45 protein-coding genes and 1 riboswitch (1 of these 46 running past the window's edge) are annotated in these 57,671 nt (G+C 66.0%); of the genes, 17 read left to right on the plus strand and 28 right to left on the minus strand.

The genetic code is table 11. From position 1 onward, the window contains the following. Nucleotides 1-60: 60 nt before the first annotated feature. Nucleotides 61-318: a hypothetical protein gene (locus tag ACFWHR_RS08930; RefSeq protein ID WP_382447950.1), complete on the plus strand. Its 258-nt coding sequence runs from the start codon at nt 61-63 to the stop codon at nt 316-318. Between the two features lie 123 nt (nt 319-441). On the opposite strand, the gene ACFWHR_RS08935 is transcribed toward ACFWHR_RS08930, so the two are convergent. The 3 genes from ACFWHR_RS08935 to ACFWHR_RS08945 form a co-directional block, all read right to left on the minus strand. Beyond that, nucleotides 442-4,353, minus strand: coding sequence for a hypothetical protein (locus tag ACFWHR_RS08935; RefSeq protein ID WP_382447951.1), 3,912 nt, complete (start codon nt 4,351-4,353; stop codon nt 442-444). Nucleotides 4,354-4,659: 306 nt separating this feature from the next. Continuing rightward, nucleotides 4,660-5,112, minus strand: coding sequence for a hypothetical protein (locus ACFWHR_RS08940; protein WP_382447952.1), 453 nt, complete (start codon nt 5,110-5,112; stop codon nt 4,660-4,662). Next, nucleotides 5,109-11,717, minus strand: a complete 6,609-nt coding sequence (locus tag ACFWHR_RS08945) for a hypothetical protein (protein WP_382447953.1) — start codon at nt 11,715-11,717, stop codon at nt 5,109-5,111. The genes ACFWHR_RS08940 and ACFWHR_RS08945 overlap by 4 nt, the downstream gene beginning before the upstream one ends. Before the next feature lie 261 nt (nt 11,718-11,978). Here ACFWHR_RS08945 and ACFWHR_RS08950 point away from each other — a divergent pair, with 261 nt between their 5' ends. Continuing rightward, nucleotides 11,979-12,470: a hypothetical protein gene (locus ACFWHR_RS08950; RefSeq protein ID WP_382447954.1), complete on the plus strand. Its 492-nt coding sequence runs from the start codon at nt 11,979-11,981 to the stop codon at nt 12,468-12,470. 74 nt (nt 12,471-12,544) lie between these two features. Here the strand turns inward: ACFWHR_RS08950 and ACFWHR_RS08955 are convergent, their stop codons facing one another. Continuing rightward, a complete protein-coding gene (locus tag ACFWHR_RS08955) occupies nt 12,545-14,254 on the minus strand; it encodes a DUF5979 domain-containing protein (protein ID WP_382447955.1) in 1,710 nt (569 codons plus the stop codon). A gap of 322 nt (nt 14,255-14,576) precedes the next feature. Between ACFWHR_RS08955 and ACFWHR_RS08960 the strand changes: the two genes are divergently transcribed. Beyond that, complete coding sequence (locus ACFWHR_RS08960) at nt 14,577-15,506, plus strand: manganese catalase family protein (protein ID WP_382447956.1); 930 nt, start codon at nt 14,577-14,579, stop codon at nt 15,504-15,506. Between the two features lie 113 nt (nt 15,507-15,619). On the opposite strand, the gene ACFWHR_RS08965 is transcribed toward ACFWHR_RS08960, so the two are convergent. From ACFWHR_RS08965 to ACFWHR_RS08980, 4 genes are all read right to left on the minus strand, one after another. Next, nucleotides 15,620-16,261: a Pr6Pr family membrane protein gene (locus ACFWHR_RS08965; RefSeq protein ID WP_382447957.1), complete on the minus strand. Its 642-nt coding sequence runs from the start codon at nt 16,259-16,261 to the stop codon at nt 15,620-15,622. 4 nt (nt 16,262-16,265) lie between these two features. Next, on the minus strand, nt 16,266-17,630 hold the full coding sequence (locus ACFWHR_RS08970) for an APC family permease (protein ID WP_382447958.1): 1,365 nt from the start codon (nt 17,628-17,630) through the stop codon (nt 16,266-16,268). Nucleotides 17,631-17,731: 101 nt separating this feature from the next. Next, nucleotides 17,732-17,884: a hypothetical protein gene (locus tag ACFWHR_RS08975; RefSeq protein WP_382447959.1), complete on the minus strand. Its 153-nt coding sequence runs from the start codon at nt 17,882-17,884 to the stop codon at nt 17,732-17,734. Nucleotides 17,885-17,949: 65 nt separating this feature from the next. Beyond that, entirely contained in the window at nt 17,950-18,306 is a 357-nt protein-coding gene (locus ACFWHR_RS08980; protein WP_382447960.1) for a GNAT family N-acetyltransferase, read from the minus strand. Nucleotides 18,307-18,375: 69 nt separating this feature from the next. Between ACFWHR_RS08980 and ACFWHR_RS08985 the strand changes: the two genes are divergently transcribed. Beyond that, complete coding sequence (locus ACFWHR_RS08985; protein WP_382447961.1) at nt 18,376-19,182, plus strand: DUF1206 domain-containing protein; 807 nt, start codon at nt 18,376-18,378, stop codon at nt 19,180-19,182. Here the strand turns inward: ACFWHR_RS08985 and ACFWHR_RS08990 are convergent. Continuing rightward, on the minus strand, nt 19,179-20,402 hold the full coding sequence (locus ACFWHR_RS08990) for a zinc-dependent alcohol dehydrogenase (RefSeq protein ID WP_382447962.1): 1,224 nt from the start codon (nt 20,400-20,402) through the stop codon (nt 19,179-19,181). The genes ACFWHR_RS08985 and ACFWHR_RS08990 overlap by 4 nt on opposite strands. Nucleotides 20,403-20,486: 84 nt before the next feature. Beyond that, complete coding sequence (locus tag ACFWHR_RS08995) at nt 20,487-20,993, minus strand: CinA family protein (RefSeq protein ID WP_382447963.1); 507 nt, start codon at nt 20,991-20,993, stop codon at nt 20,487-20,489. A gap of 193 nt (nt 20,994-21,186) precedes the next feature. Here ACFWHR_RS08995 and ACFWHR_RS09000 point away from each other — a divergent pair, with 193 nt between their 5' ends. Then, on the plus strand, nt 21,187-23,166 hold the full coding sequence (locus ACFWHR_RS09000) for an NAD-dependent epimerase/dehydratase family protein (RefSeq protein ID WP_382447964.1): 1,980 nt from the start codon (nt 21,187-21,189) through the stop codon (nt 23,164-23,166). 15 nt (nt 23,167-23,181) lie between these two features. On the opposite strand, the gene ACFWHR_RS09005 is transcribed toward ACFWHR_RS09000, so the two are convergent. Together ACFWHR_RS09005 and ACFWHR_RS09010 are read right to left on the minus strand one after the other, a co-directional pair. Continuing rightward, nucleotides 23,182-23,853: a dihydrofolate reductase family protein gene (locus tag ACFWHR_RS09005; RefSeq protein ID WP_382447965.1), complete on the minus strand. Its 672-nt coding sequence runs from the start codon at nt 23,851-23,853 to the stop codon at nt 23,182-23,184. A 38-nt stretch (nt 23,854-23,891) separates the two neighbouring features. Then, a complete protein-coding gene (locus tag ACFWHR_RS09010; RefSeq protein ID WP_382447966.1) occupies nt 23,892-25,277 on the minus strand; it encodes an MFS transporter in 1,386 nt (461 codons plus the stop codon). Nucleotides 25,278-25,427: 150 nt separating this feature from the next. Between ACFWHR_RS09010 and ACFWHR_RS09015 the strand changes: the two genes are divergently transcribed. Genes ACFWHR_RS09015 through ACFWHR_RS09025 form a run of 3 tightly spaced genes read left to right on the plus strand, consistent with a single transcriptional unit; the run spans nt 25,428 to nt 28,482 of the window. Further along, nucleotides 25,428-26,081, plus strand: coding sequence for a response regulator transcription factor (locus ACFWHR_RS09015; protein ID WP_382447967.1), 654 nt, complete (start codon nt 25,428-25,430; stop codon nt 26,079-26,081). Beyond that, nucleotides 26,078-27,502, plus strand: a complete 1,425-nt coding sequence (locus ACFWHR_RS09020; protein WP_382447968.1) for a sensor histidine kinase — start codon at nt 26,078-26,080, stop codon at nt 27,500-27,502. Before ACFWHR_RS09015 ends, ACFWHR_RS09020 begins: the two co-directional genes overlap by 4 nt. 32 nt (nt 27,503-27,534) lie before the next feature. After that, nucleotides 27,535-28,482: a TAXI family TRAP transporter solute-binding subunit gene (locus ACFWHR_RS09025; protein WP_382447969.1), complete on the plus strand. Its 948-nt coding sequence runs from the start codon at nt 27,535-27,537 to the stop codon at nt 28,480-28,482. 21 nt (nt 28,483-28,503) lie between these two features. Here ACFWHR_RS09025 and ACFWHR_RS09030 read toward each other — a convergent pair whose 3' ends face one another. From ACFWHR_RS09030 to ACFWHR_RS09055, 6 genes are all read right to left on the minus strand, one after another. Further along, nucleotides 28,504-29,874: an MFS transporter gene (locus tag ACFWHR_RS09030; protein WP_382447970.1), complete on the minus strand. Its 1,371-nt coding sequence runs from the start codon at nt 29,872-29,874 to the stop codon at nt 28,504-28,506. Nucleotides 29,875-29,946: 72 nt separating this feature from the next. Beyond that, on the minus strand, nt 29,947-31,377 hold the full coding sequence (locus ACFWHR_RS09035) for an L-serine ammonia-lyase (protein WP_382447971.1): 1,431 nt from the start codon (nt 31,375-31,377) through the stop codon (nt 29,947-29,949). Between the two features lie 17 nt (nt 31,378-31,394). Then, on the minus strand, nt 31,395-31,781 hold the full coding sequence (gene gcvH, locus ACFWHR_RS09040) for a glycine cleavage system protein GcvH (protein ID WP_382447972.1): 387 nt from the start codon (nt 31,779-31,781) through the stop codon (nt 31,395-31,397). A gap of 92 nt (nt 31,782-31,873) precedes the next feature. Continuing rightward, the gene (gene gcvT / locus ACFWHR_RS09045; RefSeq protein ID WP_382447973.1) at nt 31,874-32,986 is read right to left on the minus strand and encodes a glycine cleavage system aminomethyltransferase GcvT; all 1,113 of its coding nucleotides are present in this window, start codon (nt 32,984-32,986) and stop codon (nt 31,874-31,876) included. A 19-nt stretch (nt 32,987-33,005) separates the two neighbouring features. Beyond that, complete coding sequence (gene gcvP / locus ACFWHR_RS09050; protein ID WP_382447974.1) at nt 33,006-35,855, minus strand: aminomethyl-transferring glycine dehydrogenase; 2,850 nt, start codon at nt 35,853-35,855, stop codon at nt 33,006-33,008. Nucleotides 35,856-36,004: 149 nt separating this feature from the next. Continuing rightward, a riboswitch (glycine riboswitch) is annotated at nt 36,005-36,106 on the minus strand. A gap of 122 nt (nt 36,107-36,228) precedes the next feature. Continuing rightward, entirely contained in the window at nt 36,229-37,788 is a 1,560-nt protein-coding gene (locus ACFWHR_RS09055) for an amino acid permease (protein WP_382447975.1), read from the minus strand. 288 nt (nt 37,789-38,076) lie between these two features. Between ACFWHR_RS09055 and ACFWHR_RS09060 the strand changes: the two genes are divergently transcribed. Genes ACFWHR_RS09060 through ACFWHR_RS09080 form a run of 5 tightly spaced genes read left to right on the plus strand, consistent with a single transcriptional unit; the run spans nt 38,077 to nt 43,206 of the window. Continuing rightward, nucleotides 38,077-39,447: a glutamine synthetase family protein gene (locus ACFWHR_RS09060; protein WP_382447976.1), complete on the plus strand. Its 1,371-nt coding sequence runs from the start codon at nt 38,077-38,079 to the stop codon at nt 39,445-39,447. Then, a complete protein-coding gene (locus ACFWHR_RS09065; RefSeq protein ID WP_382447977.1) occupies nt 39,428-40,279 on the plus strand; it encodes a gamma-glutamyl-gamma-aminobutyrate hydrolase family protein in 852 nt (283 codons plus the stop codon). Before ACFWHR_RS09060 ends, ACFWHR_RS09065 begins: the two co-directional genes overlap by 20 nt. Further along, the gene (locus ACFWHR_RS09070) at nt 40,276-41,631 is read left to right on the plus strand and encodes an aldehyde dehydrogenase family protein (protein WP_382447978.1); all 1,356 of its coding nucleotides are present in this window, start codon (nt 40,276-40,278) and stop codon (nt 41,629-41,631) included. Before ACFWHR_RS09065 ends, ACFWHR_RS09070 begins: the two co-directional genes overlap by 4 nt. 40 nt (nt 41,632-41,671) lie before the next feature. Next, a complete protein-coding gene (locus ACFWHR_RS09075) occupies nt 41,672-42,463 on the plus strand; it encodes a 3-oxoacyl-ACP reductase (protein WP_382447979.1) in 792 nt (263 codons plus the stop codon). An 11-nt stretch (nt 42,464-42,474) separates the two neighbouring features. Then, nucleotides 42,475-43,206, plus strand: coding sequence for a FadR/GntR family transcriptional regulator (locus ACFWHR_RS09080; RefSeq protein WP_382447980.1), 732 nt, complete (start codon nt 42,475-42,477; stop codon nt 43,204-43,206). A gap of 23 nt (nt 43,207-43,229) precedes the next feature. On the opposite strand, the gene ACFWHR_RS09085 is transcribed toward ACFWHR_RS09080, so the two are convergent. Genes ACFWHR_RS09085 through ACFWHR_RS09095 form a run of 3 tightly spaced genes read right to left on the minus strand, consistent with a single transcriptional unit; the run spans nt 43,230 to nt 45,611 of the window. After that, complete coding sequence (locus ACFWHR_RS09085; protein WP_382447981.1) at nt 43,230-43,817, minus strand: VanZ family protein; 588 nt, start codon at nt 43,815-43,817, stop codon at nt 43,230-43,232. Beyond that, a complete protein-coding gene (locus ACFWHR_RS09090) occupies nt 43,814-44,932 on the minus strand; it encodes a sensor histidine kinase (protein WP_382447982.1) in 1,119 nt (372 codons plus the stop codon). Before ACFWHR_RS09090 ends, ACFWHR_RS09085 begins: the two co-directional genes overlap by 4 nt. Beyond that, the gene (locus tag ACFWHR_RS09095; RefSeq protein WP_382447983.1) at nt 44,916-45,611 is read right to left on the minus strand and encodes a response regulator transcription factor; all 696 of its coding nucleotides are present in this window, start codon (nt 45,609-45,611) and stop codon (nt 44,916-44,918) included. Before ACFWHR_RS09095 ends, ACFWHR_RS09090 begins: the two co-directional genes overlap by 17 nt. A gap of 86 nt (nt 45,612-45,697) precedes the next feature. On the opposite strand from ACFWHR_RS09095, the gene ACFWHR_RS09100 reads away from it, so the two are divergent. Further along, nucleotides 45,698-46,363, plus strand: a complete 666-nt coding sequence (locus tag ACFWHR_RS09100; RefSeq protein WP_382447984.1) for a M15 family metallopeptidase — start codon at nt 45,698-45,700, stop codon at nt 46,361-46,363. 37 nt (nt 46,364-46,400) lie between these two features. Here the strand turns inward: ACFWHR_RS09100 and ACFWHR_RS09105 are convergent, their stop codons facing one another. Next, nucleotides 46,401-47,372: an NAD(P)H-dependent flavin oxidoreductase gene (locus tag ACFWHR_RS09105; protein WP_382447985.1), complete on the minus strand. Its 972-nt coding sequence runs from the start codon at nt 47,370-47,372 to the stop codon at nt 46,401-46,403. Nucleotides 47,373-47,406: 34 nt separating this feature from the next. Continuing rightward, nucleotides 47,407-48,159: a tRNA (guanosine(46)-N7)-methyltransferase TrmB gene (gene trmB, locus ACFWHR_RS09110; RefSeq protein WP_382447986.1), complete on the minus strand. Its 753-nt coding sequence runs from the start codon at nt 48,157-48,159 to the stop codon at nt 47,407-47,409. Between the two features lie 100 nt (nt 48,160-48,259). Here trmB and aroQ point away from each other — a divergent pair, with 100 nt between their 5' ends. Further along, nucleotides 48,260-48,700 (plus strand): type II 3-dehydroquinate dehydratase, encoded by a 441-nt coding sequence (aroQ, locus tag ACFWHR_RS09115; protein ID WP_382447987.1) that lies wholly within the window; start codon nt 48,260-48,262, stop codon nt 48,698-48,700. Nucleotides 48,701-48,819: 119 nt separating this feature from the next. On the opposite strand, the gene ACFWHR_RS09120 is transcribed toward aroQ, so the two are convergent. Beyond that, the gene (locus ACFWHR_RS09120) at nt 48,820-49,710 is read right to left on the minus strand and encodes a type II CAAX prenyl endopeptidase Rce1 family protein (protein WP_382447988.1); all 891 of its coding nucleotides are present in this window, start codon (nt 49,708-49,710) and stop codon (nt 48,820-48,822) included. Then, the gene (locus ACFWHR_RS09125; protein ID WP_382447989.1) at nt 49,710-50,096 is read right to left on the minus strand and encodes a hypothetical protein; all 387 of its coding nucleotides are present in this window, start codon (nt 50,094-50,096) and stop codon (nt 49,710-49,712) included. The genes ACFWHR_RS09120 and ACFWHR_RS09125 overlap by 1 nt, the downstream gene beginning before the upstream one ends. 134 nt (nt 50,097-50,230) lie before the next feature. Here ACFWHR_RS09125 and ACFWHR_RS09130 point away from each other — a divergent pair, with 134 nt between their 5' ends. Further along, nucleotides 50,231-52,585: an ATP-binding cassette domain-containing protein gene (locus tag ACFWHR_RS09130; protein WP_382447990.1), complete on the plus strand. Its 2,355-nt coding sequence runs from the start codon at nt 50,231-50,233 to the stop codon at nt 52,583-52,585. On the opposite strand, the gene ACFWHR_RS09135 is transcribed toward ACFWHR_RS09130, so the two are convergent. Further along, complete coding sequence (locus ACFWHR_RS09135; RefSeq protein ID WP_382447991.1) at nt 52,575-53,645, minus strand: TIGR00730 family Rossman fold protein; 1,071 nt, start codon at nt 53,643-53,645, stop codon at nt 52,575-52,577. The genes ACFWHR_RS09130 and ACFWHR_RS09135 overlap by 11 nt on opposite strands. Before the next feature lie 38 nt (nt 53,646-53,683). Here ACFWHR_RS09135 and ACFWHR_RS09140 point away from each other — a divergent pair, with 38 nt between their 5' ends. Next, nucleotides 53,684-55,123, plus strand: coding sequence for an RNB domain-containing ribonuclease (locus ACFWHR_RS09140; protein ID WP_382447992.1), 1,440 nt, complete (start codon nt 53,684-53,686; stop codon nt 55,121-55,123). Between the two features lie 236 nt (nt 55,124-55,359). Here ACFWHR_RS09140 and ispG read toward each other — a convergent pair whose 3' ends face one another. Together ispG and ACFWHR_RS09150 are read right to left on the minus strand one after the other, a co-directional pair. Continuing rightward, nucleotides 55,360-56,514 carry a flavodoxin-dependent (E)-4-hydroxy-3-methylbut-2-enyl-diphosphate synthase gene (gene ispG, locus ACFWHR_RS09145; protein ID WP_382447993.1) on the minus strand — a complete coding sequence of 385 codons (1,155 nt, stop codon included), beginning with the start codon at nt 56,512-56,514 and terminating at the stop codon, nt 55,360-55,362. 75 nt (nt 56,515-56,589) lie between these two features. Continuing rightward, a protein-coding gene (locus ACFWHR_RS09150) for a M50 family metallopeptidase (RefSeq protein WP_382447994.1) crosses the window boundary here: on the minus strand, nt 56,590-57,671 show its 3' portion. 343 nt of this gene lie beyond the right edge of the window; 1,082 of the gene's 1,425 nt are visible here — the last part of the coding sequence; its start codon lies off the right edge, out of view; its stop codon occupies nt 56,590-56,592.

Below are 57,671 nucleotides of genomic sequence, written 5' to 3' on the forward strand. Positions count from 1 at the left end.
CGCACCCGAAGCGGTGGCTGCTACAAAGGGAAGCGTCGGCTCGGTGATAGGCTCCGAGCTATGAACCAGCAACGCCACCGCCCTGTGGGGTCGACCAAGATCGTGGGGTCGAGCAAGATCGAGGAGTCGAGCAAGATCACGCGAGACGCCGCCATCTGGGGCTTCGCCGGGGTCATGTTCGCGCTGGTTGGCATCCAGTCGCTGCTGAGCGCAGACGCCTGGTATCTCACTGTTGGCGCGATCATCATGCTCGTGGGTGCCGTGTGCTTCGCCGCCCGTGCGATCATCGTGCTCCGTTCGGGTCCGGCCAGAGACTAGAGCGGCCGCGGGGCCGCATTCGCAACGCACGCTCTCGCACCCCGCCACAAACGCACAACGTGCAGGGGGTTCAGAGAACCCCCTGCACGTTGACCACGCGCGCGCTCGGCGCGATCCTGCGCGTTACTGCTGCGCGGTCTTTCGACGGCGCAGCATCAGCAGGCCACCGGTAACCAACAGCCCAGCAACGGTCATGAACCCGCTGGCCGCGAAGCCAGTGACCGCGAGGGCCTTCGGGTCAATGCTGCCGTGAGGTTCCACAACGCCCGGAATAACGGGCTGCTCGGGGACCGTCGGCGGCGCAGTCTGCTCAGTGACCGCAACCGACGCGTCGTCTGACGCATCGACCTCACTGCCATCGACCGAGGTGCCCGACGCGTCTGCAACGTTGGTGAACCCCTCGGATGTCTTCTCCATCGACAGGATCACCGTCTTGCTCTCGCCCGCAGCGAGCGTGCCGACAGCAATGGTCTGGTCGAGCTTCGCATCGGTCAGAGTCACGTCGTTCAGCGTGGAATTGCCGGTGTTCGTCACCGTCACCTTCCAGTATGAAGCCGCGTTCTTATCGATCTCAACCGTTTCATCCCAGGGCCCGTCAGCGGAATCGCTGACCAGCTTCTCGACCGAGAGACCCGGCACGTTTCCGAAGTACCAGGAATCGTCAGCGGCCGTGAGCGGCTGCCCACTCCCCGCTGGGTCTTCCGCGGTCGCGGTGACCGTGTTGTGGTACTGACCCTCGACCGCCGTGCCCGCCTGCGACAGCGTCACAGACTCGCCCGGCGCAAGACTCGCGACCGTGTCAGTGAAGACCGAGTTGCCGTCGGCATCCACATCTTTGACGAGGATTTCAGTGAGCGGCAAGGTACCGGTGTTGGTCACCGTGTACTTCCACTCAACATCGGCGCCGGGCTTCAATGGCAAGCCGGGTGCGCTCTCCACGTCTTCACCGTTCGTTGTCTTCACGATCGTCAGACCAGAGACTCCCGCGAGGTACCAGGATTCGTCGGTGGCCGGTGCGGGCTGCTGCGGCAGCGCCGTCCCGTCCGTCGTCACGGCGGTGCCCGTTGCGGTCGCGGTGTTGTGATACTGACCCGCTACCGCGATTCCGGTCGCGGTAAACGTGCGAGTCTCCCCCGGTAGCAGCTGCCCGGTCGCAGACGACGTGGGCGTCTGCGTGCCGGTCACGCCAGCACCGTCAACGAACTCATCGCTGACAGCGACACTATCGAGCGGAGCGTCGCCGGTGTTCGTCACCTCATACGTCCAGGTCACCGGAGAGCCCTCGGCAACGACAGCACCGGGGGCAGCATCGTACGCAACACCGTTGGTCTTCTTCACGATCGCCAGCGCGGGCGATGCGAGTACGGTCACATCTGCCGAATTCGAGCTGAACGACACCGGATTCGAATTGTACGTGCCGGTCGCAGAGACGGTGTTGTCAGCCAGCTCGCCGTAGCTGAGATCGCCCAGGTTCGAAGTGGGCACTACAAGCGTGAACTTGTCGCCGCTCGTCATGCTCGGCACGGTCACGCGGAACGCCGTCGCACCAGCGGCGGTCGTGGTCCAGGTGCCGTTCGTCGCGGTGGTGGCGTCCGTCGAGTATTCGACGACCGCGCCGGCCGGCGCACCCGTGACCGCAGCCGAGAGCTGCGTATCGAAGTCATCGCCGTCGGCAACGCTCGGAAGCTTGTCGAAGAACGCGATGTTCGTCACCGGGTTCGGCAGCACGTTGCTCACGTAAATCTGCCAGAACGAGTCGTCACTGACGACGGAGTTCAGTGCCCACGGGCCGGTCGCCGACGCGCCCGACAGCTTCGAGATCAACAGACCACCGGCCGTATTGATTGTCGTGTTGTCCTTCGCTACGGCGACGGAGGTGCGTGCCGGGTCGAGGTCGTACACGTCATTCCCGAAGAACGGGTTGTACCCAACCATTGGCACTGTCGCAGTCGCCGTGCCACCGTCAGCAACGGCGATAAAGCGCGGGTCGGCCACGGTTGCGAACGACGTCGATACGACGGACGTCGCGTCGGGATCGTAAGCCTGCGCGAGGACGCGCACCGGGATATCGTACGTCCAGCCAAAGCTCTCAGCCCAGCGATCGTTAACCGTGCCTGGCGCGCGCATTGCCGGAAGCTCATCAAAGCTGAACTTCACGACCTGCTGCTCGCACCCGTTCGCGTCGGTAATGCGACCGGTGGAGTCAACGGTCGCGCCGGCACCGATCGCGGGCGTCGCGGGTACACCGACGGTCGAAGGCGCCGGAGTGATCGCCTGCGAGGCATCGTAGAAGATACCGCACGGCAGCACGACGGTCAGCGCGGAATCAGTGTACGTCTCTGACGGATTTTGATTCACGATGCCCGCCGAAACCGTTCCCGAGGAGCCTACCGATAGTGACGAGGGTGCAGTCACGTGCGTCGTCACGAAGACCGAGTCGGTCGGAGTGTACGAGCTTGACGCCTGCGCCTGCTGATCGTCTGCCGTCACCGTCACGGTGTTGGTCTGCGGCCCGGGCGAGACGCCAGCGGCCGCGTCGACGCCCTGCACGCCCGCGTCCGTTTCACGGAAGACCGGCTGGAACGACATACGAACCTTAGCCTCGGAACCCACTTTGACCGTCTCGGCACCGGGGGCAACCGAGAGTCGCCAGCCTGTGAGCGTCGAGCCCACCGGGATGTTGAGTACGTCCTGGCCATTTGCCTGCCAGCCCGACGAACCCGCGTTTTGCACCGCGAGCGTCAGCGACTGATTCGTCCTGCCGCTCGAAACGGCGTAGCCGGTGTACTCGGTCCACGCCGCGCTTCCGTCGACCTGGTACTCGAGCTTGTACGGGAGATTCTGCGCTGCGAGCGACGTTGAGAAGGTCACGAAGATCTGATTGATGTCAGCGTGCTTAAACCAGGGTTCGTTCGCTTCGCCGGCCGCGCCCGAATCAGTAAGCACCAAAGAGTCGAGGTCTGGCGAGCTCGCGGGTCCGACATAGGAGCCACCAGTCTGCGTGGAGTGAACGAGCTGACCCGCCGAACGTCCGCCTGCGTCGGTCTTCGAGGCACCGACTGCCACACCGCCCGTGGGGGTGAACGCGGGGCCCTGCGTGCTTCCCGGGGTGCCCACGTGCGCGACGTCACTCGCGTCTGCCGTGTTCAACGTCACGGTGTTCACCGGTGGGCGTTTCCCATCCTCCCACCCGGCGACGGTCGCGGGATAGTAGACCGTCAGCCAGATGTGCTGCTTTGAAGGATCGAACGACGTGTTCGACGGGCCATACATTCCGTCGCGAGTCCACTTCGCATTCGGCCAGGCCGTCGTGTCCCACGAACCGCCCTGAAAGCTCGGCGATGCTTCAACAAGCACTGCACCGGCGGGGAAACTGTCACTGAGCTCTTGCATCCACGAGGTGAACGTCGAGTGCGTGTCTGGGTGGGATGTGGCCATATCGAAGTGATACGTCACGGTGCGGTTGTCGCCGCCCGTGACGACCTCGCTGGTTTTCGCCGCGAAGTATTCGTTGTCGCCCTGCACCGTCGTCGTCACGGTCTCGGAGGTGGCGTTGCCACTCGGACCGCCGGTTCCGGTCATGACGGTGGTCAGCTCTTCACCCAGGTACTTGTGGGGCAGGTCCGTCTGCTTCGCGGTGTACACGATGGTGAGCAGCGGGTTTGTCGTGTCTTTCAAGACGATCGTCAATACGCGGGTTGCCGGATCGTAGGTGTAGCTTGCAACCGGCGAGTCGGCTCCGGTCGGCATCGAGTCGAAGGCAGTTCCAGCGGGCAGCGTCGTGGAGAGTTGCACGCCCACTGCCGGACTGGCGGCGTCCACGCCCTCGAACTGCAGCGTCGCCGCGTAGTTGTATGTCTCACCGACGTTCACCGTGTTGGGAGCGTCAAGCGTGATCGTGTAGTCCCCCGTCGCCGCGTGCGCGGCGAGCGGTGACGTGATGACACTCATTGCGCCAATGAGCAGTGTGAGCACGACGGCAAAAATAGCCCGAGGCGATAATCGCCAGGCGTGCGACGGGGCGCTAGTAGTCATGTGTTTCCTTCAATCATGTGCAGATTCGAGGAAGCGTCTCGAGTGTCTGAAACCGAAATGGGCAGAAATATGCCCGCACATATTCACACGACAAAAAGCGGATTTCGTGACGGAGTTTTGGCCGATAACTTAAACTTTATTTACACATCTCGGCCAGATTATTTACTCACGTGAGCGGTTTCGCACTGTACTGACCGGCATTCCGCAAGCAATCCGCGTTTGGCAAGCTCGAAACGTGAAGTTCGAGCTTGCCAAACGCGGATCACTTGCGAAACGCGGCGGCACCGGGGCCAGCGCGCATTGGGCCTAGCTCACCGTCACCGCGCGGATCACGCACTGCGTGTCATCCGCGACGGCGAACTTTTTCTTGGCAGACCACTTTCCCTGCTCCCCCGCAGCGACGTCGACGGTGGTGTCTGCCCAATCGATCACTGTCGCGGACGCGGTCGTGAAGTACACCGTGATGGCGTACGTCACATCGTCCTTGCCGGGGTTCGATGCCTTGCCGGCAGCCTGCCACCCATCGTCTGTCGCCTTGCACGAGCTCAGGGTCACCTGCGAGCGCGCCTTGGCGTCGTTTTCCACGTCGGTGGGCACATCGTCGGCGGGAGTCACGCCGTCGGGCAACCCGGCCGTCGCTTCAGTCGACGGGCTGGGCTTCGGATCTGCGTCGGGCGCCGAACACCCCGCGAGCCCGAGCAGCGAAACCGCTGCCAGGGTCGCAAGGATTCGGCGCCGTGTCGTTGCTTCACTCATCATGAGGCCATTTTTCCCTGCTGCTGATTCCGGTGCGACCGGAACCGCCGACTGCGGGCGAACAGGATGGTCGCTCCGCCGAGAAGCAGCAGGAGTGCGGCTCCGCCGATGAGCGGCAGACCCGAGCCGGAACCTGTCACAGCGAGCGGCCCACTCGACGGCGTGACCGGCGGCACCGGCGGCACGCCCGGCTTCACGGTCTCGACCGTGGCGGTAGACGGCTGTGATACCGGCGGCGTGCCGGTCGTCGTCGTGCCCGTGGCCGTGGCCGTGTTGGTGAGTGGCTTGCCCGTGAGATCGGCGGCTTCAACGCGGTACGTTGCGGTGCACTCGACCTGCGCGCCCGGTGCCAACACTGCGGCTTCCGGCGGGCACGTGACCTGTGAGAGCTCGCCACTGCCCGAGAATTCACCCTCGGCCACCGTCGCATCGTGCACGGTCACATTGCCGGTATTCGTCATCGTGAACGTGTACGTAATCAGCTGACCAGCCTTGGTCACCTGCTGCTTGTCAGCAACCTTCACCAGGCTGATGGCCGGTTCGGGATCAGAGGGAAGCTGCACCGTCGACGGTGTCGACTCGGTGGGTGGCCCCACCGGCGGTGTGCCCGTAGCAATCGCCGTGTTCTCCACACTGCCGGCATCGACGTCTGCCTGAGTGAGCGTGTACTCGGCGGTGCAGGTTACCTGGTCGCCCGGAGCGACCTCGGCTGCCTCAGCCGGGCACGTGATTGCGGACATCGAGCCAGAGCCGGTGAACTCGGTTTCGCTCGGCACCACGTCGGTCATCGTCACGTTGCCGGTATTCGTGATCACAAACGTGTACGTGATCTGGGTACCGGCCGTGAACGATGCTGCGTCATTCGGCGTCGCCGACTTCACGATCGACAGCGCGGGCGCCGGCGTCAGCGTCACTGTTGCCGTCGACGGCGGCGACGTCACATCCGGCTCATCGCCCGGGGGCGTTCCCGTTGCCGTCGCTGTATTCGTAAGCACCCCTGCATCGACGTCAGCCTGCGTCACCGTGTATTCGGCGGTGCAGATGACCTCATCACCGGCGTTCATCGATGTCGCTTCATCCGGGCACACCACCTCGGGCGCATCGCCCGCGCCGGTGAACTCGATCTCGTCGATCGCCACATCCGTGAGCGTCACGTTTCCTGTATTGGTTACCAAGAAGCTATACGTCACGGTGTCGCCCGCGGAGAGAGGCTCCCCGTTCGCGGGTGTTGCCGACTTCACCACGGTGAGTGCGGCATTCGGCTCCACCGTGACCGTCGCGGTCGACGGCTCGGACACCGCGTCTGAGCCTGACGGCGGCGTGCCCGTTGCGGTCGCCGTGTTCGTGATCTCACCGGAGTTCACGTCAGCCTGCGTCGCGGTGTAGCTTGCCGTGCAGGTTACCGAAGCAGTCGGCGCGAGCGAATCAGCTGCACTCGGGCAGGTCACCACGAGCGCTTCGCCCGTGCCACTGAATTCCGTCTCGTTCACCGTGATATCGGCGAGCGTGACGTTACCGGTGTTCGTGACGACGAACGAGTAGTCGATTTGCTGACCCACCGAGGTAATCACGGTCGGATTCGCCGACTTCGCGATGGTGAGCGCTGGCTGGCTGCTCACGTCGACCACGGCGGTCGAGGGCGGGCTATCGACCGAGCCGCCGGTGGGCGGATTTCCGGTCGCGGTCGCAGAGTTGGTGACCGACCCCGCGTCGAGATCCGCCTGCACGATCGTGTAGCTGGCCGTGCACGTGACGCTATCGCCCGGAGCGAGCGATGCGACCTCTGCTGGGCACTCAATCTCGGGTGCGGTGCCCGCGCCCGAGAAGTCGCCCTCGTTGACGGTGATGTCAGTGAGGGTGACGTTACCGGTGTTCGTGACAACGAAGGAGTAGTTCACGATTTCGCCGATGTTCGCGACCATTTCCGGCTCAGCCGATTTCACGAGCGATAGCGAAGGATCGGGTTCGGCGTCGAGTTCAACCTCCGACGGCGGCGACACGATGGTCTCGCCTCCCGGCGGGAGCCCTGTCGCGGTTGCGTCGTTCACGATCGAGCCGCGATCGACGTCTTCCTGTTCCACCGTGTAGGTCGCAGTACAGGTGACCGAGTCACCCGGAGCAAGCGACGCCGCCTCGGGCGGGCAGCTCACTGCGGACAGTGTGCCCGAACCCGTAAACGATCCCTCAACGACCGTGATGTCTGTCAGCGTCACGGTGCCGGTGTTGGTCACCTCGAAGGAGTAGGTCACGTCTTGACCCACGACCAGAGCCGTTGCGTCATTCGGCGAGGCTGTCTTTTCGAGCGCGATCCCTGGAGTGCCCTCCGCGTCGACCGTGGCGGTCGACGGCGGCGAGGTCACTGATGGGCCGCTCGGTGGAGTACCCGTCGCGGTTGCCGTGTTCGTGATCTGTGTGGCGTCAATATCGGCCTGAGTGACCTCATAACTTGCCGTGCAGATGACGACGTCATTCGGAGCCATCGTTGCGGCTTCTGCGGGGCACTCGACCTCGGGCGGCGTTCCCGTGCCGGTGAAGGCGAAGTCCTGAACCGCGACCCCGGTGAGCGTCACATTGCCGGTGTTCGTGACCTCGAACGAGTACGAGACGACATCACCGACGGCGTTTACGGTCGTCGGTGTCGCCGACTTCACGATGCTGAGCGCGGGAGTGGGCGTCGCCGTCACGACGGCGGTCGAGGGATCCGACACAGTCGGCTCACCCGCTGGAGGGTTACCTGTTGCGACCGCTGTGTTCGTGATCTGACCAGCATCCAGGTCAGCCTGCGTCGGCGTGTACGTCGCCGTGCAGGTCACCTCGTCACCCGGTGCCATGAGTTCGAGCCCGGCCGGGCAGGTGATGTCGGGCGGGGTGCCCGTGCCCGAGAAGGATGTCTCAGAAACGACCACGTCGGCCAGCGTCACATTGCCCGTGTTCGTCACCACGAACGAGTACGCAATCTCCGACATGTCGGTGATCGTCGTCGGAGAAGCCGACTTCTCAATCGTGAGCCCCGGGGTGCTCGTCGCGGTGACGATAGCGGTCGACGGTCCCGTCTCAATCGGACCGCCAGTGGGCGGCTGCGCATCGGCCACGGCGGTATTCGTGATCTGGCCAGCGTTGAGATCGGCCTGCGTTGCGGCGTAGGTCGCGGTGCAGACCACCTGCTCCCCCGGCACGAGAGCATCGGCCTCGGGCGGGCACGTCGCGACGGGCGGCGTGCCCGTTCCCGTAAATACTGTCTCCGAGATATCGATGTCGGTGAGCGTGACATTGCCGGCGTTCATCACGGTGAACGAGTAAGTCACCTGCTGGCCGACCGCCGAAACGGTTGTGGGAGTCGCCGACTTCACGAGAGTGAGGGCGGGCTCCGGATCGGACGGGATGGCGACTTCCGACGGCGGCGACGTGACGTCGGGCCCCGTCGGCGGAGTACCGGTCGCGGTTGCTTCGTTCGTCAAATCGCCGCGATCGATGTCGTCCTGTTCCAGCGTGTATGTCGCCGTGCAGGTCACCGATGCCCCCGGCGCCAGGGAGGCGGTGCCTGGCGGGCAGCTAATCGCTGACAGTGTGCCGGCCCCGTCGAACGACGTCTCATTGATGGCGACATCGGTGAGCGTGACGTTGCCGGTGTTCGTTGCCACGAAGTTGTAGGTGATGACCTGACCCACGGTGAACGAGTCGGCGTCGTTGGGCGTCGCCGACTTCACGATCGAGATCCCCGGGGCGCTGTCGGCCGTGACGACCGCGGTCGACGGATCCGACGTGACGTCAGTGTCCGAGGGCGAGGTACCGGTCGCGGTCGCGGTGTTCGTCACGATCCCGGAATTGATGTCCGCCTGCGTCAGCGAGTAGCTCGCCGTGCAGGTGACGGTGTCTCCCGGGGCGACGGGCGCGGTGGGGCAGGTCACGACCGGGGCGGTGCCCGTTCCCGAGAATGCAGTCTCTTGCACCGTGATGTCGGTGAGTGTGACGTTGCCCGAGTTCGTGACGGCGAAGGAGTATGTGACGACGTCGTTCGCGGCTGACACCGAGGTCGGCGAGGCCGACTTCACGAGCGTCAGATCCGGATTCTCATCAGCGGTGACCGTCGCGGATGACGGGTCAGACACCACTGCGGGGCCCGACGGTGGAGTGCCTGTCGCGGTCGCCGTGTTGTCGATACTGCCGGCGTTGAGGTCAGCCTGCGTCACTGCGTACGTCGCGGTGCAGTCGACCGATGCGCCGGGCGCCACGGGGCCGCTCGGGCAGGTGACAACGGGATGGGTTCCGGTTCCCGTGAACGTCACTTCATTCACGCCAATGCCGGTGAGGGGAACGTTCCCCTCATTGGTCACCTCGAAGTTGTAGGTGATCGTGTCACCGACGGAGTCGTAGCTCGTCGGCGAGGCAGTCTTCAGCACACTGATATCTGGCGCCGACGTAATTGGTTGTGTCGCTGTCGATGTGTCCGTGACAGCGGGGCCGCTCGGTGGCGTTCCGGTAGCGGTCGCGGTGTTGTTCACCGACCCATTCAGCGTGTCTGCGAGGGTGACCGTGTAATTACCCGTGCAGGTGACCGCGGCCCCTGGCGCGAGCGTCGCGGGGGTGGTTGGCGTACAGGACAGGGTCATTGCTGGACCCGCTGGAGCTGTAAGAGCGTCGGTCACTGTGACGCCTGTCAGGGTTGATTGGCCAGTGTTGGTCGCCACGATGGAGTAGTGAATCACGTCAGACGTGTCGGTGATGCCATTGCTGTTGGTGTCGGTGACCGAGGTGATCGACTTCACTGCGTCAATTGCGCTGCCCGCGGTGGTCACCGTCGCCGAACAGCCGGCACCGGGAGCCGGTGGGCACCCAGGGTCTACAGTCGTGACGGGGGTTGTAGACCCGGGAACCGGGTTCGGCCCGCCGCCGGGCTGATTCGGCACCGGCGTGTTCGCGGCCGGTACCACCTTCGCCGTGTTCACCAGGGGGCCGGTCGTACCGGGAGCGACGGTGCCCGTGATTGTGTAGGTAATCGTGCCGCCCGTGTTCACGCGGACGGTGTTCGAGATCGACCCCGTGCCGCTCGCGGGGCAAGCAGTTGGGCCTGTAGGCAAGATGTTCGGCGTACCCGGAGTGGTCACGGCGCAGGTCCAGCTCGCGCCGGTGATTGACGCGGGGAGCGGGTCGGTGACGGTCGCCCCAACCGCGTCGCTCGGGCCGTTATTGTGCACCGTGACGGAATACGTGATGGGCTGACCAGGAGTGTATGACTGCAGCGCCGTCGACTTGGCAATGCTCAGGTCGACGACTGGAAGCACCGTCAGCGGCGCGGTGCCCGGAGGGTTAATTCCCGTCGTTGTCGGGAAGTTGCTCGTGCAATTCGGGATCGCAGCGCCCGTGTTATCTACGCAGCCCGAGTTGTTGTAGACGCCGGGAGTATTGCTGATGACGTTCACCGTGATCGTGCACGAGGCGGCGCCGGCTGCGAGGTTGCCAGTGACATCGATGGTGCCACCCGTCGCTGACCCCGCGGTGCGTACGCACGTCCCACCGAGCGGGCCAGTCGCGCTCAGACCGGTCGGCATATTGTCAACGAAGTGCCACCCATTTTTCGCGAGCAGATCACTCGTGTTGGTCACGGTATACGTCAGCGTGGTCTGCTGACCCTGCGCCACGACTGCCGGGCTGAACGACTTGTCGAGCTGCGGGGTGACGTCGAGAATGCGAATGTTATCGAAGCCGCCATCGTTGCCGAGGGTGACACCGGAGGCGTTGTACATCTTCACGCCGAGCGTCGACCCGTTGTACTGAAACGGCGCGTTCGCAATGAGCGAGCTGACGTGGGTGGTCATCGTCGTTGACGTTCCTACGGGATCCGGTCGGTTCACGACAAACGTCTGTCGCGTCGGACTCGGCCGGCACCCATTGAGAATGGAGCCGACGTTGGCGGCGGTGCCGGACGCGTCGATCAGCTGGAACTGGTATTGCGGGTCATCGGCCTGAGTCGTCGGACTATTGAAATTCGAACAGTTGCCGTAGACAGTGTCAACACCAAAGGTGTAGAAGTGCCCCGGCGTGACAGGCTGCAGCGTCGTGGTTTGGAACAGTACGCCGTTGGTCGGTCCGCTCGGAATCACGTCGCAGGTGGTGCCGTTGCCGACGGCGTCGAGCGCGCACTCGGTGTAGCTCGAGACAATGTGCTCGTTATCACCATTGCCGGTGAACGCGCCCATGCCGCGGGCGAGCGTACGAATACCGTTGTAGCTCTGCACGCCTGCCGACAGACTGCACTTATTACTGAGTGCCGGTGTCGATGCCCACGCAGGGCTCGTCGAATTGCTGTAACTCAACACGACGCCATTACACCGAGCGCCGTTGATCCAGTTCGGCGATCCGGTGTACGTCTGCCCCGTAGCGCTCACATACTGAGCGGCACCGTTCGTTGTCGTGTACGACTTCGCACCGGTTGCGGTGTTCGTCATACCGTTCTCGAAGTTCTCGGTGAACACCGGGATTGGAGCTTGCGGCGCACCCGAGGTCCCCGGGACCGCGGCCGCCGGTGCGGCGTCGACGGACACGTTCACCACGGTGAGGCTCATTGCGACGATCGCCGTACTGAGTAGTACGCGAAGAATTGATGCCAAGCGTCCGTTTCGGCGCGCCGGCGACTGTGATGGCTGCACAAATGCTCCCTGAGAAAGGCGCCGTACCCCAGAGAGGATTTGATTCCCCAACCTCTTCAGCACCTCTGCAACGACGCGAGATTTCCACATGGTAGCAGCGCGTGAAGCCATTCACCAGGCCATCTTGCACACCTGCAAGATTTGTTACAAAAATCATGCGAAGGAATACACATAGCGCACACAGGCTCTTGCGCGTCGCCCCATTTTGTGGAGAATTGCCGCATGGATCAGTATCTGTGGGTGCTCAAAGACAAAGAACGCGACCTCATTCGTGAGCTTGAACCCGAGCGACTCGAGCCGCTCGATGAAGAGGAACTGCTTGCACTGCATAAACGCGTGCGACGCGCCCGCAACAAACACACGACGAACTATCGTCGCGGTGCCGCAGAGCGCGTTGAACTGGCCAGTGGTCGCGGTGCCGCCGCTGCCGGGTCTGATAAATCACGAGGACGCGCTTACGTGTTCGAAGAGGCGCTCTCGATCGTGAGCGATCGGCTAGCCCGGGTCGCGCGAGAGACCGCTGAGGAGCTCAAAGATGAGCGTCTCGCGCGGGCACGGGCTGGCAAGTCGCCGGGGCCAGACATCTCGGCGGACTCGGTGGGCGGAGGCGGAGGACGTCAGCGTCAGCATGATCAGACCACTGGCGGTATCAAACGCGATGCCTCAAGCCAGGCGCAGGGAGCGAAGCGTCAGGCCAAGCGCGACTCGCGCTAAGCGGTCGTCCGAACACCAAACGGCCCCCTATCGCGCTGAGCGATAGGGGGCCGTTCGTGTGAACTACACGTCGGTTAGCGCGTTGCCGTCCGAGCGCGACGCGCCGTCACAGCGCCGATCACAATGAGTGCCCCTGCGAACGCCAAGAGGCCGAGCGGCTGTGCGCCACCCGTCGTGGCGAGCGTGTGGTCGCCTGTGCCATTCGGTGGCTGCGGAGTGGCGGGGCCGCCGGGAGTGCCCGGATTGGTTGGCGGCGTCACCGTTTCATGATCGATTGTGTTGGTGACCGTCACCGACACGACCTCGTCCGCACCAATCGTCAGCGCATCGGTCGACAGCACCGAGTCCTTCCAAACAGCACCCTCGATGGCAGCGGGAGCGCGCTCGCTCAGCGCGAGCTGGGCGCCGACCGGCAGCTCAGGTGACGTCACAACTGTGCCGTCTGCTGGCAGTTCGAGCGTGCCCGAACCCGCAGCGAAGCCCGGGCCAGCCGGGTAGCTGTAGTCGAGCATGAACTTCGCATCGGACGGAACATCACTCGCCGCGTCCCCTGCAAGCTTCTTCGAGGCCGAGAACTTCCCCTTCACCAGACTCGCTGCATTCGTCAGAGTTACCGCGGTCGTCGTACCATCGCCAACGACGAAATCGTTGCTCGAGAGCACCGGCTCTGCCCAAGTGATGTTTGCGGGATCTGTCGGCAAGATCTCGTCGATGTGAACGGTCGAACCGGTGACGAAATTACCGCTCGTCCAGGTAGCCCCGTCCTCAACCGCGAACGTGCCGGTCGACTCCTCGGACGCGGGCGACGTCACCGTGTACGTGCCGGTGAACTCCAGACCCGCGACAGGCTGATCCTCCCAGACGACATCCTTTGTGATTGAGAAGTTCCCGACGCTGTCACCAACACCGGTGCCGCCGCCGCCAAGGCTTTCGACCTCACTGCCGACCGATTCGTCAACGCCACCGACAGTGACCGTCGCGTCGTTTTTGTAAGTGCCGGAGGCGCCCCCGTCGGTAGCCTTCGAGACATAGCGAATGCTGTAGTAGTAACCAGCTTCGGCGGTCCACGAGACAGTTCCGTTATTCACCGTGTACTGATCGCTCGGCACATCGACCCAGTTTCCCGGCTGCTGCACGCCTTCGCTCGTTACGACAAGCTCATTGGTGTACCGCAGATTCGGGTACGTGACGCCATCAAACTCGGTCAGCATCTCCTGGTTCGGTCCGAGCTGATCCGCGACCGACATTTCTTCACCGCCGGTCGCACCGTCCGCGTCACTTCCGACTCGCACGACCCACATGATCGTGTCGGTATTTCGATCGTAGGTGCCCGTCTTGTTGCTCGGGCGACCCTCGAAATCACAGTTCACGGTGCAGACACCGGGCTGCGGGTTGACTACAACAGTGACGGCCTCACCCTCAATATAAAACGTCTGCGTCTCTGAAGAGTCAACGGTGTCACGAATGTGCGCCCAAAAGTTGAACGTCCCCGACAGGTTGAGCGGATGCTCCTGAAGATAGGTGTCGTCGAAGTCACAGACGATCTGCGTCGCCGTCACCACGCACTGCCCCATTGCTACCCCATCAGGGTCGAGCAGCGGGAAGGTATCGGTCAGTCCCTGCAGTTCCGGCGGAAGATCCACCGTAAAGCCAGCGGGTGTCGTCGGATTGTCGGGGAGTTCCCATGTCCCCGTTATTTCTGCGTCCCAGCCTCCAACAACCTCGTCGTTGACGAATTGGAATGACGTCAGCGAAGCTTCAGTCTCGTAAGGAGGTGCTGCCATGGCGGCGGTAGAACCGCCAAACATGAGCACTCCCGCCAGGACCGCTGCTCCCCATCGCCAAATCGATTTTCTCGTTTCCCCTTGTTTTTGTCCCATGAATGGATAACGACAGATCTCATCATTCGTGACGCACGGTTGAAAAAGTGTTTAAAAACAGGAAGTCATGAGACTTGCTCTCAGCTTCGAACGTCCCGGTACGGCAGTCCGCTCGATAGAGCAACCCCGTCGTGATTCTGCAACCGGGGGTGTGAGCTGTGGACATCGCAGTTCGCAGAGTCGCCGGCCCCCGGCGCTCCGGTCCGCGAGGGAGAGGAATCGCACGATGTACGTTCACCGCCAGGAACTCCAACACAGATCTACCCCGGATAAGCCGGATGCCATCTACGCCCGCAAATTGCAGGAGGTGCTGGGTGGCCAATACGGCGAGATCACGGTCGCTCTGCAATATCAGTTCCAAGCCTGGAACATGCATATCCCCGGCAAGTATCGCGATCTAGTATTCGGGATAGGCGCCGAAGAAATGGGACACGTCGAAATGCTTGCCGTGATGATCGCGCAGTTGCTCGAGAAGTCACCGCTCGGCCTCACGGAAGACGCAGTGCAGAACGACCCGACCGTGGCCGCCATTATCGGCGGCACCGACGTGCAACAGGGCATCGTGGCCGGCGCTGGCGCTCGCCCGGTCGACAGCAACGGGAACCCGTGGATGGGCAGTTTCATTACGAGCAGCGGCAACCTGCTCGCTGACTTCCAGGCCAACGCGAACGCCGAGATGCAGGGCCGAGTGCAGGTGGCCCGGCTCTATCACATGACCGACGATCACGGCGTGCGCGATCTATTGAGCTTCTTGCTCGCCCGCGACACAATGCATCAGAACCAGTGGCTCGCTGCGGCGGCCGAGTTGCAGGCCGAGGGCGTCGAATCACTGCCAGTGCCGAGCAACTTCCCGCTCGAAAACGAGCAGCGAGATGTGGCGTACCAGTACATCAATTTCTCGGACGGCGCTGCAGCCAGCGAGGGCAGCTGGGCTTCGGGGCCAACGCCGGACGGGCTCGGCGAATTCAGTTACCTGGACGCCCCCGAGGCGGGCGTTCCAATGCCGGGCCCCACGGTCCCCGATCCTCGCTTCTACGGCACTACCGCGCTGCCCAACGAAGCTGAGCAGGCCGCGGGAAGCAAGAAAGACAAGCAAGACACAAAGGAGAGCGCGAAACGGAGTACGGCCAAGAAGGCCAAGCCCAAGAAGCGCTAGTTACTTCGAAGCACCACTGCCGAGAGCACACGTTCGGCTCATCCGGGTTTCCCACTGGGGCCCGATTGTGCTCTCGGCAGGAGGCGCGAACCCTCACGAACCCGCGCGAACCCTCACGAACCCGCGCGAACCCTCCGACTCCCCCAGATCAGCAGCGCGTCAATGCCGATGATGATCCCGGCGATCGCCACGACGTACACGGCGACCGCACCGTACCCGCCCGGCTGCGCCGGATTCAGAAACGGATACGGATACCAGCCGGTCAGCGCGCCGCGAATGAGCGTGTACACGGCCCACACCACGGGAAATACGGCCGCGACGAATACGTGCGACCATCGCAGCGCGTCCCGCCGTTGCACGAGCAGCCACAGTCCAACGACCAAGATCGGCCCGACGAGGTGCAGTACCTCGTTCGACCAGCCAAGTGTTGACTCCTGGTCGAGCGAGACGCCGCGAAGCAGAGTGTTATAGACGATGCCGGTCGCGGCCATGTACGTCACCGCCGCCGCGAACGCGGTAACGAACCACGTCGGAAAACGCTCGGCCCGCCACAGGTACCAGGCACCCCATGCGAGCGCGAGTACGGCCGAGATGTTCGACAGGATCGTGAAGAAGCTGAAGAAGTTCGTGAGGAAAAAGGCGACGTCCGGGGGCTCGAGACTCAGACTGAACACGAGCTGACCGATGATGGCTGCGGCGATCAGGATCGCCGCGAGCGCCTCGGCGATCGCGGCCCTCCGTCGAATCGAGCCCATCCTGTCACACCCGGTCGTTGGGCGAGGTCTCCACGACGTTCGAGGCCCCCGTGCGCCGCGCGTTCCAACGCGCTAGCAGGTGCAGCAGCACACCGACCGCGATCAGGATCGCTGCGAACAGCCACACGTGCCCGCTCTGCTGAGTCATGAGCATGATGCACGATGCGATGCCGAGCACCGGCACAAAAGTCCACACCTTGAAGTGCGGGTGCTCGACGCGGTCGCGACGCAGCACGAGCACCGACACATTGGCGCTCAAGAATACAAAGAGCAGCAGCAGCACCACGGTCTCCGCGAGCGTCGCCAGGTCGCCCACGAGCGTGAGCAGCGCGGCGACGAGTGTGGTGGCCAAGATCGCAACCCAGGGGGTGCGGCGCTTCGGCAGTACTCGCCCGAGCTGCGCGGGGAGCAACCCCTGCTCTGCCATGCCGAACGCGAGCCGGCTCGTCATGATCATCGTCAGCAGGGCACCATTTGCCACGGCAATCAGCGCGATCGCGCTGAACACCCAAGACGGAACGTGTGAACCGGACGCTTCGACCACTGAGAGCAGCGGACCGCTCGATGACGCGAGCTCATCGGCTGGCAGGGCGATAGCGCTCGCGAGCCCCACGAGCACGTAGACAACACCGGCGACGCCGAGAGCCGCGAACAGTGCGCGCGGGTACGTGCGTGACGGGTTACGCACCTCCTCGACCATGTTGGCCGAGGTCTCAAATCCGACGAACGAATAGAACGCGATGATCGCTCCCCCGAGCACGGCGGCGGCGGTGCCGACCCCCTCTGGGCCCTCGACGACCCGTGAGATGTCGCCGCCGCCCCGGCCGAGCAGCAAACCAACCACCACGACCACGATCACGAGACCGCTGACCTCGATCGCGGTCATTACGAGGTTTGCGCCGAGCGACTCACGGATGCCGCGCGCGTTGAGCGCCGCGACAATCACGAGGAAGATGATCGCCACGAGCGTGGTGGGCAACTCGATGAAGGTGTGCAGATATTCCCCGGCAAACGCGATCGCTAGGCCAGCGGCACTGGTCACCCCAGCGGCCAGCATGCAGAAACCAACGAGAAACGAGATAACGGGGCGCTTGAACGCGCGCTCAGCGAACACCGCGGCGCCGCCGGCCTTCGGGTACTTCGTCACGAGTTCGGCATACGATCCCGCAGTTAACAGGGCGAGCAGTAGCGCAAGTAGCAGCGGTGCCCACAGCATGCCACCGACCTGCTCCGAGAGCACTCCCATGAGCGCGTACACGCCGGCCCCCAGCACGTCGCCCAAAATAAAGGCAAATAGCAGAAGACCGGAAACCGACCGGCGCAGCTTCGTATCTGTTGACTGCTCGGCAGCCGGGGATTCACGCGTCATTGCGCCAGCGTATGACCTGCCCGGATGCCCGCGCAGGCCCTTGACAGGGCCATGCAGCGTTCGTTATTTGCTCCTGAACGAGCGCGCTAGTGATCGACGCCCTAGTGATCAACGGCGGTGCGCGGCGCGTCACCGTCTGACCGCTCGGCAGCCGAGCTGTCGAGCGGCGAGCCGTCGGCGCCGCCAGCCGCTGTCGACAGCAGCGCCAGTGAGATGGCGCCGCTCGCGGCGAGCAGGAGTTGATTTTCTGACATGGCTTGATCGTAAGCAACAGCGGCGTTCTCGGCGAGGGGGTTGTGTTTTCAGGTGACAGAGCCCGTTATTCGCCGATGCATGCCGACCGCACCTGCCCGCCTGAAGCCCAGCGATTCATACACGCCCACTGCGGCGTCGCTCGCGAACAGCCCGACGAGACCAGCGCCGTGGCGATCCCCTCCCCCTCGACTCGAGGGTCAACGATCACGTCTTGCACGTATGCGTACTGCAGCCCATCGCCCACGGCCCGCGCCATGCCGACGGGAGTACCCGTCTCGTCTACACACACGACGCCCGCGAGTGAAGCTCGCAGCGACGCGGCGCGCACCTCGTCATCAAAATGGCTCTCCCGCCCGACGGCTGCGGCGAGCGCCGCATGCTCGGGAGCCGTCGCGACGCGATCTTCAATGCGATGCTTCATGCCGCCCACGGTACGCGCGTGAAGTCAAGCGGGCGAGGCCCTTGCGCCGCGATCCGCTAGCCTCGACGCATGGATGACCGCGTGCAATCTGCCGCTCGAAAGACCGAGCGTTCGTCGCCGTTTCGCGGTATGGCCCGGGGCGGTTACGTCGCGAGCGGCATCGTGCACGGGCTGATCGGGGCGCTCGCGATCACGGTCGTGGTGCGCCGCGGCCGCGGCGAAGCGGACCAGGTCGGCGCACTCACCTCGATCGCTAACGTGCCGCTCGGGTTCGCTGCACTGTGGGCGATCGCCGCACTGCTGTTCGCGCTCGGTGTGTTCCACGTCGTGCACGGATTCGCTCTCAGCCGCGAAAGTCGCACGAAGCGCTGGGGACGGCGGCTCGCCGAGTGGGGGCAGGGTGTCGCGTTCTGCGTGATGGGCGGCATAGCGATTGCCATTGCGACGGGCGCGCGGCCCGATCCCGACAAGACAACCCGCGATGCGAGCCGCGGGCTCCTGACGTTGCCGGGCGGCACCGTGCTGCTCGTGCTCGTCGGCGTCGGAGTCGCAGTAGTCGGTATCGCGTGGGTGACGATGGGAGTCACCCGCAGTTTTCGGAAGCAGATGACGATCCCTGAGACGGGTCGCGGCCACGCCATTGCCGCGCTCGGTGCGACGGGATTCGTGGCCAAGGGCGCCGCATTGCTCGTCGTCGCTGTGCTGCTCGCCGCGGCGGGTTTTCAAGGCGACTCGAGTTCCGCCGGCGCCCTCGACTCGGCCATCACCTCACTCTATGATCTGCCGGGCGGTCCGGTCTGGATCGTAGTCATCGGCATCGGCTTTCTGGCGTATGGCCTGTTCTGCTTCTTCCGCGCGAAATACGCGAAGCTCTAGCCCTCGGAGCGGTGCGCCGGGCGCGAGCCGTTCGTCACCGCGTCTGCGGCCGGATCCAGCACGACCTTGATGCAGCCGTCCTGTTTCTTCTGAAACAGTTCGTACATCTCTGGAGCGCTCTCGAGCGGCACGCGATGCGTCGTGAGATCTGCTGTGCCGAGCGGATCGTCATCGCGTTCGACGAGCGGTAGCAGGTCGCTGATCCAGCGCTTGACGTTGCACTGCCCCATCTTCAGCGTCAACTGCTTATCAAAGAGGGTCTTCATTGGCAGTGTGTCGGCGTTGCCCACGTACACACCGCTGATCGAGAGGGTGCCACCGCGCCGCACGAGATCGATGCCCTGCAAAAGCGCTGCGGTGCGGTCGATGCCGGCGTGCTCCATCATTGGCTTCGCGAGTACGTCAGGGAGCACCCCGATTGCCGTGTGGGCCGCGTGCGCGCCCGGGCTGCCGTGCGCTTCCATGCCAACGGCGTCAATGACGGAGTCTGGCCCGCGACCGTCCGTGAAATCTGCCGCGGCCTCCGCGACCTCGTCGACGTCGCAGACCGCGATGCCGTGACGGGCTGCCATTTCACGACGTTCAGCGACCGGTTCTACTGCGAGCACGCGTGCGCCACGATGCGCCGCGAGCCGCGCAGCGAACTGCCCCACCGGGCCGAGACCGAGCACGAGTGTCGTGTCGCCCCGTTCGATTCCGGCGTACGCAACCCCCTGCGCTGCCGTGGGCAAGATGTCGCTCAAGAATAGGTAGCGTTCATCGGGCAGCTCCTCCCCCACGACAATCGAGTTGTGATCGGCGAGCGGCACACGCAGTAATTCGGCCTGCCCACCTGGCACCTGTCCATATAGCTTCGTGTACCCGAAGAGTGCCGCCCCAGAGCCGTACTCGGTGACCTGCGTTCGTTCGCACTGCGACTGCAGACCACGCTGACACATCCAGCACTCACCGCAAGCGATATTGAACGGGATCACCACGCGCTGACCGACCCGCAGCGTCGAGACCCCCGGGCCCACCTCCTCGACGACTCCCATGGTCTCGTGACCCAGGATGTCGCCCGAATCAAGAAACGGGCCGAACAGTTCATACAGGTGCAGATCGGAGCCGCAGATGGCGGTCGATGTGACGCGCACGATGGCGTCGCCCGGCTCCTGAATCACCGGATCCGGCACCGTGTCGACTGATATCTTTCGCTTGCCCTGCCAAGTGACTGCGCGCATGTTGCTCTCCTGCTCTGTCGTAGTGAATTCGTGCTGGGGTGCGTACGTTCGTGAGTGGCCCCGAATGCGGGGCGCGGATCGGGATCAGCTGGCTCCTGGCTCCCCACGGACCTCGAGTCGAGCGAGCATCACTTGCAGCGCAACCTCGATGGTCTGCTGCATGACCTCGACGGGATCGCCCGAAAACTCGCGTTGCGTGACGCTTGTCGGCGTATCGGAACTCGTCACCGCGAGCACAACGGTGCCCGCAGGTTTGCCCTCGTCGGGGTCGGGGCCTCCGACCCCGGTGACCGCGACCACAACATCTGCGCCGAGCAACCGCGCGGTGGACTCAGCCATGGCAATTGCCGTCGGGCCGGTCACGACCGGCCCCCTGGGTGCGCCGAGGAGCGAGTACTTCACCTCGGGGTGGTACGCGACGACGCCGCCTCGAAACCAGTCGCTCGACCCCGGCGCGGATGCGAGCGCCGCCGCGAGCTGCCCGCCCGTGAGCGATTCGGCGACCGCGACCGAGTGGCCCGTCTGCTCAACGCGTTCTGCGATGCGGTGCACCAGTCGGTCAACGTGTCCGTCGAGTGCCGATTCGGCCATGGCGTATGCGTCCCTTCTCTCGCCGCGCTGTGCGCGATGAATCATCGTCATCCGGTCGTGTGGCAGCGACGCTACGGCGTCATCACCGGATGCACACGGGGCTTGACGCGTCGCCGGGCAGTGCGCAACCCCCTGGGCAATTGGGGGCAAAGGCCGCAAGGTAGACAGTACGAGCGACTCGAGGAGGACAGCAATGCCTGAACAACCCCAGTCCATGAACGATTCGGCAGCAACGTCACACCAGGCGTCTCCGAGCGAGCCACTGCGCGTCGCGGTCGTCGGTGCCACCGGCAACGCCGGCACGGCCCTCCTGCGCGCGCTTGCCGAAGCACCCGAGATTGGCCCGGTGCTGGGAATCGCGCGGCGCATGCCAGACGTCACCGCCGAACCCTACGCATCGTGCGAGTGGGCCGCGATCGACATCGGTGCCGCATCAACCGAGGCCGCAGCGATGGCCGAACTTGAAACGGCGTTCGCCGGTGTCGATACGGTCGTGCACCTCGCCTGGTTGATTCAGCCCGTGGCCGAGCGCGAATTGCTGCGCCGCGTCAACGTCGAAGGCACCCGCCGCGTGCTGCTCGCCGCAGCGTCCGCCGGCGTGAACCACGTCGTCGTCGGATCGTCGGTCGGCGTCTACGCGGCCGACCCCTCACGGGCGCTGCGTGACGAGCACTGGGAAGTCGGCGGTATTGAGTCTTCGCAGTACAGCGTCGACAAGGCCGCGCAAGAGGAGGTGCTCAACGCCTTCGAGGCCGAGTTCCCTGACATCACAGTGACGCGAATCAGGCCGGCGCTCACGTTCCAGGCCGCCGCGGCGTCTTCGATCCAGCGCTACTTCCTCGGCAGCGCCGTACCGGTGCAGGCACTCGGCCGCGCTCAACCGCCCGCGCTGCCGGTACCGAAGGGCCTGCGCGGCGTGCAGGCCGTGCACGCCGACGACGCTGCGAGCGCGTACGTCGCCGCGATCGTGCGACGCGCGCCCGGCGCGTTCAACGTCTGCGCCGACGATGTCCTCGGCGCGCAGCAGCTCGCCGACATCATCGACCACGGCCGTTTCTTTGAGCTGCCCACCCCGGTCGTGCGCGGATTCGTCGTGGCGGCGCACCGCGCCGGAATTGTGTCGGTCGACGCCGGCTGGTTCGATCTGGCGCTCGGCGCCCCCCACATGGACAACACGCGAGCGAAGCGCGAGCTCGACTGGCAGCCGAAGCACTCGGCGGCCGACGCGCTGCGCGAGCTGCTACAGGGCATGATCGAGGGCGAGGGAGCCGCTTCCCTTCCGCTGCGGCCGCGCGACGTAGACGACGCCCGTCTCGCATCGATCGACGGTCGCACCGGGGACGGAGCTGACGCCGCTCACGCAGCGGGCGACGCTCACGCAGCGGGCGACAGCGCACCCAACGCCGAGGCACCAGCAGAGGACCCGGGAGCCACTCAGCAGGAGTGGCCGCGCGACGCTGCCGAGGGTCTCGACTGGGAGCTCTTCGGGCTCTACCTCTCGGATCACCTCACGGGCGCGACGGCGGGTTCCGAGCGGATGGAGAGGATGTCGGCCGCCTACGTCGACACCCCTGTCTATGCGGCCCTGTCTGAACTCGCAGAAGAACTGCGTCTCGAACGCGCCTTCCTCATCCACCTCATCGACGACCTTGAAGTGCGACGCAGGTTCTACCGTCAGGCAGCCTCGTGGGTCGGAGAGCGCGTTGGGCGGCTGAAGCTCAACGGGCGCACGTTCACCCGTTCGCCGCTCTCACTCCTGCTCGAACTCGAGCTGCTGCGCAGCGCCGTCATTGGAAAGCTCGGTCTGTGGCAGGTGCTGAGCGAGCACGCCGCCGACCTTGAGCTCGATCCGGCGGTGTTCGATGAACTCGGTGAGCGGGCACTCGCCCAGGCCGAGGTGCTCAGCGAGGCTCACGCCTTCGCGCGCAGCCGCGCATTCCGCGAAGATCGCGAGCTGTTCGGTGTCGCCGATGAGCCGCAGCCCGGCCAACCAGGGGCCGGCCAATCAGAGCCCGGCCAATCAGAGCCCGGCGATCCCGGGCCCGGCCAAACCGAGCGTGCTCCCGAGCCCACGACCGGGCCGACGGTGGTGGGTCACGATCATGACGACGAACTCGCGGACGAGTGGGGCAAGGAGTCGTTCCCGGGCAGCGACCCGCCCTCCAACTACTGAGCGGGTCGTGACTGGTTATCGCGCAGCGGCGTCGCTCGTTCGAGTGAAGGTGATGTGGGTGACGCCGCTCGGTGTCGTCTCAGACTCGACGCTGTAGTCGCGCTCCCAGCCTTCGAGACCGGCCCACAGCTGGGACCCGCGCCCGAGCAGAATGGGCACCTGCACGACGTGCAGCATGTCGACGAGCCCGGCGGCGAGAAACTCGTTCACCGTCGTCGGGCCGCCGCCGATGCGCACGTCGAGGCCACCCGCGGCATCGCGGGCGGCCTCGAGCGCCTCTTGTGGCGTCGCGGTCATGAAGTGGAACGTCGTCTCGCCCAGGGTGAGCGACGGGCGCGGGTGATGGGTCAGCACGAACACCGGTGTGTGGAAGGGGGGCTCGTCGCCCCACCAGCCTTGCCAGTCGGCGTCTTGCTGCCACCCGGGAGGGCCGTACTTCGCCGCCCCCATGATCTCGGCGCCGACGGCGACGAGCGACCTGGCCGCGTATCGGTCGTCGGCCTCGGTCGCCGGATCGATGGCCGTGCGCTCACGGCTTCCGCTGATTCCCTGAAACGATGCCGTCGGAAAAAACCACTCCATAAGTCGCATTCCCGCGTGCCCGAAGGGAGACTCGAGCGACTGATCGGCGCCCGCACCGTACCCATCGAGCGAGATTGCCAGATTGTGGACGCGTGCGAGCGACATGTGCGCTCCCTTCCTGCAGGAATGATGTGGGAGTCAGTCTACGAAGGCACGCGCGACGTAGCCACATCGGCAGCGTCGCGATCCCTCGTCCCGCCCACTCGCGACCGCATGCCGGCCTCATCATCGAGCCAGTTCGCGCTCTTGTTCTTGAGGAAGAAGATGTAGACGAACAGCGAAACCGCAATCACCGCGGTCACGTAGACAATGAACCAGGTGACCGTGTCGGTCTCTCCCGCGGCCTGGTAGAGCAGCGGCGCAGTGCCGCCGAACGCGGAGTTGGCGAGCGCGTATCCGAAGCCGACGCCGAGCGCGCGAATGTGGGTCGGGAACAGCTCGGCCTTCACGACCGCGTTGATCGACGTGTACCCCGTCAAGATCACAAAACCGACGACCAGGATCGCGAAGGCGATATAGGGGTTGTGCTGCTGAGGTAGCTGCGTGAGCAACACCCAGGTGTAAAGCACACCGCCAGCGCCGAAAAACACGAGCAGCGACTTGCGCCCGACGCGGTCGGAGATCCAGCCGCCGAGCGGCTGCAGCAGCATCAGGATGGTGAGCGCGATCAGGTTAATAATCGTGCCCGCCAGCACATCAGTGCCGGCGAACGCGCCCTTCACGATCGCGGGGCCGGTGACCGAGTAGGTGTAGAACGCGACCGTGCCGCCTGCTGTGACGAGGAAGCACGTGAGCAGCGGGCGCCACTGACGCACGAGCAGTTCGCGCATCGACCCCGACTCCTGCGATTGCCCCGAACGCACGGCGTCGAGCGTCGCGGTATTCAGCGTCTCGTCCATCGTGCGACGCAGCCAGATCACCACGAGTGCGCCGAGTCCGCCGATCGCGAATGCAACGCGCCAGCCCCACGAGGCGATGGCGTCGTGCGGAAGGGTGAGCACCATGATCATCAGCGTCAGCTGGGCGAGCACGTGACCGCCGACGAGGGTGACGTAGTGGAACGACGACAGGAACCCGCGGTGCCCCGAGATTGCGGTCTCCGACATGTACGTCGCGCTCGTGCCGTACTCGCCTCCGGTTGCAAAACCCTGCAGCAGGCGCGCAAACACGAGAATGATGACCGAGCCGACGCCGATTGATTCGGCCGTCGGCGAGAGGGCGATCAGGATCGAACAGGCGGCCATCAGCGAAACTGAGATCGTGAGTGAGAGTCGGCGACCGTGGCGGTCGGCGAAGCGACCAAAGAACCACGACCCGATCGGTCGCATCAGGAACGTCACCGCGAAGATTGCCCAGATGTATATTGACGAGTTCTTCTCGTCAGCGGGGAAGAACTGCGATTCGAAGTAGGTGGCGAAGACCGAGTAGACGTAGACGTCGTACCACTCGACAAGGTTGCCCGCTGAACCCTTCAGCGTGTTAGAAATCGACCGACGAATCGTCGGTGAGGTCGCCGTCGACGTTGACATTGACAGTCCAATCATCAGAGAGGGGAATGACGCTGCCCAAAGCGGGCAGCAGACCCATTCTGCGAGGACGGGCACTGCGGCGAACAGAACTCTTAACACTGCCTTAACACTCACGACGCACGGCAGTGAGCGCGCGGCATACTAGGGAGCATGCGTGTACTGGTCGCCGAAGACGATGCTTCGGTGTCAGCCGCGCTCGCGAGCGCACTGACGCGGGCCGGCCACACGTGCGTGCGCGTGGCTCAGGGATCGGCCGTGCTGCGGCAGCACCGTGACGTCGACATCGTGTTGCTCGATCTTGGGCTCGAAGACATGGACGGGCTCGCCGCGCTCGAACAGCTTCGCGCCGTCAGCGATGTTCCGGTAATCGTCGTCACGGCCCGCGGCGACGAGCGCTCGACCGTGCAGGCGCTGCGTCTCGGGGCCGACGACTACCTGGTGAAGCCAGTGCGACTTCATGAACTGCTCGCGCGGCTCTCCGCCGTGGCCCGGCGGTACGCGGGCCTCACGAGCGACCGCATCGAGCTCGGCAGTCTGGTGCTCGACGAAACGGAGCGGCGGGTCTCGCACGGCGGGGTCACCGTTTCACTCACGCCGACTGAAAGCGCACTGCTCGCCGCCCTCGCGCGGCACGCGGGCGCCGCGGTGAGCCGACAGCGGCTCCTCGACGCGGTCTGGGGCGACGCATACACCGCAACGTCGCGGGCCTTCGATGTGCACCTCGCCGGTCTCCGCCAGAAACTTCCCGGGCTCACAATCACGACGATTCGCGGCTACGGGTTTCGACTTGAGATGCCCGAATGAGGCTGCGGGTTCTGGTGCCGCTACTGCTCTTCGGGGTACTCGCCATTACCGCGATACTCATTCCCGTCGGTGCTTCGATTGCGCAATCACGCACGCAGGAGCTGCAATTGCAACGGGCGGCGGCCATGCAGCACATCGTGCAGCGCGCCTACTCCGCGTTTGACACGGGCGACCCATCGGAGCTCGAGCACTATCTCGAGCGATTCGTTGACACCTACGGCGAAGCGGTGATGGTCGTCGACGCGAGCGGTAATGCGGTTGTCTCCGCCGGCGACATCGCTCTCGACAACGAGGTTGCCGCGGTGGTCGCGGGCGCGCTGCGCGGTGTGCCCCAGTGGCGGCTGCCCACCATCACACCTTGGAGTGCCGGGTACGCCGTCGTGGCCGAACCAGTGACGCTCGATGGCCGCACGCCAGAGGGCGCCGTCGTACTGCGCGTCGATCAGGAGTCAGCGCAGCGCGACGTCGCCGGCAGTTGGGCAACGATTCTCGCGGTGGGCGCAGCACTGCTCCTGGCGGTGCTGCTCGCCTCGGTCGCCTGGACACGGTGGGTGCTGCGGCCGGTCTCAGCGCTCGATGCGGCGGCGAACGCGCTCGCCGAGAACCGCGGATTCGCTCTCGATGAGGCGGCCGGGCCACCCGAGCTGCGCCGGCTCTCTCGCTCGTTTGCCCGCATGGCGCGCAGCGTGGAGCTCGCGCTCGACCAGCAGCACGGCCTCGTCGCAGACGCCTCGCATCAGCTGCGCAATCCCCTCGCCGCGATCAGGCTGCGGATCGACGCGCTCGGTGGTCGGCCCCCTGATGACCCCGAAATCGACGAGATTTTGGCAATCGAGCGAGATCTCGACCGCCTCGAACACACGGTCACCCGGATGCTCACGCTCGCGAACGCCGAGCACCGCGCAACGGCCGCTTCGAGCGGACACGGGGCCGCAGCGCGCGAAGCGTCTCCGCGGGACATCGACGAGGCACTGCTGCACGTCTCTGCGGCATCGCTGATCGATCCACACCGCGCGCCGCTCGCCGCCGCGGGCGTCGCCATTGTTGCCGACGAGCGAGTGCACCCCGTGCGCTTCCGGTTGGCCGATCTCGAAGAAATCGTCGAGCTTCTCGTCGATAACGCCGCCAAGTACGCAGCGGGAACGACGCTCACTGTTGAGTTCCAGGCGCGCAATGCTGGCGGTTCGCGAGACGCACGCACCGCGCTGGTGTTCAGCGACTCGGGCGCCGGGCTCGCGACGACCGAGCTGCCGCTCGTCGGCACCCGCTTTTGGCGAGCACCGGCGCATCTGCGGCAGCCGGGAACCGGGCTCGGCTACGCCATTGTCGTGCAGCTCGCGCGCGCGAACGACGCAGAGATGGTCGTCGATCACTCCCCCGCCGGCGGGCTGCGCACGACGATCATTGCGAGCGCGTCGTGATGACAACCGGAGGGGCCACAGGTGCCGGAGGGGTGGCGGTCACGCGGCGCGGCCTCCTCGGCGGCGCGGCAGCCGTGTGGGCATTGACGCTCATCGGTTGCGCGCCCGACAACGCTGGACCGTTCGCGATTGCCTGCGGCGAGCCCGGCGGCGCGTACCTGCAGTTCGGCGAGCTGCTGCGCAACGCGCTGCGCGAGCGCTCGCGCGTGGAGCTCACCCTCACGGTCACTCACGGCAGTGCCGAGAACCTCGAGCTGCTCACCAGCGGCTCCGTTGACCTCGCGCTCTCGCTCGCGGACACGGCGAACGAGGGCGCGGCGCAGCACGGGTTCGTAGCGATCGGCCGCGTGTACCAGAACTATCTGCAGTGCCTTGTACTCGAAGACAGCGACATCTCTTCGCTCGCCGATCTCGCAGGTCGCCGGGTATCAGTGGGAGCTCCGGGCTCAGGCAGCTCGCACACCACTCGTAGGCTACTTGCGGCGATGGCGTCACACGGCGGCGAAGCGAGTGCGGGCCGGGCCGCCCCCGTGGTGGCCGAGCTCGAACTCGCCCCAGCGTTGCAGGCGCTCACGACCGGCAGCATCGACGCACTGTTTTGGTCGGGCGGCATTCCGACGCCCGAAATCACGGAGTTCTCGGAGACGACTCCGCTGCGGCTCGTCGATCTCGCCGACGGGGTCGCCCCGCTCGAGGCGGCACACCCGCGCGAGTACCTCGATACCCGCATCCCGGCCGGGGTATACGGGTCACCGAAGAGCATTACGACGATCGGCATCTCGAATCTGCTGATGGCGCGCGCCGAACTCGATGCGAGCGCCGCCCGCGCGCTCGTCGACGTGCTCGTCGTTGACGCCGCGCGTCTCATTCCGAGTGGCTCTGTCGGGCTGCAGTATCTGACGCTCGCCACCCTCATCGACACGGGCAGTGTGCCCCTGCACCCCGCCGCGCGCAAGCGCTATCGCGAGCTGTACCGGTAGCGCGCCTCGTCACGCCCGGGCTCAGCGGTCGTCGAGCGCCGTCCCCCTGCGATCGACAAGCCCCCAGGCCGCGCCCGCGGCCACGACAAAGAACACCGCGAACACGGTGAAGGTCAGCCCCGGACCGCCGGCGGTCAACAGCACGGGAACGAGCAGCGGAGCGGCAATCGACGCGATGCGACCGACCCCTGCAGCCCAGCCAGCGCCCGTTGCCCGCAGCGACGTCGGATAGATCTCGGGCGTCACCGCGTACAGCGCGCCCCACGCTCCGAGGTTGAAGAACGACAGCGCCATACCAGAGGCGATGATCGCGGTCTCCGAGTGCACCGTGCCAAACACGATCGCTGATGCGGCCGATCCGACGAGGAAGACCGACAGCGTGAGCCGCCGCCCCCACACCTCAATGAGCCAAGCCGCCACCGCGTAACCCGGCAGCTGCGCGAGCGTGATGATGAGCGTGAACCCGAACGACCGCACGAGGCTGAAGCCCGCGTCGACGAGAATGCTCGGAATCCAGATGAACGCGCCGTAGTACGCGAAGTTGACGCAGAACCATACCACCCAGATCGACAGCGTTCGGCCACGAAACTCGCTCGACCAGAGCGCACGGAGCCGTCCACTCGTCGAGACCGCCACGGGCGCGGCGGCGGGTTCAGTCACCGCTGCGGGCGCGGCCTCGGCTGCGGATCGGCTGCGCGATCCGGCAGCGGTCTCGAAATCCGCAACGATGGCCTCCGCCTGCGCGGTGCGCCCGCGCCCGGCCAGCCAACGTGGCGACTCTGGCAGGCCCCACCGCACCACGAGGGCGTAGATTGCGGGCACCGCGCCGAGCGCAAACGCCCACCGCCAGCCATTCTCAGAGGCGGGAACAACGAAGTAGCCGATGAGCGCTGCGGCGGTCCAGCCCACCGCCCAGAAGGCCTCGAGGATCACGATGAGGCGGCCTCGAATGCGCGCGGGCGCGAACTCGCTGACGTACGTCGACGCGACCGGCAGCTCGGCGCCGAGCCCGAGCCCGACGAAGAACCGCAGCACGAGCAGCAGCCCGATGCCGCCGACCAGGGCGCTCGCGCCCGTCGCAACACCGTAGATCAGCAGCGTCACGGCGAACACCTGCCGGCGCCCGAAGCGGTCCGCGAGCAGCCCGCCGAGCGTCGCCCCGATTGCCATGCCGGCGAAGCCAACAGAGGCGATCAGGCCGCTCTGACCTTTGTCAATACCCCACTGCTGAGTGAGGGCGGCGATGATGAACGAGATGAGGCCGACATCCATGGCGTCGAGTGCCCAGCCGATGCCAGATCCACCCAGGATCTTGCCGTGCTTGCGTGTGAAGGGCAGCGCGTCGAGGCGCTCTGCGAGGGAGCGCTGCTCACCCGTCGAAGTTCCGCTCATGGGAACATCGTAGAGCCCCGGCCGCCCCGACCCGCGATCGTCAGCTCACTGATTGCTCACGACACTGCGGTGTCAGCACTCGATGACGTTCACTGCGAGGCCGCCGAGCGCGGTCTCCTTGTATTTGTGGCTCATGTCGCGCCCGGTTTCTCGCATCGTCGCGATGACCTGATCGAGACTCACTCGATGATCGCCGTCGCCCATGAGCGCCATCTTGGCGGCGTTCACGGCCTTCGACGCGGCGATCGCGTTCCGTTCGATGCACGGAATCTGTACGAGCCCGCCGATTGGGTCGCACGTCAGGCCGAGGTTGTGCTCCATCGCAATCTCCGCCGCGTTTTCGACCTGCTCCGGTGTGCCGCCGAGTACCTGTGCGAGCCCCGCGGCGGCCATCGACGATGCTGATCCGACCTCGCCCTGGCAGCCGACCTCAGCACCCGAGATCGACGCCTGTTCCTTGTACAGCACGCCCACGGCGCCGGCCGCGAGGAGAAAATCTGCGACGGCGCGCTGCTTCTCGTCGTCGCTCCAGTCGGTGGCTCCCGGGGTGTAGTGCGTCGCGTAGAAGAGCACCGCTGGAATGATGCCCGCGGCTCCGTTTGTCGGCGCCGTCACGACGCGGCCGCCAGTCGCGTTCTCTTCATTGACGGCGAGCGCCACGAGGTTGATCCACTCCTGCCAGTAGACCGGGTCACGGTGCGGGTCGCGCTCCGTGAGCCTGCGATGCCACTCAGGCGCGCGCCTGCGCACTTCCAGACCGCCAGGCAGCACACCCGTGCGACCGAGGGCGGAGTTCTTGCAGGCCTCCATGACGTCCCAGATGTGCGCGAGTCCGTCGCGAATCTCGGTCTCGGAGCGCTGCACGCACTCGTTTGCGAGCATCACCTCGGCGATCGTAAGCTCCGCGGCATTCGCGTGTCGCAGCAGTTCGACGGCGGTCGTGAACGGATACGGCTGCACGGCGGCCCGCGAATCAAGCGCGTCGCGCAGCACGTCTTCCGCGCCCTCGCGCACGATGAAGCCGCCGCCGACCGAGAAGTAGGTCTCGTCGGCAATGACCTCGCCCGCGGCGTCGACCGCGGCGAAGCGCATGCCGTTGGTGTGACGCGGCAGCAGCGTGAGCGGGTGCAGCACGATGTCGCTGACACCGAAGCGCAGGGGCGCGACGGGCGGTGTTTGCGCGTCACGCATTTGTTCGTCCAGTTGCTCGCCCAGTCGCAGCTCGCCGGTGCGCTCGAGTCGTTCGAGGGCCTCTTCGACCTGCTCAGGCATTATCGTCTCGGGGTCAAAGCCCTCAAGGCCGAGCAGCACGGCCGGGAACGTACCGTGACCGTGACCGGTCGCGGCGAGCGACCCGTACAGGTCGACTCTGAGTTCAGTCACCCGGTCAGCGCCGCCGAAAACGACCTCGACAAACGCCTTCGCGGCGCGCATCGGGCCCACCGTGTGTGAGCTGGAGGGCCCGATGCCGACCGTAAAGAGGTCGAAGACGCTGACGGTCATGGTGTGATCGCGGGGCTCTACGCGGCCGAGATGTCCGCGCCGTTGTCGGCCGCGTACTGCTCTGCGTCGAGCAGCGGGCCCTCTTCGGTCACGGCAACCTTGAACAGCCACGCGGCACCGTAGGGGTCCGAGTTCAGCAGCGCGGGGTCGTCGACGACCGCGCTGTTCACCTCGACGACCTCGCCGGCGACCGGCGAGAACAGCTCTGAGACGGACTTGGTCGACTCAACCTCGCCGACGACGGCGCCGACGGCGATCGTTGCGCCGACCTCGGGCAGATCGACGTAGACGATTTCGCCGAGGGCGTCGGCGGCAACCTCGCTGATGCCGACGGTGGCCGGGCTGTCGCCCGTGATCCACTCGTGTTCTGCGGAGTAGCGGAGGCCGGGCTTGACGTTGCTCATGATGGTGGGTTCCTTAGCTGGTGGGTCGTGTTCGGGTGCGATTGGGGGTGCTATCGAGGTGCTGCTGAAAGTGCTGACGCTCCCGCTGAGGGTTACGCCTCGCGGCGGTAGAACGGCGGTTCGACGACGGTGAATGGCTCGGCCTTGCCGCGCAGGTCAACGTCGAGGCGCGCGCCCACCTCGGCGTGACTCGGAGCGACGTAGGCGAGCGCGATCGGGTAGCCGAGAGTCGGGCTCGGCTGGCCGCTCGTGATCTGGCCGACGGTCTCGCCGTTCGCCAGCACGGCGTAGCCGCCGCGCCCCGCGCGACGGCCGTCGCCGCGCAGCCCGACGAGCACGCGCTCGGCTGCGGCGTCGCGGCGCGCTTCGAGCGCCTCGCGACCGATGAATTGCTCGGTCTTCTTGAACGAGACAACCGGGCCGAGGCCCGCGTCAAACGGGGTGACGTCGCGGCTGAGTTCGTTGCCGTAGAGCGGCATGCCCGCTTCAAGTCGGAGCGAGTCGCGCGATGCGAGTCCCGCGGGAATCAGGCCGTGGGCCTCCCCCGCCTGCACGAGCGCGCGCCACAGTTCGGCTGCCTGTGAGTTCGGCACGTACAGCTCGAAACCGTCTTCACCCGTGTACCCGGTGCGCGCGAGCAGCACGGGAATACCGGCCACGGTCGCGAACTCCGCCGCGTAGTAGCGCATCTCGCTCACGAGCGCGCGCTGATCCTCTGGCACGAGCGCGTGCAGGATCGCCACGGCGTTCGGCCCCTGCACGGCAACCAGGCTGGTGTCGGCCGACTCGTCTGCGACGGTGACGTCGAATCCGGCGGCCCGCTCCGCGAAAGCGGCTGCGACGGTGTCGGCGTTTCCGGCGTTCGGCACGACGAGGTACTCGTCGTCTGCGAGTCGGTAGCTGATCAGATCGTCGATGATGCCACCGTCTTCAGCGCAGATCAGCGAGTACTTGGCGCGGCCCACGGCGATTGCGCCGAGGTTACCGACGAGCGCCGTGTTCAAGAAGGTCGCGGCGTCGGGGCCGGACACTCGAATCTCACCCATGTGGGAAAGGTCGAACAGGCCGGCCGCGCTGCGCACGGCGCGGTGTTCTGCAAGCTCGGAACCGTACTTCAGTGGCATGTCCCAGCCACCGAAATCGGTGAACGAGGCGCCGAGTGCCGCGTGTTCGGCGTGCAGGGCGGTGTGCTTCGGGGTGCTCATGGTCATCCTCAGTTCTCGCTCAGTTCTCGAACGCTTCGGGGGCGGGGCAGGCGCAGATCAGGTTGCGGTCACCGTACGCGCCGTCAATGCGACCCACCGGCGGGAAGTACTTGTCGGTGCGCAGAGCTGCAACGGGGTACGCGCCCTGCTCGCGGCTGTAGGCGCGATCCCACTCGCCGGAGATCAGGCTTTCGGCGGTGTGCGGGGCCAGGCGGATCGGCGACTCGGCGACTGCGATATCGCCCGCGATGACGGCGTCGATCTCAGCGCGGATCGCGATCATGGCCTCAATGAAACGGTCGATCTCACCGAGATCCTCCGATTCTGTTGGCTCGACCATCAGCGTGCCAGCGACCGGGAACGCGAGCGTCGGTGCGTGGAACCCGAAATCGATGAGGCGCTTCGCCACGTCTTCAGCGGTGACGCCCGACTTCGCCGTGAGTTCGCGCAGATCGAGAATGCACTCGTGGGCGACGAGCCCGGTCGATCCAGTGAAGAGCACGGGGAAGTACTCGGTCAGCCGGGCCGCAATGTAGTTCGCCCCGAGCAGCGCGGTCTGCGTTGCTCGCGTCAGCCCCTCGCCACCCATCATCGCGATGTAGGCGTACGAGATCGGCAGCACGCCGGCCGAGCCGAACAGCGTCGCGACGACCGGCACGCCGCCGCTCACCGAGTAGGTGCCGGTCGGATCGTTCGGCACGAATGGCAGCAGGTGCTCGGCCACGCCGATCGGGCCGACGCCCGGGCCGCCGCCGCCGTGGGGAATTGCAAACGTCTTGTGCAGGTTCAGGTGCGAGACGTCGCCGCCGAATCGGCCCGGCTGTGCGAGCCCGACGAGCGCGTTCATGTTGGCGCCGTCGATGTAGACCTGGCCGCCAGCCTCGTGCACCTGCTCGCAGACCTCGCGCACGTCGTCGTCGTACACGCCGTACGTCGACGGGTACGTGATCATGATCGCCGCGAGCTGGTCGCGGTGCGCCTCGATCTTCGCCGTCAGGTCGTCGAGGTCGATGTGGCCCGTCTCGGTGTTCTGCACCACGACGACGCGCATGCCAGCCAGCACGGCCGATGCCGCATTGGTGCCGTGCGCCGACGCCGGGATGAGGCAGACGGTGCGCTGCTCATCGCCGCGCGAGCGGTGGTAGCCGCGAATCGCGAGCAGCCCGGCGTATTCGCCCTGGGCGCCCGAGTTCGGCTGCAGTGACACACCGGCGTAACCGGTGATCTCTACGAGTCGTCCCTCAAGATCGGTGATGAGTTCGCGCCAGCCCTGCGTCTGGTCTTCAGGGGCATACGGATGAATGCCGGCAAACTCGGGCCACGAGATCGCCTCCATCTCGGCTGTCGAGTTTAGCTTCATCGTGCACGAGCCGAGCGGGATCATGGTGCGATCGAGCGCCAGGTCCCTGTCCGCGAGGCGGCGCAGGTACCGCAGCATCTGAGTTTCCGAGTGAATCGTGGTGAAAATCGGGTGTGTCAAGAAGTCGCTCGTGCGGGTGAGCGATGCGTCGAAGCCGAAGTCACCGGCCTCGCGGGCGGCGGCGAGCTCGGCTCCGAACACGTCGACGACGGCCGCGACGTGGGCGGCGGTCGTGGTCTCGTCGGTCGAGACGCTCACGGTGTCGGCGTCAACGCGGCGCAGGTTGATGCCGGCGTCGGCGGCGGCCGCGATTACGTCGTCGGCGCGACCCGGTACCGAGGCGCGCACGGTGTCAAAGAATGACGCCGACGCAAGCTCGACGCCGGCGGACGCGAGCGAGTCGGCGATCGTACGAGCGTGCGCGTGAGTGCGCGCCGCGATCGCGGTCAGGCCGCTGGCGCCGTGGTAGACGGCGTACATCGACGCGGTGATCGCGAGCAGCGCCTGCGCGGTGCAGATGTTGCTCGTCGCCTTCTCGCGGCGAATGTGCTGCTCGCGCGTCTGGAGCGCGAGGCGGTAGGCGGTACGGCCAGCGGAATCCTTCGAGACGCCCACGAGGCGGCCGGGCAGTGAGCGCTCAAGCCCGGTGCGCACGGCGAGGTAGGCGGCGTGCGGGCCGCCGAAGAAGAGCGGCACACCGAATCGCTGCGTGTTGCCCACCGCAACGTCGGCGCCCTGCTCCCCCGGCGGCACGATCAGCGTCAGCGCGAGCAGGTCAGCGATGACCGTGACCATCGCGCCGCGCTCCTTCGCCTCGGCGATGACGCCAGCGTGATCGACCACCGCACCGTTGTCACCCGGCTGCTGCAGCACGACGCCGAAGATCTCACCCTCTGGCAGACCCTGTGACAGATCAGCGACCTCGATCTCGAAGTCGAGTGCTTCCGCACGGCCGCGAATCACGGCGATTGTCTGCGGGAAGAGATTGGCGTCAACCACGGCGCGCGCCGTCGCCGGCGCCCGGCCCGCGCGGCGCATCAGCAGCACGGCTTCGGCGGCGGCGGAAGACTCGTCGAGCATTGACGCGTTCGCGATGTCGAGGCCCGTGAGGTCCGCCACCATCGTCTGGAAATTCAGCAGTGCCTCGAGACGACCCTGCGAGATCTCGGGCTGGTACGGGGTGTAGGCGGTGTACCAGGCTGGGCTTTCGAGCACGTTGCGGCGAATGACCGGCGGTGTGTGCGTGTCAGAGAACCCCTGGCCGATCATTTGCGCCTTCACGACGTTCTTTGCGGCGAGCGCGCGCAGATCGGCGAGAATCTCTTCTTCGCTGCGGCCTGCGGGGAGGTCGAGCGGCTCGGTCTTGCGAATCGCGGCGGGCACCGCCGCGTCGACGAGGGCATCGAGCGAGTCGTAGCCGAGCTCGGCGAGCATCGCCGAGACGTGCGCCGGGTCAGTGACGCCGATGTGGCGATCGGGGAAGGTGCGGGGAGCGGGGATGGCAGTCACAGGGATCTCCGTCGGCTGTCGCGCGGGCGCGCGGGTGGGCTGGGATCCTCCCCGCTCTGTACGGAACCTGAGAGATTCGGTCGCCGCCTGAGCGGGTTCCTTGCACCGTCGGTGAGCGGCCGCACGCGTCCGCTGCTTTCCAGAGTTGCCGCGCTGCAGCGGTACGGGGGCCTGAGAGATTCCCGGGGAGGGATTGCTCCTACGGCGCCAGGGCTCCGTTGCCGGATCCTGAACTCTCCCGCCACAGCTTGATGGCCGATATTCAGAAGTCACGCTCACTCTAGCAGCCCGCCACACGGGGTGGGGTGGCTGAATGAGCGGCGACGGACGGGCGGACGGCGGCGAAGCGCACGCCGCCGCCCGCCCGCGTCAGCTATCGAACGGTTTCTTCTTCGTCGCGGCCGTCGAGCGCCAGCAGCTCCTCTTCGACCTGCCCGCCGTAGCCCTCGTTCTGCGGGTCGCCGTGCAGCCCGCCTGAGACGGCGTACTCCTCTTCCGGCGAGAGCACGAGGCGGTGGCGGGTGTACACGTAGAAGATGATGAGGCCGATGACGTAGACGACGACGATCGCGACGATCGCGGGCCGGAACGTCTCGTTGAGCAGGAACCCGACGAAGATCAGTGCCGAGATGATCGCGGCGGCCACCGCCCCGAAGACTCCCCACGGGCTCACATAGGGGCGCTTCGCGTTCGGGAACTTACGGCGCAGAATCACGAACGACAACATCTGCATGAAGTAGGCGAGCACGGCGCCCCAGACGGCGATGTTCAGCACGATCGCGCCGCCAACACCCGTGTCGCCGCCGGTGAGTTCAACGACGACGAGCGCCACGAGGCCGATCAGCGCACCGGCGATCAGGGCGACCCAAGGCGTCTGCCGCTTCCCGGTGAGCGACAGGAACTTCGGATAGTACCCGGCTCGCGACAGCGAATACATGTTGCGCCCGTAGGCGAACATGATGCCCTGCAGCGACGCGAGCAGGCCGAACAGCGCGAAGAGTGCGAGGAGACCCGCGACCCACGCGAGGCCGTCGCCGAGAATTGCGCGGAATCCATCGAGCAGGGGCTCGCCGGCGGTTCCGGTCGCCTCGGCGCCAATGACTCCGGTGTTCAACACGAGCACGAGCAGGCCGGTGACGATCAGCGTGCCACGCGCCCAGAGACCGGCGCGCGGGATATCGCGAACGGGATTGTGCGATTCCTCGGCCGCGAGCGGCAGCTCTTCGATGCCCAGGAAGAGCCACATGGCGAACGGCATGGCGAAGAGAATCGGAAGCACGCCGTGCGGCAAGAAGAGGCTCTGACCCGGATCGGGCTCGATGTTGAAGAGGCTGCCCCAGTCCATGGTGCCGCTGCCGAGCGCCATCACAGCGAAGAGCACGAGCACGCCGATCGAGATGAACGAGACGATGATGGCGAACTTCAGCGAGATCGCGGCCCCGGCGGTATTCAGGCCGACGAAGGCGGCATAGAGAATGATCCACCACAGCCAGTTCGGCAGGCTGAAGCCCATCAGCCCCTCGGTCACTCCGTTTGCATACCCGGCCGAGAAGTAGACGATGACCGCCGTCGTCGCGACGTACTCGATCGTTTCGGCGAGGCCCGTCACGAACCCGCCCCACGGCCCCATTGCCGCGCGACCGAACGAGTAGGCGCCGCCGGTGTGCGGCATCGCGGCCGCCATTTCACCAATGGAGAACACGAGGCCGTAGTACATCACCACGAGAATCGCGAACGCGATCAGCATGCCGCCGAAACCGGCCGCTTCGATGCCGAAGTTCCAGCCGGAGAAATTGCCGGAGATGACGGCGCCGACCGCGAGGCCCCACAGGCCCCACACGCCGGCGGCGCGTTTCAATTGGCGTTTCTCGAAGTACCCCGACTCTGCGGTGGTGTACGTGGCGCCCGAAACTTTCAGGGTGTCCTTGGCCATGTCGACCTCTTTCACTTCAGTGTGATTGATACGAACTGCAGCGCGTCGATCCCCTGCGCTGGGAATCCGCTGAGCGGTGTGCCACTGCCGACTATAGCGATCTATTGGTCGTTTGCAACCACCTTTATCGAAATGTTTACACTCACCGCTTGCGTGCCAGGGCCCCGGATGTGATGTAATGGTCTTGAAACCGACCTTTCACTTCTCGCTCGCTCGGCACCCCCGCCTCGAGTACCGCGTAAGGCCGGGTCAGCAATCTCAACTCGATGACGAGCAGAAGGAGAGCACATGATTCCCGCGAGCGGAAATCTCACCCCCGACGAACTTCGCGAGGCGGTCGCCAGCGGCGAAATCGACACCGTCATCGTCGCGTTCACCGACATGCAAGGCCGTCTCGTCGGCAAGCGCATCTCGGCCAGACTCTTCCTCGAAGACTCGATGGAACACGGCGCGGAGTGCTGCAACTACCTGCTCGCGGTCGACGTCGAGCTGAACACGGTCGACGGCTACGCGCTCACCAGCTGGGAGAGCGGCTACGGCGACATGGCGATGATTCCGGATCTCGCCACCCTCCGTCGCACGCCCTGGCTGCCCGGCACCGCGCTCGTGATCGCGGATCTCACCCTCGCGAGCGACCACTCGCCCATCTCGGTATCGCCCCGCCAGATCTTGAAGCGACAGATCGAGCGTCTCGCCGAGCACGACCTCGTGCCGTTCGTCGGCACCGAACTCGAGTTTCTGGTCTTCGACGACGATTACCGCAGCGCGTGGCGCAACGGGTATCGCGACCTCACGCCCGCGAGCGACTACAACACCGACTACGCGCTGCAGGGCTCCACGCGGCTCGAACCGCTCCTGCGCGACATTCGCAACTCGATGGACGCCGCCGGCATGTACTGCGAGGGCGTGAAGGGCGAGTGCAACCTCGGCCAACAAGAGATCGCGTTCCGCTACACCCACGCGCTTCCCACGTGCGACAACCACTCGATCTACAAGAGCGGTTCGAAAGAGATCGCCGAGAGCCACGGCAAGAGCATCACCTTCATGGCGAAGTTCAACGAGCGCGAGGGCAACAGCTGCCACGTGCACGCGAGCCTGCGCAATGCAGCGGGTGACCCGGTCTTCGCGGACGCCTCAGCTCCCGACGGGATGTCGAAGACGTTCCGCCACTTCATCGCCGGCCAGCTGGCAGCGATGCGGGAGTTCACTCTGCTCTACGCCCCCAATATCAACTCGTACAAGCGCTTCGTCGACGGCAGTTTCGCACCGACCGCCGTCGCCTGGGGCCACGACAACCGCACCTGCGCGCTGCGCGTCGTGGGTCGTGGCCAGGGCATGCGCGTCGAAAACCGCGTGCCGGGCGGCGACGTCAACCAGTACCTCGCCGTCGCCGGCATGCTCGCCTCCGGCCTCGCCGGTATCGAACAAGAGCTTGAGCTCGGCGAACCCCTCGCCGGCAACGCATACACGAGCGACGTGTCGCGCGTACCGACGACGCTGCGTGAGGCCGCCGACCTGTTTGAGCAGTCGGCACTCGCCCGCGAGGTGTTCGGCGACGAGGTCGTCGAACACTACACGCACGGTGCACGAGTCGAGGTCGCGGCGTACGACGCCGCCGTCACCGATTGGGAGCGGGTACGTGGCTTCGAACGACTCTGAGAACACGCCCCAGTCAGCGACCGCTGCGCCGCTGATCGGCGTTACGAGCTACCTCGAGCAGGCGCAGACGGGCGTGTGGGACGTGCAGGCGTCCTTCCTCCCCCGCGTCTACCTCGACGCCGTTACCGACGTCGGCGGCATCGCAATTGTGCTGCCCCCGCAGCCCGCGACACCCGAGATCGCGCGGAGCATCGTGGCGCGGCTCGACGGACTCATCCTCTCGGGCGGCGCAGACGTCGATCCGGCACGCTATGGCCAGCCAGCGCACGAGCGCACCGGGGCCCCGCGCACCGACCGCGACGCATTCGAGGCGGCACTCGTCGAGGCCGCGATCGAGGCGCAGCTGCCGCTCCTCGGCATCTGCCGCGGAGCCCAGGTCATCAATGTCGAACTCGGTGGCACGCTCATTCAGCACCTGCCCGATGTGGTCGGCGACGACCGGTATCAGGCGGGCAAGGGCGTTTTCAATGAGATCGACATTGAGGTCGATCCGGGATCGCGTATCGCCGACTTGCTCGGTGAAGACCGCATCGCCCGCGCCTCCCTCTACCATCACCAGGCAATCGAAGAGCTCGCGAACGGTGTCACTGCCACCAGCCGCACGGCCGACGGCGTGATCGAGTCGATCGAGCTCGACGCGCTACCGTTCGGCGTCGCGGTGCAGTGGCATCCTGAAGAGAACCGTGAGGATCGCCGGCTGTTCGCCGGCCTCGTCGCCGCGGCGCGCGACTACCGCGCACACCTCACCGGCTCGGCGAAACCCTTGACCCCTAATAACCTCACGACCCCAGAACATCCCGAGCACCCGACGCACCCGAAGGAGCAGCCGTGAGCTACACCGTCATCAACCCAGCGACCGGAGCGGCGGTCACCGAGGTCGCCCACCTCGACGTCGCCGAGACAGACCGCGCAATTGAGGCAGCAGCTCGCGCCCAGCGCGATTGGGCGAACGTGGTCCCCGCCGACCGGGCCCGCGTACTGCGCCGCTTCGCAGACGCCGTCGACGGCGACATCGAACACCTCGCGAGCCTCGAGACCACAAACTCGGGGCACCCCATCACCCAGTCTCGCTGGGAAGCCGGTCACGTTCGCGACGTGCTCGAGTACTACTCGGGCGCACCAGAACGACTGATCGGACAGCAGATCCCGGTCGCGGGCGGCATGAACGTCACGTTCCACGAACCGCTCGGCGTCGTCGGCGTCATCACCCCCTGGAACTTCCCCATGACCATTGCGTCGTGGGGCTTCGCGCCCGCGCTCGCCGCGGGTAACGCTGTCGTGTTGAAGCCGGCGGAGTGGACCCCGCTCACGAGCCTGCGGCTCGGCGAGCTGGCCCGTGAGGCTGGCCTCCCAGAGGGGCTGTTCCAGGTGCTCGCGGGGCGCGGCTCCGTTGTTGGTGAGCGCTTCGTCACGAACCCGACCGTGCGCAAGGTCGTGTTCACCGGCTCGACCGAGGTCGGCAAGCGCATCATGGCCGGGTCGGCCGAACAGGTGAAGCGCGTCACCCTCGAACTCGGCGGCAAGAGCGCGAACATCGTGTTCGCCGACGCCGACATCGAGCGCGCGGCGGCGACCGCACCCTATTCGGTGTTCGACAACGCGGGTCAGGATTGCTGTGCACGCAGCCGCCTCCTCGTGCAGCGCAGCGTCTATGACCGCTTCATGGAGCAGTTCGAGCAGGCGGTGCAGGGCGTGAAGGTCGGCGACCCGACAGACGAGGCCACCGAGGTCGGCCCGCTCGTGACGCAGGCGCACCGCGACAGTGTCGCGTCCTTCCTCACAGACGATGTGCCGGTCGCGTTCCGGGGATCCTGCCCCGATGGCCCAGGGTCATGGTTCGCCCCCACCGTCGTCACGCCCGAGCGCGGTTCGCGCATCGTCACCGAAGAGGTGTTCGGGCCGGTCGTCGCTGTGCTCCCCTTCGAAGACGAGGCCGACGCCGTGCAGCTCGCGAACGACACCGAATTCGGTCTGAGCGGTTCGATCTGGACCCGCGACCTCGGCCGTGGCATCCGCGTCGCACGCGGCGTCGAAGGCGGCAACCTCTCCGTGAATTCGCACTCGTCCGTGCGTTACTCCACGCCGTTCGGCGGGTTCAAGCAGTCGGGTCTCGGCCGCGAACTCGGCCCCGACGCCGCCGAGCACTTCACCGAAACAAAAAACGTCTTCTTCGCCAGCGAGTGATCGCGCCGTTCTCTCACCTCTCAGCAGCAAAGGACTCATCATGAGCGACATCACCCCCATTGATCTCACGCAGCGGCTCGCCGGCAAGGTCGCCGTCATTACCGGCGGCGCGAGCGGCATCGGTCTCGCGACCGCGAAGCGGATGCGCGCCGAGGGCGCGCAGATCGTCATCGGCGACATGAACCCCGAATCGGGCGAGGCCGCGGCGGCGTCCGTCGACGGCCTGTTCGTGCAGGTCAACGTGACCGACGAGGCACAGGTGAATAACCTGTTCGACACGGCGGCGCGCGAGTTCGGCTCGGTCGACATCGCCTTTAACAACGCTGGCATCTCCCCCGACGACGACGACTCGATCGAGATCACCGAGCTGCCCGCCTGGGAAAAGGTGCAGGATGTCAATCTGAAGAGCGTGTATCTCTGCTCGCGCGCCGCGCTGCGGCACATGACGAAGCAGGGATCCGGCTCGATCATCAATACGGCATCGTTCGTCGCGATCATGGGCTCTGCCACGTCGCAGATCTCGTACACCGCGTCGAAGGGCGGCGTGCTTGCCATGACCCGTGAGCTCGGCGTGCAGTTCGCCCGCCAGGGCATCCGGGTCAATGCACTCTGCCCGGGCCCGGTGAACACGCCGCTGCTGCAGGAGCTGTTCGCAAAAGATCCCGAGCGCGCGGCGCGGCGCCTCGTGCACGTGCCGGTCGGCCGCTTCGCGCGCCCCGAGGAACTCGCGGCATCGGTGGCGTTCCTTGCGAGCGACGACGCGTCGTTCATCACCGCTTCGACGTTCCTCGTCGACGGTGGGCTCACGAGCGCCTACACCACACCGCTCTAGGGAGGCGCGCCATGACCGGGTCGAGTGACGAAATCGAACTGCTCATTAGGGCCGTTCGACCGACGAACGCGTACGAAGAGACCATGCAGCGCCTGCTGCAGTCCATTCGACTCGGCATGATCGGCCCGGGTGAGAGACTCCCGGCCGAGCGCGATCTCGCGACCATGCTGAAGGTCAGTCGCGACACCGTGCGGGAGGCGATCGCGACCCTGGCAGATGCCGGGTACGTCGTCTCCCGCCGCGGCCGCTACGGCGGCACGTTTGTGGTCGACGCGATACCGCTCGACTCCGCGCTCGACGTGTCGGGCGCGCGACTCGGCGTCGCGGAGGTCGAAGACGTAACGACGCTGCGCCGCGTGCTCGAGGTCGGAGCAGCGAGAGAGGCGGCCGGGCGCGACCTCAGCGCCGACGAGCGCGCCGCACTGACGCACGTGCTCGAGGAGTGCTCCGGATCGGCGAGCCCCGATCACCGGCGACTCGATTCCCGCCTGCACCTGTTGATTGCCGAGCTGTCAGGCTCGACGAGCCTCGTGCCGCTCGTTGCGAACCTTCGCACCCGCGTGAACGCGCTGCTCGAAGAGATCCCGATGCTGAAGCCGAACCTCGCCCACTCGGACGCGCAGCACGAGGCAATCGTCGCCGCCATCTTGGCCGGCAGGCCAGAGTCGGCAGCGGAAGCCATGCTCGAACACATCGAGGGATCGGCCGCGCTGCTGCGAGGCTTCCTCTCGCGCCACGAATAAGACGACTGAGATTACTCCCCGCGTTATTTGTCGGGAACGACGTGCACGTCCTCCAGCACGGTGAACGGTGACGGCGGTTCGCCTGGACCCGTGTGATCCGGCTCGAACGCCGGGGTAAATGACACTCCGACTGCGAGGGCGGCGCAGGCGAGACCGATGGCGCACCAGCGCACGAGCACGGGGTCAGCGCGATCCCGAAACACGCGTCGCGCGAGCGCAACGGTCGCAATCCCGAGGGCACCGCCAGCGGTGTTCACGAGCAGATCGGTGACGTCGGAACTGCCAACGGCGAAGACGTACTGCGCGATCTCCATGCAGAGGCTCGCCGCGGCAATGATCGTGATCGACCTCAATACCCGCCCATGGCGCGCGAGCAACGCGAGAAACACGCCGAACGGCACGAACAACACGAGGTTCGCGAGCACCTCGACCGGCGCATTGCCGCCCAAGCCGCCCGCTGCGACGAACGGCACCAGCTTGATCTGCCGCATGGTGCCATCACCGAACTGCGGCACGTCGAGCTTCCACACGACCGCCCACACGAGCAACATCAGGTACCCCGAGAACAACGCGATCGTCACCCGTCGGCCGTGCTTCTGCGTGACACTCATCGGGCCTCCTGAAGCACAACCGTTGCGATCAGTCCGCCGTCTGAGCGCGGTCGGAGCTCCAACGAGCCGCCGTGCGCCCGCACGACGCTCTGCACGATCGCGAGCCCCAGACCGAACCCGCCGTGATCGCCTCGCACGCGTTCCACCCCTCGTTGAAACGGTTCCGTCAGCATCGCCAGCGTGTGCGCCGCAATGTGAGCGCCCGAGTTTTCGACGGACAGTTCAACCTGTGGTGGTGCTTCTCGGTCGCTGCGCACTCTCGCGGTCGTGACTCGCACGAATCCGGCCTCGGAGTTGTGATTGATCGCGTTGTGCATGAGGTTCATCGCGACCTGCAGCAGCAGGGCGGGCGACCCAGCGGCAATGGCCGCGTCTCCCGCGACCTCGAGTGAGAGTCCGCGCTGTTCGGCCAGTGGCAGCAGCGACTCGGCCGCTTCCTCCGCAATCAGCGAGAGGTCAACGCGCTCGGCCGTGAAGGCACGCTGCTCCGCCCGACTCAGCACCAGGAGCGCCTCGGTCAGGTCGATCGCACGAGTGTTCACGCCGCGCAGCCGCGCGAGCAGCGCGGCGCGATCCGAGGTTGGGTCGCCGTCCGCGACGTCGAGCAGTGTCTGCGTGATGGCGAGCGGCGTGCGCAACTCGTGGGAAGCGTTCGCGGCAAACCGCTGCTGCTCGGCGATCTGTGCTTCAAGCTGAGTCAGCATGGCGTCGAAGCTGTCGGCGAGCTCGCGAAATTCATCGCGCCGCCCCGCCAGCTCGATGCGGTGCCCGAGCGAGCCGGCGGCAGCGCGTCGCGTCGCACGAGTGATGTGCGTGAGGGGTGCGAGCATGCGCCCAGCGAGCAACCAGCCACCCAGCAAACTGATACCGAGGAGCGCCGCCAGTGCCCACGCCGCAGCAGGCAGGAACGCTCGTATCAGGTCGGTGCGCCCCGGAACGTAACCGCTCATCGTCGGCGTGGCCGCCGATGGCACGTACCGCAGCAGGAACACGTAGACGACGGCGAGCAGCAGTCCACCGGTGAGCATCAGTACGGCGACGTAGCTCAGCGTCAGCTTCCAGCGCGCGCTGAGGCCGGGGCGACGAGCCTGACTCAGTTCAGGTGTGCGCGGCATCTGGTACCTCACTCACGGAAGCGGCTTCAATGCGGTACCCGACGCCTGCCACCGTCGCGATGATGCCGGGTTCGCCGAGCCGCTTGCGCAGCGCCGACACCGTGATGCGCACGGCATTCGTGAACGGGTCGGCATTTTCGTCCCACGCCCGTTCGAGCAGGGTTTCGGCGCTCACGACGCCGCCCTCGGCGGCCACCAGTACCTCAAGCACAGCGAACTGCTTGCGCGTCAGTGCGACGTACTTTCCGTCGCGCGTCACCTCACGACGAAACGCGTCGATGCGCAGACCCGCAATTTCGCGCACCGGCGGCCGATGGTGTGCGCGCCTGCGGTCGAGTGCGCGCAGTCGCAGCACCAGTTCCCGAAGCTCGAACGGCTTCGTCAGATAGTCATCGGCGCCGAGTTCGAACCCTGAGGCTTTGTCATCGAGGCGATCCGCCGCGGTGAGCATCAGGATCGGCATCCCCGATCCCGACGCGACGATCTGTGCCGCGATCTCATCACCGGAGGGGCCGGGAACGTCGCGGTCGAGCACGGCGATGTCGTACTCGTTAATGCTCAGCAGTTCGAGCGCCGTGTCACCGTCGGGCGCGATATCGCCCGCGATCGCCTCGAGCCGCAGCCCGTCACGAATACCCTCAGCCATCAGGGGCTCGTCTTCCACGATCAATACACGCATGACCCCATGCTACGAGCGAGGGCCTATCGTCACCGTATCGAAAAATGCGTACGCTGTCGCAACAGTCCGATGGGTGGACTGACTGCATGACCGTATTTCATACCAACGAGCATCAGCCATCATCGAACCGCCCCCGCCTGCACCGTGGCACCGTGATCCTGGCACTCAGCGTCGCCGCGACCGTCATCGCGGTGTGCACGGCGGCGGTCGTGTCGCAGTCCGCGTGGACCTCGACACGACCGGACTCGAAAGCCACCGCCGCGTCAGCGACGTCCGCTTCCGCCCCGGCGTCCGACTCCCCCGCAGACAATGGCGAGTTACCCGAAGGGGCCTCGGTGCTCGACACGTCCCTTCCCGGCATCGCTCGTCTCGACCCCGCACTGCTCTCGGCGCTGCAATCGGCGGCGATCGACGCCGAAGCTGACGGCGTGACGTTCGTCGTCAATAGCGGCTGGCGCTCGGGCGAATACCAAACGGCCCTGCTCGACGAGGCCGTGTCGACGTACGGGTCAGCCGCCGAGGCTTCCCGGTGGGTGGCCTCGGCCGCAACATCCGAGCACGTAGCGGGGCGGGCCGTCGACGTCGGTGGGCTAGATGCCGTCGACTGGCTCACGCAGCGCGGCGCAGCCTACGGGCTCTGCCAGACCTACGCGAACGAGTCCTGGCACTTCGAGTTGCAGCCCGATGCGCCGGCCATCGGCTGCGCAGCGCAATACCCCGACCCCACCTACGATCCCCGGATGGCGGGCTGAGCTCAGCTCAACTCAGCTCAGCTCAGCTCAACTCAACTCAACTCAGCTCAGCCACGACATCGGCTGCGGGGCGCACTCGCGTAAGGTGCCCCACGCCCTCGCCAGCGTCGACCGGCACCACGGAATAGTCCCCCGCGACGGCCGCCGCCCGAAACTCGGCGCGCGCCACCTCATCGGCTGCGAGCTCGTCTTCGCGCCCGTGCCAGCGATCGATGAACGGGGTGCGCAGCAATCGCTCGGGAAACCGCGCGGGCCACGGCCGCTCCAGCGCGACATCGTAGGCGCGCGTCACGAGAGTCTGCTCGGCACCGCCCCGAATCAGCGCCGCCCTCGCCGCGTCGGAGGTCAGCGCTTCCTCGCACGCGGCGAACGCCGTACCCACCCAGGCCGCCGCTGCACCGGCGTCGAGCACTCGATCGACGTCTCGCGATGTACTGATTGCCCCGGCGGCGAGCACCGGAATATCAACGGCGGCAATGATCTCCGCGAGGAGCGAGTGACGCGGTTCGCGGTGGTCGCCGTGACCGCCGCCCTCGCTCCCCCGCGCGATGACAGCGTCGACTCCAGAGTCGGCCGCGCGCCGAGCCTCGTCGGCGGTCGCCGCCTGCGTCACCGCGAGGGCGCCAACGGCCTGTGCGCGTGCGATCCACGCGGTATCCGCCTGAGCACCGGCACGGTCGGCACTCCAGTCCCCGAAACTCACTGACACGAGTGACGGGCGGGCGGCGATGGCCCGTTCAAACAGCTCGGGATCCTGCGCGATGCCCCACGCCACCAGACCGATCCCGAAGGGCGCTCCGCCGTCACCAAAATCGTCTCCGAGCGCCGCGAGCTCACGTTCAAGCGCCGCGACCGACCCCGCGCTCCCCATGCCGATCATGCCGAGTGCGCCAGCTCGCGACACGGCGGAGGCGAGTCGCCCGCCCGCGACGCCGCCCATCGGCGCGCACACGATCGGGGTGGTCAGGCCCAGCGCGCGGGCCCAGTCGGTCAGTCTGCCGTCGGTCATGGCACACACGCTACCGCTGCGTGTGCAACTGTGGCTATGCCTGCGCGCGGCGGTACGTGAGGTCGCGGATGTGGCGATCCTTGTCGATGCCCTTTTCTTCGAACGCCGTGAGAATGCGGCCCTCGAAGCGGTCAGCCCACTCGCCCGTAAAATCGCGCTCGAAGCCCGCCTCAGCGTCGAACACCTCGCGCATCTGCTCGGCGTAATTCTCCCAGTCCGTGGCGAGGCGAAGCACGCCGCCGGGCTTCAGCGCCCGGTACGCGACCCGCGCGAAGTCGGCGCTGACGAGACGGCGCTTGTGATGGCGCACCTTCTTCCACGGGTCAGGGAAGAACACCCAGATCTCGTCGACCGACCCCGCGGGCAGGTATTTTTCGAGGAGTTCCGGCGCGTTCACCTCGGCGAGGCGCAGGTTCTCGACGCCAGAGACCGCGGCGCGAATGATCGTCCGCGCGAGCCCCGCGCGGAACACCTCGATCGCAAGAAAATTCGTATCTGGCCGGGTCTGCGATGCGTGCAGGATCGCGTGACCCTGCCCCGATCCGACCTCGACAACGAGTGGCGCCTCACGCCCGAAGATCTGCACCGGGTCCCCGGTTTCACCGTCGGCCACGCTGGTTGCGGCCGGGCCGTGCGCGATTTCGAGCACGTAGGTGTCGTGGTGATCGGCCCACGCGCGCTCCTGCGACGGCGTCATGCGCCCGCTGCGACGCACGAACGAGACCGGCTTCTCCCGGAATGTCGTTGGGTCGAAGCTCTTGTATGGGAGGGGCTGCTGCTCGGTCACCCCATAACGGTAGTCGCGGCTCGGCTCCCGTGCCACCTCCCGCGCCGCCGGTAGCATGGGATCAGTCGCGCCGCGCGGCTGCCGAGCGAAGGAGTGGACCATGACCAGACGAATCCTGCTGGTGAACGGGCCGAACTTGAACCTGCTCGGCACGCGCGAACCCGAGATCTACGGTAGCGACACGCTCGCCGATGTCGAGGCGCTCGTGTCGCGGGTCGCTGGCGAGTTCTCGCTCGAGGTGCGCGCGATGCAGAGCAACCACGAGGGCGAGATCATCGACGCCATTCACGCGGCCCGCGAGGACTGCGCCGCGATCATCATTAACCCGGGCGCGTTCACGCACACGTCTATCGCGATCCGGGATGCGATCACCGGCGTCGAGCTGCCCACCGCCGAGGTGCACATCTCAAACGTGCACGCGCGCGAGGAGTTTCGCCACCACTCGTACCTGTCGGGCATTGCCTCGTGCGTCATTGTCGGCTGCGGCGTGCAGGGCTACGACTTCGCGGTCCGCAGACTGGCGACGCTCCTCGCGGGCTAGCCCTTCCCTTCCCTTCCCTCCCCTGTTCTGTCGTCGCAAAGTGTTGCTTCACACGGCTGAACGGATCATTTGCGACGACAGAAGCGGGGGCGAGAGAGGGGAAGAGGGGAAGAGAAAGGTTAGCCCGCGGTCGGGAACCAGTCGAAGAGGGTGGGCTGGTGCGCGTGGACGAGCACCGCGAACACCACCGCGTCAAACAGCAGGTGCACGGTCACCACATACGAGAGCGACCGCGTGCGCAAGAAGATCATGCCCTGCACGAGCGCAAAGGGAATGGTGAGCAGCGGTCCCCACGCGCGGTAGCCGAGTTCCCACAGGAATGACACGAATACGACGGCCTGCAGCACATTCGCCAGCCACACCGGAAAATGCCGCAGCAACACGGCGAACACCGTGCAGATGAAGAACAGCTCGTCCCAGATCCCGACGGCGCCCACGCCGACGAATAGGCGCGCCACGAGTTCAGGAGTGTCGACCACCGGCCAGTTCGTGTAGACCCCCGAACTGATGAAATACCAGGGCAGGATCAGCCACGCCAATACGATCACGGCGACGAGCCAGGCCCAGTGATAGCGCCCCCAGCGTTCTCCGCGCGCGCTACCCGCACCCCGCCACGGGAACCCCGTCGCGCGATCCCGATAGACGAATCGTGACACGACATACGGCACCGCGACCGCTCCGCCGAGCGCGAGTGTGAACTTCACCATCGACAGATTGTCGAGGTGCGCGGCGAGCGGAATCAGCCTCACGATGCCGAGGCCGATCACGATCAGCGAGAGATCTCGCAGCAGCGACGGCGGCCGTGTAGCGCCCACTACGGGCGCGTGAGGGTTCTCGCGGGCCGACGCGACGGAGCCTCTCCCCGCGACGGCGGCGAGCGCGAGCCCCGCGATACCGAGCGCGATCCCGAGCCAGATGGCGTGCAGCACGAACCAGGCGGGCGCCATCGCGCACACGCACGCGGCGGCCGCGATCGACGTGGCGCGCTGCTTCGGCAGAACGCGCCCCATCAGCTGAAGGCGCTGCGGACCGCGCCGGGAGCGTCGGCGAACGGCACCAGGCGATCATCGATGGGGAACGGCACGCGGTAGCTCGAGACGGGCGCGCCGACGTCGCCGAAGTCGTCTTCTTTCACGCCGATGTCGGTCGTTGAGACCTCGACGATTCGCGCTCGCACCCAGCCGCCATCCTCGACGCGCAGGGCGTAGATGTCGGCGAGGTATCCGATCCCGATTTCTTCGAGGGTTTCCTCCGCTGGCAGCCAGTCGATCGGCGCTTCCGCGCGGGGTCGACCGAGCAGGTCGAACGGTACGAATCCGTCGCCAACGGGTTCGATCCAGCCGACGAGTTCGCCGTCTTCGCGGCGGTGCGGAATCCAGGTCTCGGGAAGTGACATGGTGCGAGCCTAGCAATCGGTCGCAGAGGAGCCGCGAGACTCCCCCGCCTCCATCGCAGCGTCACAGCATTGCCCGAAACACTGATCAGGAATCAAGAAGCTCGACGACGGCGGAGACCACTACTCTAAATTTCATGACCTCCACGCACATCGCAGATTCGCACGACCGCATTCGGGTTCAGGGCGCGCGCGAACACAATCTGAAGAACGTCAGCGTCGACCTCCCGAAGCGCCGCCTCACGGCCTTCACCGGAGTGTCTGGCTCGGGAAAGAGCTCGCTCGTCTTCGGCACGATTGCCGCCGAGTCGCAGCGACTCATCAATGAGACTTACAGCGCGTTCGTGCAGGGATTCATGCCATCGCAGAGCCGCCCAGACGTCGACGTGCTCGAGGGCCTCACGACGGCGATCATCGTGGATCAAGAGCGCATGGGCGCGAATCCTCGTTCAACGGTGGGCACCGCCACAGACGTGAACGCCATGCTGCGCATTATCTTCTCGCGTCTCGGCAGCCCGCGCATTGGCGGCACGAATGCGTTCTCCTTTAACGTCGCGTCGATTAGCGGCGCGGGCGCGGTCACGCTGGAAAAGGGCGGTAAGCAGATCAAGGAGCGCCGCAGCTTCGAGATTCTCGGCGGCATGTGCCCGACCTGCGAGGGCCGCGGCACGGTCAGCGACTTTGCGCTTGAAGAGCTCTACGACGCCGACAAGTCGCTGAATGACGGCGCGCTCAAGGTGCCCGGGTTCAGCATGGACGGCTGGTACGGGCGCATCTTCGCGGCGCTCATGCCGATGGATACGCCGATCCGCGAATTCACCGACGAGCAGCTTGAGCTGCTGCTCCACGCTGAGCCGCGCAAGATCAAGGCCGACGGCGTCAACGTGACGTATGAGGGCATGATCCCGCGCATTCAGAAGTCGATGCTCTCGAAAGATCGCGAGGCGATGCAGCCGCATATTCGAGCTTTTGTGGATCGCGCAATCGTGTTCCGTGCGTGTCCCGATTGCGCAGGTACTCGCCTGAACGAGACCGCGCGCTCCTCGAAGATCGACGGCAAATCGATCGCCGATGTCTGCGCGATGCAGATCTCCGATCTCGTCGAATGGGTGCGTGAGATTGACGACTCTGGCATCGCGCCGCTGGTCGCAAAGCTCGTCGACACGCTCGATTCATTCGTGCAGATCGGCCTGGGTTACCTGAGTCTCGAGCGCCCAACAGGAACCCTGTCGGGCGGTGAATCGCAGCGCACGAAAATGATCAGGCACCTGGGCTCCCCCATCACCGACGCCACCTACGTCTTTGACGAGCCCTCGATCGGCCTGCACCCGCATGACATTCAGCGCATGAATCAGCTGCTGCTGAAGCTGCGTGACAAGGGCAACACCGTGCTCGTCGTCGAGCACAAGCCCGAGATGATCGAGATCGCTGACCACGTCGTCGACCTCGGCCCGCGCGCCGGTACCGCGGGCGGCGAAATTTGCTTCGAGGGCACCGTTGAGGCGCTGCGCGCCTCTGGCACTCTCACGGGCAAGCACCTGGACGACCGTGCGCGGCTCAAGGACTCGGTGCGCAGCGCGACCGGGGCACTCGAGGTGCGCGGCGCCGATCGCCACAATCTGCAGAACGTCGACGTTGACGTGCCCCTCGGCGTACTGTGCGCGGTGACGGGCGTCGCGGGCTCCGGCAAGAGCACACTGATCGGCAACTACGTCGCGAATCGTCCGGACGTGGTCGCCGTCGATCAGGGCGCGATCAAGGGGTCGCGCCGCTCGAATCCGGCGACGTACACGGGTCTGCTCGACCCGGTGCGCACCGCCTTCGCGAAGGCGAACGGGGTGAAGCCCGCCCTCTTCAGCGCGAACTCGGAGGGCGCGTGCCCCGAGTGCAAGGGCGCCGGAATCATCTACACCGATCTCGGCATGATGGCGACGATGGAGAGCGTCTGCGAAGTCTGCGAGGGCAAGCGTTTCGACGCCGCCGTGCTCGAGTACACCTTCGGCGGCAAGAACATTGCCGAAGTGCTCGACCTGTCCATGTCCGACGCGCAGCAGTTCTTCTCCGCGGCCGAGTCGAAGATTCCGAAAGCCGCGAAGATTCTGGAGCGCCTCGTCGACGTTGGCATTGGCTACATCACGCTCGGTCAGCCACTCTCCACGCTGTCGGGCGGCGAGCGCCAGCGGCTGAAGCTCGCGATCCACATGCTCGAAGACGCAGACATTTACGTGCTCGACGAGCCGACCACCGGTCTGCACCTCGCCGATGTTGAGCAACTGCTCGGCCTGCTCGACCGCCTGGTCGACGCGGGCAAGAGCGTCATTGTGATCGAGCATCACCAGGCCGTGATGGCGCACGCCGACTGGATCATCGACCTCGGGCCGGGCGCCGGCCAGCAGGGCGGCACGATCGTGTTTGAGGGCACGCCGGCCGACCTCGTCGCCGCAAAGTCGACGCTGACGGGCGAGCATCTCGCGGGGTACGTCAGGGCGTAGTCGCGGCGGGCGCCGATGCCAATTCGTTCAGAGCGCGGATCAGACGGTACAGGTCGCCCACGGCGCGCCGCTTCGGCGTGAACACGATGCGCGGCAGGTCGAGCGCGTCGTGGTCGGCCACCTCGACCGGCAGCGGCGCCGTGCGCGCGATCTCGCCAACCTCGCAGAGACTTGCGAATCGCCGGTTCAGATCAGCGAGCTCGGCGTCGCTCGGCGCCGCGCGCAGGCGCATCACGAGCTGTGCGCCCTGCCACCGCAGCGAATCGTAGTTGCGCCAGAATCCGGCGACCTCGGCAATCGCCGCGTCGGGCGAATCGGTGATGAGTACGCGGTCGAGGTCGTCGGCCGCGATCAAGTCGGCGCCCGCGAGCTCCTCAACGACAAACCGTTCGAGCCCGCGCCAGTAGGTGCCGCCCGCACGATCGAGCAGCACGATCGGCATCGGCTCCATCTTGCCGGTCTGCTGCAGCGTCAGCAGCTCGAACGTCTCGTCCATAGTGCCGAAGCCTCCTGGCAGGCACACAAAGCCACGCGACTCCTTCACCAGCATCAGTTTGCGCGTGAAGAAGTACTTCATCGCAATGCGGTGCCCGTCGTCGGCGGCGCTCCCGAGCGGCGTCTCCTCGAACGGCAACTGAATGGAGATGCCGAGCGACCGCTCCGGCCCGGCTCCGGTCGCGGCGGCCTCCATGATGCCGGGGCCTGCACCCGTCACGACCATCCAGCCGAGATCGGCGAGCCCGCGCGCGGCGGCCTCCGCGCTGAGCCACAGGGGATCCTGCGATTGCGTGCGCGCCGAACCAAAGATAGTTACCTTGGGCACGTCCTTGTAGGGAGCGAACAGCCGGAACGCGGCGCGCATCTCAGCAATCGCCGACGCGGTGATCTTGAGGTCGAGCCGCCCGGTGCCATCGTGTCCGAGGCCAAGGCCGGTCTCAAGGATGCGACGGATCAGGCTTCGCTGCCCGGTCACTCCCGCCTCGGCGATCAAGTCGTCGAGGCGCTCGCGCACGTCAACGGCCTGCGGATCTTCTGGGTGTTGCTGCGTCTCGGTCGTCACGATCACAGTCTATGAGCGCAGAGCAGTAGGCTGGCCGCATGCCCAACCGGCGCGCCCACCTCGCCCCACAGTCCACTCACGGCCAGCTTGCGGCGGCGCTCGCCGCGCTTCGCGTGTCGAACGAGATTCCCGATGCCTTTCCGGCCGACGCACTCGCGGAGGCAGCGGCGGCCGAGACCAGCATCCCCCCGCTGGATCTGCGCGAGGTCCCATTCGTCACGCTTGATCCGATCGGATCGAAGGATCTCGACCAGGCGTTTCACATCGAGGCGCAGGGCTCGGGCTTCCGCGTGCGCTACGCCATCGCTGACCTGCCCGGGTTCGTGCGGCCGGGCGGTGCGCTTGACCGCGAGGCGCAAAACCGCGGCCAAACGCTGTACCTGCCAGATGCCCGCGTGCCGCTGCACCCCGCCGAGCTCAGCGAGGGTCGAGCGTCGCTGCTCGCGGGCGAAGACCGCGTGGCATTCGTGTGGACACTCGATCTCGACGCGAACGGCGCCGAGACCGGGGCGCAGGTCGAACGCGCGCGGGTTCGCTCGCGCGCGCAACTCGACTATCCCGCCGCGCAGGCGGCGATCGACGCGGGTGGAGATGCGGCGTATCTCCCGCTGCTCGAACTCCTGCGCACCGTCGGCACCTTGCGCATCGCACAGGAGCGGGCTCGCGGTGGTGCGAGCCTGAACATGCCAGACGAAGAGATCGTGCGCGAGGCCGACGGCTACCGCATCGTGCGCAACCCGGCGTTGCCCATCGAGGAGTGGAACGCCCAGTTGTCGCTGCTCGCGGGCATGGCGGCGGGCAGCATGATGTTGAAAGCGCGCGTCGGCATCCTGCGCACCATGCCCGCGCCGGAAGCCGACGCGCTGCACACGTTTCGCGCGAGTGTCGCCGCGCTCGGGCACCCGTGGTCATCGGATCAGAGTTACGGCGAATATCTGCGCGGTCTCGACGCAGCGTCTCCGATGACGGCGGCGGTGCTCCAGGCGGCTGCGGCGCTGTTTCGCGGAGCCGACTACACCCCCTTCGACGGCGAGCTGCCCGATCAGACTCTGCAGGCGGCGATCGCCGCGCCGTACGCGCACGTGACGGCGCCGCTCAGGCGCCTCGTGGATCGCTGGGGGCTCGTGATCTGTGAGGCGATCAGCGCGGGTCAGCCGGTTCCGGGCTGGGCACGCGAGTCGCTCAATGAGCTCCCAGCGCTCATGCGGGCCGCGAGCCAGCGGGCAAGCCAGGTCGGATCCCAGGCGCTCGACCGCGTTGAAGCCGCGCTGCTGCGTGACCGTGTGGGTGACGAACTCTCGGCGGTCGTCGTCGAGGTGCGCGGCGAACGCGCCCGCGTGCAGCTGGACGACCCGGCAGTCACCGCACAGGTGTCTGCGGCGGGCTTCACCGCGGGAACCCGCGTGCGCGTTCGCGTCGTCTCGGCAGACATAGCGACCGGCACGGTCGAGCTCGCACCGGTCCCGGCTCCGGCCTAGGCGCGTCGCGCGCCGGGCCGCGCGGCCGTGCTGCGCGCGCCGTGCCGCGCGCCATGCCGCACGCACCGTGTCGCGCGCACCGTGCCGTGTCGTGCGCGCCTAGGCCGCCGAACCCCTTGCTCGGCGCCGAGCCCCTCCCGAAAACGCGCTCTGGCGGGAGGGGCTCGGCGTGCAAAGAGGGACTCGGCGTGCAACGCGGAGTCGGCGAGCGCAGCGAGCGCAGCGAACGCAGCGAGCTAGCGCGCGGTGACGACCTCTGGCGTGCCGGTTCCGGCAGACGCCGGCATTTCGGCGGCGAGGCGGTTGGCCTCCTCGATGAGCGTCGCGACGATCTCGCTCTCCGGCACGGTCTTGATGACCTCGCCCTTTACGAAGATCTGCCCCTTGCCATTGCCCGAGGCAACGCCGAGGTCTGCCTCGCGAGCCTCTCCGGGGCCATTCACGACGCAGCCCATCACGGCAACGCGCAGCGGCACGCTCATGCCCTCGAGCCCCTTGGTAACCTCTTCGGCAAGCGTGTAGACGTCGACCTGGGCGCGGCCGCACGACGGGCACGACACGATCTCAAGTTTGCGCTCGCGCAGGTTCAGCGACTGCAGAATCTGCAACCCGACCTTCACCTCTTCGACCGGGGGCGCCGACAGCGACACGCGAATGGTGTCGCCGATGCCCTCTGAGAGCAGGATGCCGAACGCGGTCGCGCTCTTGATCGTGCCCTGGAACGCTGGGCCCGCCTCGGTGACTCCAAGGTGCAGTGGCCAGTCGCCGCGTTCGGCGAGCTGGCGATACGCCTGCACCATCACGATCGGATCGTTGTGCTTCACCGAAATCTTGAAGTCGTGGAAGTCGTGCTCTTCGAACAGCGATGCCTCCCACACGGCGCTCTCAACGAGCGCCTCGGGCGTCGCTTTGCCGTACTTCTCCATCAACCGCGGGTCGAGCGACCCGGCATTCACGCCGATGCGCAGCGACACACCCGCGGCCTTCGCGCGCCGCGCGATCTCACCGACCTGGTCGTCGAACTTGCGAATATTGCCTGGGTTCACGCGCACGGCTGCGCAGCCGGCATCGATCGCAGCGAAGACGTAGTTCGGCTGAAAGTGAATGTCAGCGATCACTGGAATCTGGCTCTTCATCGCGATGATCGGCAGCGCCTCGGCGTCGTCGCGGCTGGGGCAGGCCACGCGCACGATGTCGCAGCCCGACGCCGTGAGCTCGGCGATCTGCTGCAGCGTCGCATTGATGTCGGTCGTCGGCGTCGTGGTCATTGACTGCACGGAAACGGGGGCGTTCCCGCCGACCGTCACCGACCCGACTTTGATCGCCCGAGACACGCGACGCGGTGCAAGCACCTCGGCGACTTTCGGCATTCCCAAGTTGACTGCTGGCACGGCGACGAGTCTACTCGCGCTCGCTGCGTGTCTCAGGCGAGCGTGTCTCAGGCGCTCGCATCAGCGGCAGACGCATCACCCGAACAGCGACACCGGCTTCACGATGTCCGCGTACACGAGCAGCACCGTCATCGCGCCGAGCACAACGGCGACCGCCATCGTCACCGGCACCATCTTTGCCGTGTCAATCGGGCCGGGGTCGGGCTTGCGGCGCAGTTTCGCCCAGCCGCGCTTCAACCACTCGTACACCGCACCGATCACGTGGCCGCCGTCGAGCGGCATCAGCGGCACGAGGTTGAACACGAACAGGGCGACGTTGAGCGAACCGAGCAGTCCGATCATTGTCTGCGCGCGGGCCGCGACGGGCGCGTCTTCGAGGCTCACGATCTCGCCGGCCATGCGCCCCACTCCCACCACACTGATCGGGCCGTTGGGGTCGCGCGCTTCGCTGCCGAAGGCTGCGTTCCAGACGTCTACCATGCGCTCGGGCATGCGCACGATGATGCCGGCAACACTCTTGACGTTGTCACCGACGAACGCGGGTACGGCCGTGATCGGCTGCGGCACGTTTTCGGTGGCCGGGGTCGCTCCGATCATGCCGACCGACTCCGTTTTCGCTGAGCCGTCTGCATTTGTCACGATCTTCCCGTCGGCGTCGGTGACGGTGCGGGAGTTTTCGACGGGCGCGAGCGTCACCGTTTGTTCAGCGCCGTCGCGTTCAATGTGCACGTTGAGCAATGCGCCGGGGGCATCACCGATGAGCGAGCGAAACTGCTCCCAGCTGGTGATCTTCGTGTCGTCCACTGAGATGATGCGGTCCCCCGGGCGCAGCCCGGCGGCCGCCGCCGGAGCTGCAGGGTCGTCGGAGCTGCAACTCGTCGCGGTGCTCGATGCGGGAACGAGGCACTCGTTCACCTGCCCAAGTGTCGTGCTGTTCTGCGGCGTACCGAATCCGACGAGCACGATCGCAAAAAACACGAATGCGAGCACGAGGTTCATGACGGGCCCACCGAGCATGATGATGATCTTCTTCCACGGCGGGAGGCGATAGAACGTGCGGTGATCCTCCCCCGCTTCGATCGATTCGGCGCTCGCGAGCCGCGCATCCTCGACAACGCCCGTGATGCCGCGCTTCAGTTCCGTATCAGCGTCGCCTG

Source organism: Leucobacter sp. NPDC058333 (assembly GCF_042726155.1).
Lineage (GTDB): Bacteria > Actinomycetota > Actinomycetes > Actinomycetales > Microbacteriaceae > Leucobacter.

Coding starts and splice junctions, on each gene's coding strand:
- ACFWHR_RS08930 (WP_382447950.1), top strand. CDS start 61: ATGAACCAGCAACGCCACCGCCCTGTGGGGTCGACCAAGATCGTGGGG.
- ACFWHR_RS08935 (WP_382447951.1), bottom strand. CDS start 4,353: ATGACTACTAGCGCCCCGTCGCACGCCTGGCGATTATCGCCTCGGGCT.
- ACFWHR_RS08940 (WP_382447952.1), bottom strand. CDS start 5,112: ATGATGAGTGAAGCAACGACACGGCGCCGAATCCTTGCGACCCTGGCA.
- ACFWHR_RS08950 (WP_382447954.1), top strand. CDS start 11,979: ATGGATCAGTATCTGTGGGTGCTCAAAGACAAAGAACGCGACCTCATT.
- ACFWHR_RS08955 (WP_382447955.1), bottom strand. CDS start 14,254: ATGGCAGCACCTCCTTACGAGACTGAAGCTTCGCTGACGTCATTCCAA.
- ACFWHR_RS08960 (WP_382447956.1), top strand. CDS start 14,577: ATGTACGTTCACCGCCAGGAACTCCAACACAGATCTACCCCGGATAAG.
- ACFWHR_RS08965 (WP_382447957.1), bottom strand. CDS start 16,261: ATGGGCTCGATTCGACGGAGGGCCGCGATCGCCGAGGCGCTCGCGGCG.
- ACFWHR_RS08970 (WP_382447958.1), bottom strand. CDS start 17,630: ATGACGCGTGAATCCCCGGCTGCCGAGCAGTCAACAGATACGAAGCTG.
- ACFWHR_RS08975 (WP_382447959.1), bottom strand. CDS start 17,884: ATGTCAGAAAATCAACTCCTGCTCGCCGCGAGCGGCGCCATCTCACTG.
- ACFWHR_RS08980 (WP_382447960.1), bottom strand. CDS start 18,306: ATGAAGCATCGCATTGAAGATCGCGTCGCGACGGCTCCCGAGCATGCG.
- ACFWHR_RS08985 (WP_382447961.1), top strand. CDS start 18,376: ATGGATGACCGCGTGCAATCTGCCGCTCGAAAGACCGAGCGTTCGTCG.
- ACFWHR_RS08990 (WP_382447962.1), bottom strand. CDS start 20,402: ATGCGCGCAGTCACTTGGCAGGGCAAGCGAAAGATATCAGTCGACACG.
- ACFWHR_RS08995 (WP_382447963.1), bottom strand. CDS start 20,993: ATGGCCGAATCGGCACTCGACGGACACGTTGACCGACTGGTGCACCGC.
- ACFWHR_RS09000 (WP_382447964.1), top strand. CDS start 21,187: ATGCCTGAACAACCCCAGTCCATGAACGATTCGGCAGCAACGTCACAC.
- ACFWHR_RS09005 (WP_382447965.1), bottom strand. CDS start 23,853: ATGTCGCTCGCACGCGTCCACAATCTGGCAATCTCGCTCGATGGGTAC.
- ACFWHR_RS09010 (WP_382447966.1), bottom strand. CDS start 25,277: ATGTCAACGTCGACGGCGACCTCACCGACGATTCGTCGGTCGATTTCT.
- ACFWHR_RS09015 (WP_382447967.1), top strand. CDS start 25,428: ATGCGTGTACTGGTCGCCGAAGACGATGCTTCGGTGTCAGCCGCGCTC.
- ACFWHR_RS09020 (WP_382447968.1), top strand. CDS start 26,078: ATGAGGCTGCGGGTTCTGGTGCCGCTACTGCTCTTCGGGGTACTCGCC.
- ACFWHR_RS09030 (WP_382447970.1), bottom strand. CDS start 29,874: ATGAGCGGAACTTCGACGGGTGAGCAGCGCTCCCTCGCAGAGCGCCTC.
- ACFWHR_RS09035 (WP_382447971.1), bottom strand. CDS start 31,377: ATGACCGTCAGCGTCTTCGACCTCTTTACGGTCGGCATCGGGCCCTCC.
- gcvH (WP_382447972.1), bottom strand. CDS start 31,781: ATGAGCAACGTCAAGCCCGGCCTCCGCTACTCCGCAGAACACGAGTGG.
- gcvT (WP_382447973.1), bottom strand. CDS start 32,986: ATGAGCACCCCGAAGCACACCGCCCTGCACGCCGAACACGCGGCACTC.
- ACFWHR_RS09055 (WP_382447975.1), bottom strand. CDS start 37,788: ATGGCCAAGGACACCCTGAAAGTTTCGGGCGCCACGTACACCACCGCA.
- ACFWHR_RS09060 (WP_382447976.1), top strand. CDS start 38,077: ATGATTCCCGCGAGCGGAAATCTCACCCCCGACGAACTTCGCGAGGCG.
- ACFWHR_RS09075 (WP_382447979.1), top strand. CDS start 41,672: ATGAGCGACATCACCCCCATTGATCTCACGCAGCGGCTCGCCGGCAAG.
- ACFWHR_RS09080 (WP_382447980.1), top strand. CDS start 42,475: ATGACCGGGTCGAGTGACGAAATCGAACTGCTCATTAGGGCCGTTCGA.
- ACFWHR_RS09085 (WP_382447981.1), bottom strand. CDS start 43,817: ATGAGTGTCACGCAGAAGCACGGCCGACGGGTGACGATCGCGTTGTTC.
- ACFWHR_RS09090 (WP_382447982.1), bottom strand. CDS start 44,932: ATGCCGCGCACACCTGAACTGAGTCAGGCTCGTCGCCCCGGCCTCAGC.
- ACFWHR_RS09095 (WP_382447983.1), bottom strand. CDS start 45,611: ATGCGTGTATTGATCGTGGAAGACGAGCCCCTGATGGCTGAGGGTATT.
- ACFWHR_RS09100 (WP_382447984.1), top strand. CDS start 45,698: ATGACCGTATTTCATACCAACGAGCATCAGCCATCATCGAACCGCCCC.
- ACFWHR_RS09105 (WP_382447985.1), bottom strand. CDS start 47,372: ATGACCGACGGCAGACTGACCGACTGGGCCCGCGCGCTGGGCCTGACC.
- aroQ (WP_382447987.1), top strand. CDS start 48,260: ATGACCAGACGAATCCTGCTGGTGAACGGGCCGAACTTGAACCTGCTC.
- ACFWHR_RS09120 (WP_382447988.1), bottom strand. CDS start 49,710: ATGGGGCGCGTTCTGCCGAAGCAGCGCGCCACGTCGATCGCGGCCGCC.
- ACFWHR_RS09125 (WP_382447989.1), bottom strand. CDS start 50,096: ATGTCACTTCCCGAGACCTGGATTCCGCACCGCCGCGAAGACGGCGAA.
- ACFWHR_RS09130 (WP_382447990.1), top strand. CDS start 50,231: ATGACCTCCACGCACATCGCAGATTCGCACGACCGCATTCGGGTTCAG.
- ACFWHR_RS09140 (WP_382447992.1), top strand. CDS start 53,684: ATGCCCAACCGGCGCGCCCACCTCGCCCCACAGTCCACTCACGGCCAG.